This window comes from Pseudomonas kielensis (assembly GCF_014236655.1).
Classification (GTDB): domain Bacteria; phylum Pseudomonadota; class Gammaproteobacteria; order Pseudomonadales; family Pseudomonadaceae; genus Aquipseudomonas; species Aquipseudomonas kielensis.
On record NZ_JACMYG010000002.1, the window covers coordinates 1 to 57,671 of the forward strand.

52 protein-coding genes (1 of these 52 running past the window's edge) are annotated in these 57,671 nt (G+C 60.3%); 33 read left to right on the forward strand and 19 right to left on the reverse strand.

Annotation, left to right across the window (positions count from 1 at the left end; all coding sequences use genetic code 11):
* Positions 1-126: 126 nt before the first annotated feature.
* From H7995_RS01660 to H7995_RS01690, 7 genes are all read right to left on the reverse strand, one after another.
* The gene (locus H7995_RS01660) at positions 127-876 is read right to left on the reverse strand and encodes an AraC family transcriptional regulator (protein WP_185817984.1); all 750 of its coding nucleotides are present in this window, start codon (positions 874-876) and stop codon (positions 127-129) included.
* Positions 877-950: 74 nt separating this feature from the next.
* Positions 951-2,207, reverse strand: coding sequence for an NAD(P)/FAD-dependent oxidoreductase (locus tag H7995_RS01665; protein ID WP_185817868.1), 1,257 nt, complete (start codon positions 2,205-2,207; stop codon positions 951-953).
* Positions 2,204-2,440: a (2Fe-2S)-binding protein gene (locus tag H7995_RS01670; protein WP_166593145.1), complete on the reverse strand. Its 237-nt coding sequence runs from the start codon at positions 2,438-2,440 to the stop codon at positions 2,204-2,206. Before H7995_RS01670 ends, H7995_RS01665 begins: the two co-directional genes overlap by 4 nt.
* A complete protein-coding gene (locus tag H7995_RS01675) occupies positions 2,433-3,548 on the reverse strand; it encodes an FAD-dependent oxidoreductase (RefSeq protein WP_185817869.1) in 1,116 nt (371 codons plus the stop codon). Before H7995_RS01675 ends, H7995_RS01670 begins: the two co-directional genes overlap by 8 nt.
* Positions 3,545-4,477: a 4-hydroxyproline epimerase gene (locus H7995_RS01680; RefSeq protein WP_182340640.1), complete on the reverse strand. Its 933-nt coding sequence runs from the start codon at positions 4,475-4,477 to the stop codon at positions 3,545-3,547. Before H7995_RS01680 ends, H7995_RS01675 begins: the two co-directional genes overlap by 4 nt.
* 113 nt (positions 4,478-4,590) lie before the next feature.
* The gene (locus tag H7995_RS01685; RefSeq protein ID WP_166591069.1) at positions 4,591-5,262 is read right to left on the reverse strand and encodes a GntR family transcriptional regulator; all 672 of its coding nucleotides are present in this window, start codon (positions 5,260-5,262) and stop codon (positions 4,591-4,593) included.
* Between the two features lie 75 nt (positions 5,263-5,337).
* A complete protein-coding gene (locus H7995_RS01690; protein WP_182340638.1) occupies positions 5,338-5,886 on the reverse strand; it encodes an acyl-CoA thioesterase in 549 nt (182 codons plus the stop codon).
* A 146-nt stretch (positions 5,887-6,032) separates the two neighbouring features.
* Here H7995_RS01690 and H7995_RS01695 point away from each other — a divergent pair, with 146 nt between their 5' ends.
* Together H7995_RS01695 and H7995_RS01700 are read left to right on the forward strand one after the other, a co-directional pair.
* A complete protein-coding gene (locus tag H7995_RS01695) occupies positions 6,033-6,992 on the forward strand; it encodes a GlxA family transcriptional regulator (protein WP_185817870.1) in 960 nt (319 codons plus the stop codon).
* A 65-nt stretch (positions 6,993-7,057) separates the two neighbouring features.
* Complete coding sequence (locus H7995_RS01700) at positions 7,058-7,432, forward strand: c-type cytochrome (RefSeq protein WP_185817871.1); 375 nt, start codon at positions 7,058-7,060, stop codon at positions 7,430-7,432.
* A gap of 7 nt (positions 7,433-7,439) precedes the next feature.
* Here the strand turns inward: H7995_RS01700 and H7995_RS01705 are convergent, their stop codons facing one another.
* Entirely contained in the window at positions 7,440-7,940 is a 501-nt protein-coding gene (locus H7995_RS01705; RefSeq protein ID WP_185817872.1) for a GNAT family N-acetyltransferase, read from the reverse strand.
* 87 nt (positions 7,941-8,027) lie between these two features.
* Positions 8,028-8,402 (reverse strand): winged helix-turn-helix transcriptional regulator, encoded by a 375-nt coding sequence (locus H7995_RS01710; RefSeq protein WP_166591074.1) that lies wholly within the window; start codon positions 8,400-8,402, stop codon positions 8,028-8,030.
* 121 nt (positions 8,403-8,523) lie between these two features.
* Here H7995_RS01710 and gstA point away from each other — a divergent pair, with 121 nt between their 5' ends.
* Positions 8,524-9,153 carry a glutathione transferase GstA gene (gene gstA, locus H7995_RS01715; RefSeq protein WP_166591075.1) on the forward strand — a complete coding sequence of 210 codons (630 nt, stop codon included), beginning with the start codon at positions 8,524-8,526 and terminating at the stop codon, positions 9,151-9,153.
* Between the two features lie 127 nt (positions 9,154-9,280).
* Here the strand turns inward: gstA and H7995_RS01720 are convergent, their stop codons facing one another.
* Positions 9,281-9,880, reverse strand: coding sequence for a hypothetical protein (locus tag H7995_RS01720; protein ID WP_166591076.1), 600 nt, complete (start codon positions 9,878-9,880; stop codon positions 9,281-9,283).
* 390 nt (positions 9,881-10,270) lie between these two features.
* Between H7995_RS01720 and katG the strand changes: the two genes are divergently transcribed.
* Positions 10,271-12,550 carry a catalase/peroxidase HPI gene (gene katG / locus H7995_RS01725; RefSeq protein WP_185817873.1) on the forward strand — a complete coding sequence of 760 codons (2,280 nt, stop codon included), beginning with the start codon at positions 10,271-10,273 and terminating at the stop codon, positions 12,548-12,550.
* Positions 12,551-13,252: 702 nt separating this feature from the next.
* On the opposite strand, the gene H7995_RS01730 is transcribed toward katG, so the two are convergent.
* Positions 13,253-15,289 carry an alkyl/aryl-sulfatase gene (locus H7995_RS01730; protein WP_182340624.1) on the reverse strand — a complete coding sequence of 679 codons (2,037 nt, stop codon included), beginning with the start codon at positions 15,287-15,289 and terminating at the stop codon, positions 13,253-13,255.
* 155 nt (positions 15,290-15,444) lie between these two features.
* Here H7995_RS01730 and H7995_RS01735 point away from each other — a divergent pair, with 155 nt between their 5' ends.
* Entirely contained in the window at positions 15,445-16,404 is a 960-nt protein-coding gene (locus H7995_RS01735; protein WP_182340622.1) for a LysR family transcriptional regulator, read from the forward strand.
* A gap of 168 nt (positions 16,405-16,572) precedes the next feature.
* On the opposite strand, the gene H7995_RS01740 is transcribed toward H7995_RS01735, so the two are convergent.
* Complete coding sequence (locus tag H7995_RS01740) at positions 16,573-16,992, reverse strand: VOC family protein (protein WP_166591080.1); 420 nt, start codon at positions 16,990-16,992, stop codon at positions 16,573-16,575.
* A gap of 264 nt (positions 16,993-17,256) precedes the next feature.
* Complete coding sequence (yfcF, locus tag H7995_RS01745) at positions 17,257-17,889, reverse strand: glutathione transferase (protein ID WP_166591081.1); 633 nt, start codon at positions 17,887-17,889, stop codon at positions 17,257-17,259.
* 613 nt (positions 17,890-18,502) lie between these two features.
* On the opposite strand from yfcF, the gene H7995_RS01750 reads away from it, so the two are divergent.
* The 17 genes from H7995_RS01750 (at position 18,503) to H7995_RS01830 (ending at position 41,167) form a co-directional block, all read left to right on the forward strand.
* Positions 18,503-20,053, forward strand: coding sequence for an arylsulfatase (locus H7995_RS01750; protein WP_185817874.1), 1,551 nt, complete (start codon positions 18,503-18,505; stop codon positions 20,051-20,053).
* An 86-nt stretch (positions 20,054-20,139) separates the two neighbouring features.
* On the forward strand, positions 20,140-21,792 hold the full coding sequence (locus H7995_RS01755) for an HAD family hydrolase (RefSeq protein WP_166591082.1): 1,653 nt from the start codon (positions 20,140-20,142) through the stop codon (positions 21,790-21,792).
* Between the two features lie 260 nt (positions 21,793-22,052).
* Positions 22,053-22,268 carry a hypothetical protein gene (locus H7995_RS01760; protein ID WP_185817875.1) on the forward strand — a complete coding sequence of 72 codons (216 nt, stop codon included), beginning with the start codon at positions 22,053-22,055 and terminating at the stop codon, positions 22,266-22,268.
* Positions 22,269-22,726: 458 nt separating this feature from the next.
* Entirely contained in the window at positions 22,727-24,037 is a 1,311-nt protein-coding gene (locus H7995_RS01765) for a nucleotide sugar dehydrogenase (protein WP_166591084.1), read from the forward strand.
* Positions 24,038-24,126: 89 nt separating this feature from the next.
* A complete protein-coding gene (alg8, locus tag H7995_RS01770) occupies positions 24,127-25,608 on the forward strand; it encodes a mannuronan synthase (RefSeq protein ID WP_166591085.1) in 1,482 nt (493 codons plus the stop codon).
* Between the two features lie 64 nt (positions 25,609-25,672).
* The gene (locus H7995_RS01775) at positions 25,673-26,839 is read left to right on the forward strand and encodes an alginate biosynthesis protein Alg44 (RefSeq protein WP_206684445.1); all 1,167 of its coding nucleotides are present in this window, start codon (positions 25,673-25,675) and stop codon (positions 26,837-26,839) included.
* The gene (locus H7995_RS01780; RefSeq protein ID WP_185817876.1) at positions 26,836-28,221 is read left to right on the forward strand and encodes an SEL1-like repeat protein; all 1,386 of its coding nucleotides are present in this window, start codon (positions 26,836-26,838) and stop codon (positions 28,219-28,221) included. The genes H7995_RS01775 and H7995_RS01780 overlap by 4 nt, the downstream gene beginning before the upstream one ends.
* Complete coding sequence (locus H7995_RS01785; RefSeq protein ID WP_166591087.1) at positions 28,218-29,651, forward strand: alginate export family protein; 1,434 nt, start codon at positions 28,218-28,220, stop codon at positions 29,649-29,651. Before H7995_RS01780 ends, H7995_RS01785 begins: the two co-directional genes overlap by 4 nt.
* 36 nt (positions 29,652-29,687) lie before the next feature.
* Entirely contained in the window at positions 29,688-31,247 is a 1,560-nt protein-coding gene (algG, locus tag H7995_RS01790; protein ID WP_185817877.1) for a mannuronan 5-epimerase AlgG, read from the forward strand.
* Positions 31,244-32,671, forward strand: coding sequence for an alginate O-acetyltransferase (locus tag H7995_RS01795; RefSeq protein WP_185817878.1), 1,428 nt, complete (start codon positions 31,244-31,246; stop codon positions 32,669-32,671). The genes algG and H7995_RS01795 overlap by 4 nt, the downstream gene beginning before the upstream one ends.
* An 82-nt stretch (positions 32,672-32,753) precedes the next feature.
* Entirely contained in the window at positions 32,754-34,238 is a 1,485-nt protein-coding gene (locus H7995_RS01800; protein ID WP_166591090.1) for an MBOAT family O-acyltransferase, read from the forward strand.
* A 12-nt stretch (positions 34,239-34,250) separates the two neighbouring features.
* The gene (locus H7995_RS01805; protein WP_166591091.1) at positions 34,251-35,426 is read left to right on the forward strand and encodes an alginate O-acetyltransferase; all 1,176 of its coding nucleotides are present in this window, start codon (positions 34,251-34,253) and stop codon (positions 35,424-35,426) included.
* Between the two features lie 10 nt (positions 35,427-35,436).
* On the forward strand, positions 35,437-36,084 hold the full coding sequence (locus H7995_RS01810) for an alginate O-acetyltransferase AlgF (RefSeq protein WP_185817879.1): 648 nt from the start codon (positions 35,437-35,439) through the stop codon (positions 36,082-36,084).
* A gap of 9 nt (positions 36,085-36,093) precedes the next feature.
* A complete protein-coding gene (locus H7995_RS01815) occupies positions 36,094-37,200 on the forward strand; it encodes a mannuronate-specific alginate lyase (RefSeq protein ID WP_182340600.1) in 1,107 nt (368 codons plus the stop codon).
* A gap of 94 nt (positions 37,201-37,294) precedes the next feature.
* Positions 37,295-38,752 (forward strand): mannose-1-phosphate guanylyltransferase/mannose-6-phosphate isomerase, encoded by a 1,458-nt coding sequence (locus H7995_RS01820; RefSeq protein WP_185817880.1) that lies wholly within the window; start codon positions 37,295-37,297, stop codon positions 38,750-38,752.
* Between the two features lie 465 nt (positions 38,753-39,217).
* On the forward strand, positions 39,218-40,039 hold the full coding sequence (locus H7995_RS01825; RefSeq protein WP_166591095.1) for a MinD/ParA family protein: 822 nt from the start codon (positions 39,218-39,220) through the stop codon (positions 40,037-40,039).
* Positions 40,040-40,141: 102 nt separating this feature from the next.
* Positions 40,142-41,167, forward strand: a complete 1,026-nt coding sequence (locus H7995_RS01830) for an alpha/beta hydrolase family protein (protein WP_244647570.1) — start codon at positions 40,142-40,144, stop codon at positions 41,165-41,167.
* Positions 41,168-41,243: 76 nt separating this feature from the next.
* Here the strand turns inward: H7995_RS01830 and H7995_RS01835 are convergent, their stop codons facing one another.
* The 3 genes from H7995_RS01835 to H7995_RS01845 form a co-directional block, all read right to left on the reverse strand.
* Positions 41,244-41,786 carry a histidine phosphatase family protein gene (locus tag H7995_RS01835; protein ID WP_182340597.1) on the reverse strand — a complete coding sequence of 181 codons (543 nt, stop codon included), beginning with the start codon at positions 41,784-41,786 and terminating at the stop codon, positions 41,244-41,246.
* Positions 41,787-41,960: 174 nt separating this feature from the next.
* A complete protein-coding gene (locus tag H7995_RS01840; protein WP_182340595.1) occupies positions 41,961-43,028 on the reverse strand; it encodes an SDR family oxidoreductase in 1,068 nt (355 codons plus the stop codon).
* A 3-nt stretch (positions 43,029-43,031) separates the two neighbouring features.
* Complete coding sequence (locus H7995_RS01845) at positions 43,032-43,451, reverse strand: ester cyclase (protein WP_166591099.1); 420 nt, start codon at positions 43,449-43,451, stop codon at positions 43,032-43,034.
* A 116-nt stretch (positions 43,452-43,567) separates the two neighbouring features.
* Here H7995_RS01845 and H7995_RS01850 point away from each other — a divergent pair, with 116 nt between their 5' ends.
* Together H7995_RS01850 and H7995_RS01855 are read left to right on the forward strand one after the other, a co-directional pair.
* Positions 43,568-44,461, forward strand: coding sequence for a LysR family transcriptional regulator (locus H7995_RS01850; protein ID WP_182340593.1), 894 nt, complete (start codon positions 43,568-43,570; stop codon positions 44,459-44,461).
* A gap of 253 nt (positions 44,462-44,714) precedes the next feature.
* Entirely contained in the window at positions 44,715-46,223 is a 1,509-nt protein-coding gene (locus tag H7995_RS01855) for a diguanylate cyclase (protein WP_182340591.1), read from the forward strand.
* 268 nt (positions 46,224-46,491) lie between these two features.
* Here H7995_RS01855 and H7995_RS01860 read toward each other — a convergent pair whose 3' ends face one another.
* Complete coding sequence (locus H7995_RS01860) at positions 46,492-47,028, reverse strand: cytochrome b (protein ID WP_166591102.1); 537 nt, start codon at positions 47,026-47,028, stop codon at positions 46,492-46,494.
* Between the two features lie 217 nt (positions 47,029-47,245).
* On the reverse strand, positions 47,246-48,727 hold the full coding sequence (locus H7995_RS01865; RefSeq protein WP_198422828.1) for a DUF1254 domain-containing protein: 1,482 nt from the start codon (positions 48,725-48,727) through the stop codon (positions 47,246-47,248).
* A gap of 261 nt (positions 48,728-48,988) precedes the next feature.
* On the opposite strand from H7995_RS01865, the gene H7995_RS01870 reads away from it, so the two are divergent.
* The 9 genes from H7995_RS01870 (at position 48,989) to H7995_RS01910 (ending at position 57,402) form a co-directional block, all read left to right on the forward strand.
* On the forward strand, positions 48,989-50,602 hold the full coding sequence (locus H7995_RS01870; protein ID WP_182340589.1) for a mechanosensitive ion channel family protein: 1,614 nt from the start codon (positions 48,989-48,991) through the stop codon (positions 50,600-50,602).
* 43 nt (positions 50,603-50,645) lie between these two features.
* Positions 50,646-50,858, forward strand: a complete 213-nt coding sequence (locus H7995_RS01875; protein WP_232534532.1) for a hypothetical protein — start codon at positions 50,646-50,648, stop codon at positions 50,856-50,858.
* 237 nt (positions 50,859-51,095) lie between these two features.
* A complete protein-coding gene (locus H7995_RS01880) occupies positions 51,096-51,773 on the forward strand; it encodes a thermostable hemolysin (RefSeq protein WP_166591103.1) in 678 nt (225 codons plus the stop codon).
* A complete protein-coding gene (locus tag H7995_RS01885; RefSeq protein WP_185817881.1) occupies positions 51,763-53,244 on the forward strand; it encodes an AMP-binding protein in 1,482 nt (493 codons plus the stop codon). The genes H7995_RS01880 and H7995_RS01885 overlap by 11 nt, the downstream gene beginning before the upstream one ends.
* The gene (locus H7995_RS01890) at positions 53,241-53,915 is read left to right on the forward strand and encodes an iron-containing redox enzyme family protein (RefSeq protein ID WP_182340587.1); all 675 of its coding nucleotides are present in this window, start codon (positions 53,241-53,243) and stop codon (positions 53,913-53,915) included. The genes H7995_RS01885 and H7995_RS01890 overlap by 4 nt, the downstream gene beginning before the upstream one ends.
* On the forward strand, positions 53,902-54,711 hold the full coding sequence (locus tag H7995_RS01895) for an SDR family oxidoreductase (RefSeq protein WP_185817882.1): 810 nt from the start codon (positions 53,902-53,904) through the stop codon (positions 54,709-54,711). The genes H7995_RS01890 and H7995_RS01895 overlap by 14 nt, the downstream gene beginning before the upstream one ends.
* Positions 54,708-55,352 (forward strand): tetratricopeptide repeat protein, encoded by a 645-nt coding sequence (locus H7995_RS01900; RefSeq protein WP_166591107.1) that lies wholly within the window; start codon positions 54,708-54,710, stop codon positions 55,350-55,352. The genes H7995_RS01895 and H7995_RS01900 overlap by 4 nt, the downstream gene beginning before the upstream one ends.
* Positions 55,353-55,366: 14 nt before the next feature.
* Positions 55,367-56,029 carry a response regulator gene (locus H7995_RS01905; RefSeq protein ID WP_166591108.1) on the forward strand — a complete coding sequence of 221 codons (663 nt, stop codon included), beginning with the start codon at positions 55,367-55,369 and terminating at the stop codon, positions 56,027-56,029.
* A complete protein-coding gene (locus H7995_RS01910; protein WP_166591109.1) occupies positions 56,026-57,402 on the forward strand; it encodes a sensor histidine kinase in 1,377 nt (458 codons plus the stop codon). Before H7995_RS01905 ends, H7995_RS01910 begins: the two co-directional genes overlap by 4 nt.
* Positions 57,403-57,490: 88 nt before the next feature.
* Here H7995_RS01910 and H7995_RS01915 read toward each other — a convergent pair whose 3' ends face one another.
* On the reverse strand, positions 57,491-57,671 hold the final stretch of the coding sequence (locus tag H7995_RS01915; protein WP_166591110.1) for an MFS transporter. The gene runs 1,046 nt beyond the window's last position; 181 of the gene's 1,227 nt are visible here — the last part of the coding sequence; the start codon falls outside the window, past its right edge — the gene reads right to left on this strand; it ends in the stop codon at positions 57,491-57,493.

Sequence of the window (57,671 nt, forward strand, 5' to 3'; positions counted from 1 at the left end):
CCTGCTGGGATGAAGCGCAACATTGCACTGCCCTGGCGGACGCTTTCGCGGGCAAGCCTTGCTCCTACGATGTACGTGGTGAGCACAACACCCCCGCTATGCGCGCGATAGTAATCTCAAGCCTTGCTAGTGCTGGTTATCACGATACTGGCTGGGCGACAGGCTCGTCAGGGCACGAAACTGGCGGCTGAAGGCGCTGTGGTCGGTGTAGCCACAGCGCAGGGCGATGTCGGTGATGGGCAGGTCTTTGTCCAGCAACAGCCGCGACGCTTCCTCGAGCCGCGCCTTGTGAATCATCTGCCGTGGGGTGAGCTGGAACACCCGCTTGCAGTGGCGCTCCAGTTGCGCCACGGAAAACCCGGCGATCGCGGTCAGTTCGGCGAGGCTGATGGGGCGGGCGAAGTGACTGCGGATATGGGCGTCCACCGCGGCGAGTTTGTGGAATGCCGGATGATTGGCCTGGGGCAGTTGCAGGTCCCGGGAAATACCGGCCAGGCCGACGATTTCGCCCTGCAGGTCGCGCAGGGCCAGTTTGTGGGTCAGGCACCAGACCGGTTGGTTGCCGTAATACAGGTGCAGCTCAAGTTGGTCGGACAGTTCCCGGCCGCTGGCCAGGACCCGTCGATCCTGTTCGGTGTACAGCGGACCGAAGCGCGCCGGGAACACCTTGTCGGCGGTCAGCCCGAGCAGTTCGTGACTGTGTTTTTTTCCGCAGCGCCGGGCCAGGGTCTGGTTGACGAAGGCGTAGCGGGCCTCACGGTCCTTGATGAAAAACACCACGTCCGTCAGGGAGTCGAGCAGCGGCGTTATGGCGTGCAGGCTGCTGAGCAAGGTCGGCAGGTCGCAGGGCTTGAAACTGTTGAGGGTGGGGTACATGGCGCTGAGGGTCTGGTGGCGACCCTCGGGATCATAGTGGCAAGGCTGCCCAACGCAAAGGGCCGGCATGGGATTCAGGGCGCCGGCTGTTCATCCAGGCACAGCAAGGTCTCGATCCGCGCCGGGCTGAAGGGGGGGCGGGGTGCCGCGGCCGGCCAGTCGAACAGGTGCTGCACCGCGCCGCCGCAGACCCGGCCCTGGCAGGCGCCCATGCCGCAGCGAGTGGCCAGCTTGGCCGAACGCCAGTCGTGATGTTCGGTCAGCGCGGCATAGGGCACGTCTTCGCAGCGGCACACCAGGGTGTCCGGTTGGGCCAAAGCCTTGAGTTGCGGGTCGAGGGCGAACGCCGTGTTCAAGGCCTTGGCGAACCCCTGCCAGCGGGCCCGTCGCGGCCAAAGTTGCTGGGCCGCCTGCCGTTCGTCTACCGCCGCATGCCCGGCAATTGCGCCTTCCACCAGCGCCAGTTCACTGCCACCAAAACCGGTGCATTCCCCCGCAGCGTAATGATCGGCACGGCTGCAGGCCTGCCAGGCATCCACGGCGATGGCCTGGCCTTCGATGGCGCAGTCCAGGGCCTGGCCTAGCTGAATATTGGGGATCAGGCCAAAACCGCAGGCCAGGCGTTGGCATGGCAGTTCAACGATTTTGCCCTGTTGTTGCAGGCGGACCCCTTCCAGGCGATCACTGCCCAGCGCGGCCAGCACGTGGCTGGCGGTGCGGTACTGCGGATCGAACAGGCGCAAGGATTGCAGCAGTTTGGCCGGCCAGCGCGGCAGTTGCGCGGTGAACCCGGCCACCGCGCGGCGCGAGGCCTGCTCGGCGATGCGCAGCACCTGGGCACCGTGTTGTTTGGCGCTGGCGGCACTGGCCAGCAACAGTGGGCCGCTGCCGGCGATCACCAGGGTTTCTCCATGCACCGGCAGGCCACCCTTGATCAGTGCCTGCAGACCGCCGGCCCCGGTGACACCGGGCAGGGTCCAGCCGGGGAAGGGCAGCAGCAGCTCGCGGGCGCCGGTGCACAGGATCAGCTTGTCGTAGCTGATCAGCCAGCCATGCTCCGGGTCTTCCACCAGCAGCTGTTTTGGCCCGTTACTGGCGATCACCCGGGTGGCGGAGTGAATGCGGATGTTGCTGCAGGCGTCCAGGCGCTGGCGCAGGTTGCGGGCCTGGCGCGGCAGATGGGCCGCTGGGCCATCGCGCCAGATTTGCCCGCCCGGCAGCGGGTTGTCGTCGAGCAGGACGATGCGCGCACCACTGCGCGCGGCCGCCAGGGCAGCGCTGATGCCCGCGGGGCCGGCGCCAATGATCAGCAGGTCGGCATAGTGCGTCATGGTCGGGTCTCCACCTGCATGCCGTCCCGGCACAGGGTCTGGCAGGCCAGGCGTCGGCGCCCGTCGATGGTCACCCGGCATTCCTGGCAAATGCCCATGCCGCACACCGGCGCGCGGCGTTGGCCGGTGACCGAGGTGCGGCTGCAGCCATCGCCACCCAGGGCCAGTGCGGCGGCCACGCTGGTGCCTTCGCTGACCTGCAGGCGGCGACCGTCGAGCATCAATTCAGGCATACACGGGCTCTCCGAGGAAACGTTGTGGCAGATAGGGTTGGGCGGGCAGGGGCGAGGGTTCGTCGAACAGTTGCGCCACCAGCAAGTCGGCGGTGCCGGGGGCCGTCGTCACCCCCAGGCCTTCGTGCCCGACCGCCAGCCACAAGCCTTGCTGTTGTGGATGCTCGCCCACCAGCGGCAGGCCGTCCGGGCTGGCGGCGCGCAAGCCGGTCCAGGCACGAATGCCATTGAGCTGGGCCAGCCCCGGCATGTAGTCGCAGGCGCGCCGGAGCATTTTGGCGAGCATCCAGCCCTCGACCTGCGGATCGCTGGTGCCGAACTGCCGGGAGGCGCCGATGAACAGTTGCCCGGTCGGCCGTGGCTGAATGTTGCAGGCGGTCGACGGGCCGCTGGCGTTGTGTGCACTGGTGACGTAACCCAGTTCCACCAGGGTGTGGGTGACGGTTCCGGGATAGCGATCGGTAATCAGCAAGTGGCCTTTTTTCGGTTCGATCGGCAGTTCCGGGCACAGCTCGGGGGCCTGCACGCCGTTGGCCAGCACCACCGCTGCGGCGCTCAGCCATTGCCCGTCGTCGAGGCGCACGCGGTTGCCATCGAGCTCGCTGACCCGTGCCCGCCGCTGCTGGATGTTCGGCGTTTGCAGCATCCATTCGGCGGTGGCGGGGGCATACAGGATGCCGTCGCCATTGATCAACAGCCCGCCTTCCAGACCCTGGCGCAACTCCGGTTCGCGCCGGCACAGGTCGCTGGCGCTGATCAGTTGGCAGGCCACGCCCTGGGCGCGCAGGTTGAGGAACTTGCTGTGGGCCACGGCCATTTCCTCGGCATTGGCCGCCAGCCACAGGGTGCCGTTGCTGCGGTAGGCGCAACGGTCGGGCAGGGCCGGTGCCTGGTCGCGCCAGCGTTGCAGGGAGTACTGACTCAGGGCCAGTTCGGCCGGGTTGTCGTCGAGCACCAGCAGGTGGCCCATGCCGGCTGCCGTGGCGCCATGCAGGCCGGCGTCGAGCACCAGCACCCGCAGGCCACGCCGGGCCAGGGCCTGGGCACAGGCGGCGCCGATGATACCGGCACCGATCACGATCACATCGGCGACCTGGCCCTCGCTCACGGGCGAATGCCCCAGGCGAACGGGTCATCCTGCTCGATGATCAGGCTGGCCTCGGCGCTGATAAAGGCCCGCCCGCGAATGGTCGGGATGATGCGTTCGCCCTGCCACTCATAGGACCCTTCGAACTGACTGCCGATCACACTGGCCTGACGCCAGATCTGTCCGGGCGGCAGTTTGTCGTCGGCCGCCAGGCACGCCAGCTTGGCGCTGGTGCCGGTGCCGCACGGGGAGCGGTCGTAGGCTTTGCCGGGGCACAGCACGAAGTTGCGGCTGTCGGCGTGCGGGTCAGCGGCGAACAGTTCGACATGGTCGATCAGGCCGCCGTCTTCACCGCGGATGCCCTGGACTTCCAGCGCCTGCTGCACGGCGTAGGTGTAGGCGGTGAGGGCTTCCAGGTTGTCGCCTGCGATGGCCAGGCCATGTTCGGCAATGAGGAAGAACCAGTTGCCGCCCCAGGCAATATCGCCGACCACCTGGCCGATACCGGGCACCTGCAGCGCCAGCGCCTTGCGGTAGCGATAGGCGGGGACGTTGCGCACGCTCACCGAATGGTCTTCGTGCAGGGTCGCCTGCACCGTGCCCACCGGGGTCTCGATGCTGTGCACGCCGGGGCCGATCTTGCCCAGGTGCGCCAGGGACGCCACCAGGCCGATGGTGCCGTGGCCGCACATGCCCAGGTAGCCGGTGTTGTTGAAAAAAATCACCCCGGCACAGGCGCTCGGGTCCACGGGCTCGCAGAGCAGGGCGCCCACCAGCACATCGCTGCCCCGAGGTTCGAGGACGCAGGCGGCGCGCCACTGATCGTGGTGTTCGGCCAGTAACTGGCGTCGCTCGGCCATGCTGCCACGGCCCAGGTCAGGAAAGCCGGCGGTGACCAGGCGGGTCGGTTCGCCGCCGGTGTGGGAGTCGATCACGGTGATGCGTTTCATGGGGGGCCACGTCCGTTCAGATGAGTGAACAGAAGAGTGGCCTTTGCAGCGGGGTGCCGGCTTGATGGATTTATCCGTTGCCGATGACGAAATCGGCACAGCGAAGCGCAAGATCAGTGGGCGTGGGGCAGGTGCTCGAACAAGGTCTTGCAGACCCCGGCAATGTGTTCGTCGAGCAGTTTTACCGCCAGGTCGACGTCGCCGGCCCGGCAGGCCGCGAGGATTTCCCGGTGTTCGTGGTCGGCGCGTTCCTTGCCGGCCGACAGGCTCATCTGCATGCGCAGGTAGCGTTCCAGCTTGTCGTTGACCGAGCGGATCAGGCTCACCAGGAAGGGCCGTTGCGCCGGCTCGTAGAGGCAGGCGTGCAGTTGCCAGTTGAGCTCGGCCCAGCGCCCGACGTCATCTTCGCCGATGAACTCCTGGCAGATGCTCTCGGCCCGGGCGAAGGTGGCTTCGGTCATGTTGGGAATGGCCAGGCGCAGCACCTTGTCTTCGAGCAGCATGCGCACCTCGAACATTTGCGCCAGTTCGGCATCGGAGATGCGCGTGACCATCGCCCCGCGATTGCGCTGGAACATCACCAGGCCTTCGGCTTCCAGGCGCTTGAGGGCCTCGCGCACGGGGATCTTGCTGACGTTGAACTGGCGCGCGATGTCATCCTGACGAATCGGCTCATCCTCGGCAAAATGCCCGGCGACAATGGCGTCGCGCAGATGGCGGGTGATGATTTCCGAAGTCGAAGGCGTATTGCCTAGGTCGGGGGCGTTGAGTCTGGATTGGGTCACGGCGGCGAATCTTCGGAATGAGGTGCCTATAGGGTATACGAAATTCGGTTTTTCTTCCTTTCCCCCCAAAGGACCTCAGGCCGTCACCCGTTCCTCGTCGCGCAGTTGCAGGCTCAGGTCGTCGCAGCTCTGGGCCCAGGCTCGCAGCCACTCGGGCAGCGGCGGTGACTGCGGGGCCAGGCCCATTTCCTGGACGAACTCGCCCGGCGCAACCGTGCCTTTGCCGGACCGGAACAGCCCGCGCATCACCACCACGCCGACCACCCGGCCGTTGCTGATGAAGCGGTGCTCCATAAAGTTCCATTTGGCGTCCCAGGCCAGTATCCGCGTATGGATCTCGAAGCGTTCGAACAGCTTCAACTCGCGACGGAACTTGCCCCAGACATCACCGACGATCGGCACGGCCTTGTGCCGCAGCGCCACGCGAAATGCCCCGCTGCGCAGGACGTAGTCCATGCGCCCGACATCGGCCAGGTTGAAATAGCGGCCGTTGGTGACGTGGCGGTTGAGGTCCAGGTCCAGCGGCCAGACGCGCATGCGCACGACCGTGGTGACCCGGCCGCTCACCGGTTGGCGCCAGGGTCGACGGAACAGCATGTACAGCAAGCGAAACCAAAGATTCATACGGGGTACCTGTGCAGGAGCTGGCTGGCCAGCGAGAGTGTTTCCTGGAGACCAGGAGAACAATCGCTGCACTGTAAAACCGGGTGATCGGCTAAGCTAGGTGCACAAATGACTTAAACCATGCGAAAAGCGCAAACGAGTCCTCCATGCATATCACCCTGCTCCTGGCCGAACACTGTTCTGCCGCCGCCGCGACCCTTGCCCTGGAAGTGCTGAGTGCGGCCAACCTGTTCAGCGACAGTCCGCCGTTTGAGGTGGTCAGTGCTTCGCTCGACGGCGCTCCTGTTGCCGCGGGGGGCGGGCAGATGTTGCGCGTCGATCATGGGCTGGCCGAGATCCAGCACACTGACCTGGTGTTGATTCCTGGGTTCCTCTTCACCCTCAAGGACGCGTTGCCGACCTTCGCCGTCTATGGGCCCTGGCTGCGGCAGCAACACCAGCAGGGGGCGGTGCTGGCGTCGATTTGCACCGCGTCGTTCCTGCTGGCCGAGAGCGGTTTGCTCGATGGTCGACGCGCCACCACCCATTGGGCGTTTGCCGATTACATGCGCCGACGCTACCGAGAGGTCGATCTCGACGAGGGCCAGATGCTCTGCGAGGACCAGCAGTTGATCACCAGTGGCGGGGCCAGTGCCGCGATTGACCTACTGCTGCACCTGGTCCGGCGTTTTGCCTCACTGGAGCTGGCTCACACCTGTGGCAAGTACCTGCTGATCGATAACGTGCGCCGCGAGCAAACGGTGTATGCGCTGTGGTCCTTGCCCAAGAACCATGGCGATGGCGAGATCCTGCGGGTCCAGGAGTGGCTGGAGGAGCGGTTTGCCCAACCGCTGTTGATCGATGACATCGCCCGGCAATTTGGCTTCGGGGTGCGCAACTTCAAGCGGCGCTTCAAGGAAGCCACGGGCTCTACGCCCATTGCCTACCTGCAGACCCTGCGCCTGGAAAAGGCCAAGCAATTGCTGGAATCCACCCGCATGACCCTGGACAGCATCACCTACGCCGTGGGTTACGCCGATGGCAACTCCTTCCGCCGGCTGTTCCAGCAACGGGTTGGCCTGTTGCCGGCGGCCTACCGCAAGAAATTTCAGCCGAGGCTGGGCTGAGGCCGGCTCGCGTGCTCCAATAGCGCCCGCACCGCTGGTCAGCCACAACCGATGGGATCCACAGGATGAAGAACACCGTAGCACTGACGTTCGCCTGGCTGCTCAGCACCGGCGCCTGGGCCGCGGGCGACGTGCCGGCCGGCGAAAAACTGTTCAACCGCATGTGCGGTGGTTGCCACCAGGTCGGCGAATCGGCGCGCGCCTCGTTCGGCCCGCAGTTGAACTCGATTTTCGGCCGCCCCAGTGCGAGCACCACGGACTACCAGTACTCCGACGCCATGCGTGCGGCGAACCTCGTCTGGAGCCGGCAAACCCTGACGGCATACCTGCAGGCACCGAAAAAAGTCGTGCCGGGCACCCGCATGATTTTCTGGGGCCTGAGCGACCTGGAGAAAATCGACAACCTGCTGGCCTACCTGCAGACCTTCCAGGCGCAGTGACCGCCCATCAGTGCCCCAGGACCAGGCGGTAATCGAGCTTGTGCGGGTCTGCGGCAGGAGGCGGCTCAAGGACAAATCCGCAGCGTTCAAGCACCTTGCTTGAGCCGACATTGCGCGTGTACACATCCGCTACCAGGTACTGCAGCTGCCAGCGCTCCCGTGCCTCGTGGATCAGTTGCTGCAGGGCCAGAGTGGCCAGGCCCTGGCCGCAGAAGCGTCGATCGATCCGATAACCGACTTCCGCACAGCCCCGGGTCGAGTCGATGTCTTTGAGGTTGGCCCGCCCGACGATGCCTTGGGTGGCCTCTTCGAGCACCAGGGGCTGCCAGGTCCCTTCGGCAAAACCGCGCAGATAGTCCTCGACGTGCGCGGTAATGCCCTGCACTGAATAGAAGTCCGCGGCGCGCGGATCGATCTGCGATTCGAACCAGTCACGGTTGGTGATTTCAAATCTGAGCAAGGCTGGAATGTCGGTCATGTGCAGTGGGCGAACGCTGACGGTTGGCATGGGCTTGCCTCTCCTTGCTTGAGCAGTCCTGGTGGTGCGTGGCGGCTTGTGCCGTGCCGGTCTTGCCGCAGTTTGCCACAGCCTGGGTTAACCCTGGTTCACCCCCTGTGTCTCCAGTCCCGCAGCCTCCACCGGCATTCGTGCGCGGCCGCTGAGCTTGAGCCATACGCCAAATTCCTGCATCACCGCCACCACGGGGCGCAGACGGTTGCCGTCTTCGGTCAGTTCATATTCCACTTTGACCGGGACAGTCGGGTAGACCGTGCGCTTGATCAGGCCGACGTCTTCCAGGGCACGCAGGTCCAGGGTCAGCATGCGCTGAGAGATCCCGGGGACGTCACGGCGTAGTTGATTGAAGCGCTTGGGGCCATCAAGCAGGTAGGACACCAGCAGCAACCGCCAGCGGCCACCGAGCAGGCGCATGGCTTCTTCGACGGAGCAGCCGGTCACGTTGTGTTTCATCGAGCCTTCCTCAGGGTGCTGGTAGGTATATTTTATGTACCTAGATGATAAAAAACTGCCTTCTTCCGTTTATATACCTGATCGCCAAGAATGTGGCTTCACCCATTTTTGGAAGTCGCCCATGAAGCTGTATTACATCCCCGGCAGTTGCTCGCTGTCGCCGCACATCGTCATCAATGAACTGGGACTGGACGTCCAGTTGCTCAAGGTCGACCACCGCCAGCACACCGTGGTGGGCGAGGGTGATTACCTGCAGGTCAATCCGCTGGGCTATGTGCCGATCCTGGAGTTGGACGACGGCACGCGGTTGCGTGAGGGGCCGGTGATCGTGCAGTACCTGGCGGATCAGTTGCCCGAATCCGGGCTCGCGCCGGCCCATGGCACGCTGGAGCGTTACCGGTTGCAGGAGTGGTTGAGTTTTCTCTCTTCGGAGATCCACAAAGGTTTTATTCCACTGTTGTATGCCGGGCTGGCCGGCAAGTATGTGGACACCGCCAAACCCAAGCTTGAACAGCGTTTTGCCTGGATCGACCAGCAATTGGCGGACCGTGAGTATTTACTCGGTGAGCGGTTTACGGTCGCCGATGCCTACCTGTTCGCCCTCATCGGCTGGGGACAGGCGCAGTGGTTGCGCTCCTTCTACAAGGCCGATATTCACTTCGATGGATTGAGCCATCTCGAGGCGTGGTACACCCGGGTCTACCAGCGCCCGGCGGTGAGGCAGGCGCTGTTGCAGGAGGGTTTGGAATGAGCGGTGGGGGCAGGCGAAGGCTGGATAACCAGCTTCTTGGCGTCCGCTGCCAGGAGACAGGCCCAGCCTGGCGCTGTGCGGCGTCCTCGGGTTCTTCGCGAGCAGGCTCGCGCCTACAAGCGGTCAGTCAAGCGCCAGTCCGGTCGAGGCTTGCCAGGGTGTGATCGCGGCGCTCGGGCGATTCCTCACTGAGTTCCCACAACAAGGCGGTGATGGTTTGCCCGTCGACCGTGCCCTCGGTCTGTAGCCGTTGCGCCAGCGCGCTGACCGCCGGCCAGTAACGCTGCACCAGGCAGTGGGAGCGGGCGATGGCGCGGGAGTGGGCGTCGAGCAGTTTTCGCGCAGGCAGCAGGCTGATCAACTCTTCGCCCCGCACCCAGTCCCCTCGGCCGCTGCCTTTGAAGAACTGCTCGGGCGGGGCATGCCGGTAGATCGCTTCGGCTATCGGGCCGGCAAAACAGTTGAGTAGGTCACGCTCGATCCACTCCACCATCGACGGCAGGTATTCCGCCACGCCGGGGGCCTCGCCGGACGGGCGCAGGACAAAATAGCTGGCCTCCACCAGCCCCTCGACCTGCTGCAGATTGCCATGCAGATCCAGCATCGGGCCGCTGGCGGCCTCGGCCTGGGTGCGGACGGTGACCCGTTCGATAGGCCGCTCATTCCACCAGAAAGCCAGGGCATGGCCCGCTTCGTGGAACGCCGTGGGGCGTGCGCGGGTGTTCATGGTCGGGACCTCGTCCGGACAGCAGAACGCTGACAGGCTTGATGCTTGCACGGCTCCATGACCGGCGATAAGAGATTATCGCTATCGCCAATCAATACTGGCGCTATTTGCCCAGTCCTTGGCGGGGGACTAGCCTTAATTTTGAGCTGGCGCGAGCCGGCCGGAATGGCGCTGACTAGGAGAGAGGAAGACGTTGCACGTTTACCAGGCCTAACGTTGGTCACCGTTGCTGGCAATTTGCTTGCCGCGCTCATGTTTTGCCGTGTGACCCTCCCGATCGGTTGATCGAACTCTCGGTCCTGCAACCTATGTCATTGATTTCGCTCGTCGCTGTATCGGGCCCATCCTGGGCCAGTTAGCTGGATGAATTCGACCAAAGGTAGCTCACACATGGCAACTGAATCGAAATGCCCGTTCAATCACGCCGCTGGCGGTGGCACGAAGAACCGCGACTGGTGGCCGAACCAACTGAACCTGAACATCCTGCACCAGCACTCATCGCTGTCCGACCCGCTGGCCCCGGGATTCAACTACGCACAGGCGTTCAAAAGCCTCGACTTTGCAGCCCTCAAGCAAGACCTCAACGCCCTGATGACTGACTCCCAGGACTGGTGGCCGGCGGACTTCGGCCACTACGGGCCGCTGTTTGTGCGCATGGCCTGGCACGCCGCAGGCACCTACCGCACCGGTGATGGGCGGGGCGGGGCCGGCTCCGGGCAGCAGCGGTTTGCCCCGCTCAACAGCTGGCCGGACAACGTCAGCCTCGACAAGGCCCGGCGCCTGTTGTGGCCGATCAAGCAGAAGTATGGGCAGAACATCTCCTGGGCCGACCTGATCGTCCTCACCGGCAACGTTGCGCTGGAGTCCATGGGCTTCAAGACCTTCGGTTTTTCCGGCGGGCGAGCGGACGTCTGGGAGCCGGATGAAGATGTCTACTGGGGCTCGGAAAACCAGTGGCTGGGCGGTGACACGCGCTACGGCAAGGGGCAGGAGCCAATGCAGGCACCCGGCGACGGCACCCTGGTGGCCGAGCCCGACCTGCATGGCGAGGAAGAGAGCCGCACCGACCAGGGGCGCAACCTGGAGAACCCACTGGCCGCCGTGCAAATGGGCCTGATCTACGTCAATCCGGAAGGCCCTGAGGGCAACCCGGATCCGCTGGCATCGGCCAAGGACATCCGCGAAACCTTCGCGCGCATGGCCATGAACGATGAAGAAACCGTGGCCCTGATCGCCGGTGGCCACGCCTTCGGCAAGACCCACGGTGCAGGGCCGGCCGAGCATGTCGGCGCCGAACCGGAAGCCGCCGGCCTTGAGTTGCAGGGCCTGGGCTGGAAAAGCACCTTCGGCACCGGCAAGGGGGCCGACACCATCACCAGCGGCCTGGAAGTGACCTGGACCACCACGCCGACCCGCTGGAGCAACAACTACCTGGAAAACCTGTTTGGCTTCGACTGGGAGCCAAGCAAAAGCCCGGCGGGCGCCAACCAGTGGACGGCGAAAAACGGAGCCGGTGCCGGGACCATACCCGATGCCCATGACCCCTCGAAACGGCGCAACCCGACCATGCTCACCTCGGACCTGGCCCTGCGTTTTGATCCGATCTACGAAAAAATAGCCCGCCGGTTCCTCGACAATCCCGAGCAATTGGCCGATGCCTTCGCGCGCGCCTGGTTCAAGCTGATCCATCGCGACATGGGCCCGCTCTCGCGTTACCTCGGCCCGGAACTGCCCAACGAAGAGCTGCTGTGGCAAGACCCGATCCCTGCGCTTGATCACGCCCTGGTCGACGACGCCGATGTCGCCGCGCTCAAGGGCAAACTGCTGGCTTCGGGCCTGAGCGTGGCGCAACTGGTGTCCACCGCCTGGGCCGCGGCTTCGACCTTCCGTGGCTCGGACAAACGCGGCGGCGCCAACGGCGGGCGCCTGCGCCTGGCGCCACAGGTGTTCTGGCAGGCCAACCAACCCGAGCAACTGACCCAGGTGCTGGGCAAACTCGAAGCGCTGCAGCGCGAGTTCAACAACGCCCAGACCACGGGCAAGAAAATCTCCCTGGCGGACCTGATCGTCCTGGGCGGCAGCGCCGGCATCGAGCAGGCGGCGAAAAACGCCGGGCACAGCCTGACGGTGCCGTTCACGGCGGGACGCATGGATGCCAGCCAGGAGCAGACCGATGTAGAGTCGTTCGCCTTCCTCGAACCGATCGCCGACGGCTTTCGCAACTACCTCAAGACCCGATACCGGGTGTCGGCCGAGGCGTTACTGATCGACAAGGCGCAATTGCTGAGCCTCACGGCCCCGCAAATGACGGCCCTGGTGGGCGGCCTGCGCGTACTCGACACCAACGTCGGCCACACCGCCCACGGCGTCTTTACCCAGCGGCCGCAAACCTTGAGCAACGACTTTTTTGTCAACCTGCTGGACATGGGCGTGGAGTGGAAACCCACTTCGGACAGCAACGAGACCTTCGAAGCTCGCGACCGCAAAAGCGGGGCCGTGAAATGGACCGCCACCCGCGTCGACCTGGTCTTCGGCTCCAACGCGCAACTGCGTGCGTTGGCTGAGGTGTATGCCAGCAGCGACGGCCAGCAGGCGTTCCTCAAGGACTTCGTGGCGGCCTGGACCAAGGTGATGAACCTGGATCGATTCGAGTTAAACCGTACTGTCTAGAGGATATGTTGTCATAACGCTGTCATTACCGGCAAAAAGTGCCTCGGCTCGCCCTCCGGCTCCTACATCTGCGGAGGGCATCCAGCGACCATAAACCTTGGCGATCATGGTCCAGTCTTTGTGGCCGAGCTGCTTGGCGACCCACATTGGATTCTCGCCCGCAGAAAGCATCATCGAGGCATAGGTGATGGCGACTCTGATAGGGTCGCCGCCACCTAACACCTGACGTCTTCATGGCTGGCATCCAGATTACCCGGTAGATGTATTCGGCATGCTTCCAGGGCTCGCCGGCAATTGTGTTGAGAAACACCTTCCCGCCAGCGAGGAAAGTCAATTCCTTCTGTTTCATCAACGCTTCTCGCGCCGGAGCCAGCGACTCCACGGTGCGCCTCCCAGCTAACGTCTTGGTCGACTCTGGCTCTTTTGCAGCCCGCGTCTTGGCCCTGACGATCCTTATCGCCTATGTAAACGTGATCAGCAGATGGGGGATATTGTCTGGCTGGTACGGGCAAACCCGATCGGGCTTATGCCATAGATCAGCGCGATGCTGCATACGGTCAGGAACGAGATGATCAGGAAATACTTTTCAGCGCAGCGTTCATGGAAGTCCTTTGCGTAGTCTTTATTGAGGATTGCTTTGATGCAGGTGGGTTGGCGGACGTGCATCACCCTGTGGCAGGAGAAGCACGCCTCCCTGATCGATTACTGCTTTGTGCCAGGCAGTAGCTCAAAGGTTGGGGTGAATGGAGTCATGGCTGCCATCAACAGTTCGAAAGGTTTTCGATTGCCTTCGAAGGTGGCTTTGCCGGCCGCGACAAGTTGATCGAAACCTGTTTTTCTGGCCATTACGCCCTCAAGCGCAGAGCGGTCGAGGGTAATGGTGAGGTCGGCGTTTTTGGCTTGCTGCCCTTTGATACTGGTCAGTGTCGAATTGCTCAACTCCACCACGAATTGCTCGCCGTTGTCGGGCGTCTTCAGGTTAAACACGAAGTGTTGATCAGCGACTTTGCTGCCATCTAGGGCAATGCCGAGGTATTCCAGCCATAACTCTGTACTCATGGCGCGGATCATGTCAGGCCCGCTGGTTTTGGGCGGCAATCCCTTGGGCATTCCATGGCGTAATTCGTACGCCGCAGCAAGGAAGCTGTTGCGCACCCCGGCACTCTCCTTTTGATAGCCGACCTGTTCATAGACGTCTGCTAACAAGTCCTTGGCCTTGCTGTTTTGCGGTTCGGCATAGACCAGTTTATTGAGGATTTCATAGGCTTCACGGTACTTACCCTGATCGAACAAGGATTTACCCTTGGCCATAATCTTGTCGGCTCCCCCCATCATTTCCACGTACAGCGGTGCCGAATCCTTGGGTGACAACGGCATCAGCGTCGCCGGATTGGCATCCCAGTAACCTAGGTAGCGGTTGATCACGGCGCGGCTGTTGTGCTCCTCGGAGCCGTGATAGCTATGGGTCGCCCAGTTGTTTTTGAGGCTGTCGGGCAGTTTGTAGACGTTGTGGATTTCGTTGATAGTGACGCCCTGGTTGGCCGCGTGCAGCACGGCGTTGTTCAGGTTGGCGTAGGCGTCGCGTTGCCCCCGCATGACGTCCTGAATACGCTCATTGCCCCAGCGTGGCCAGCTGTGTGCGGCGAACATGACTTCGGCCTGCTGGCCGTAGCGATACAGGGCGTTGTTGATGTTCTTCGACCAGACCAGTGGGTCTCGGACCAGAGCACCGCGCAGGGTGTAGATATTGTGAATGGTGCCCGTGATGTTTTCGGCCGCCCAGAAGGCCTTGAACTGTGGAAACCAGGTATTCATTTCCGCGGGCGCTTCGGTGCCGGGCGTGCTCTGAAACTCCATTTCGACACCGTCGATGGTCATGGTCTCGAAATCTTTCGCAATGTAGCGGTTGGGTTCAATCAGCCCCATGTTGCCATTGGAGACATTTTTACCAATCGCCATGTCGACATGACCATAAGCGCTGTGCGGCAACAGCACGCCATATTGCAAGAACGCCCGACGGTTCATGGCGTTGCCGGCATAGACGTTTTCAGCCACGGCGTGCTCCATGAAACCTTCCGGGGCAATCACCGGTACCTTACCACTGCGCACATCAGCCTCATCGACCACCCCTCGAATGCCACCAAAATGGTCAGCATGGGAGTGCGAAATCACCACCGCGACGACGGGCCGCGTGCCTAGTTTTTCATTGATGAAATCCAGTGCAGCCTTGGCGGTTTCCTTCGAGAGGAGGGTGTCGAACACAATCCAGCCCGTATCGCCTTTGATGAAGGTGATGTTCGCTAGGTCAAACCCGCGCACTTGATAAATTTTCCCCGGAACTACCTCATACAGACCGAAGGCCATGTTGAGTGCCGCCTGGCGTTGCAGGGACGGATTGATGCTGTCGTAGTCCTTGCCGTCCAACAGAAAGTTGTAGCTGCCCATGTTCCAGGCAACGTTCCCGCTCTCGGCCATGATCTTGTTGTAGGCCGGTGCGGCGATAAAGCCTTTCCTGGCTTCTTCAAAGTCACGCTTGTCCGCAAACGGAAGTGTCTTGCGCACTCCATTCTGGGCTTCGATCGTGTAAGACGAAGGTGCTTTACCGTTGCTGTCGAAGTGCCCGTTCTTGATGGAAGCGGGATCGGTAACTGCGCCATTTTCATCATCGGCAAAAATCGCAGGGCTGAAGCTGCTGCCAAGCGTAATCGCTAGGGCGAGATGGAAGGTCTTGTTGTACATGAGTAGGTTCCTGCGCCAAGAGGGGGTGTCAAAGAGCGTCGGCAGCGCAACCTTTCAGGCGTTTGCCGCTTGACCCTTCCGGCAAAGGAATAGCATATTCATTCGATTGCGAAAAATTCAGTTTTAACGATTTTAGATAACATAAAGGTTATGACATGACCCCACGCCGTCTACGCCAGTTTCTGGCGCTGATTGAACATGCGCACTTTGGTCGGGCAGCTAAAACGTTGGGCATTTCTCAACCGGCGCTGAGCAAAAGCATCCAATTGCTGGAGAGCGAACTCGGGGTCACGCTGTTCGACCGACGCCCAGAGGGCGTCGTGCTGACGGCGTTTGGTCGGTTACTGCATGAAAAAAGCCATCGTATGCTGATGGTTGAGGAGGATTTGCGCCGCGACATCGCCTTGTTGGCGGGCGGGGATATCGGCGCACTGAAAGTGGCTTTGGGTCCCTACCCAAGCGTCACCAGCGGTTATGCCAGCATCGCGCGACTGCATGCCCGGCATCCGCAGATCAGGATCACTGCCCATGTCGCCGGCTGGCGTGAGGTTGCTCATCAGGTAGCCAGCGGCACAGTGGACCTGGGGATCGCCGAAATCAGCACCTTACAAGGCCAGGAAGAGTTCACCTGTGAGTTGCTCGGCGAGCATGAGGGCCGCCTGTTTTGTCGTCCAGGCCATCCGCTGCTTTCGCAAAAACGATCACCAACGTTGGCGCAAACACTCGATTACCCGTGGGTGGCCTCGCGCATACCGCTGCGACTGGCGACCCACTTGCTACCGGCAACATTGGGCTGTGCCGGCGCTTATGATGCGCTGACGGGTGACTTTGTACCGGCCATCGAAATAGATGTGCCCATGCAAATCGTTAAATTCGTCGAGAGCAGTAATGCCCTTGCCTTGGGGAATTTGTCGACGTTTGAGCCGCAAATCAGGGCAGGAGAAATCGTGCCGTTACCCACCCATGACCTCGCACTGCGTACCCATTATGGCTTCATCTACCTTAAAGAGCGCTCACTGCCACCGGCGGTAGAGGCTTACATGAGGGAGGTGAGAGCAGTGGAAGAAGAAATCTGTCAGCGTGAGCGCGTTTTGGCCCAGATGAGCAATGAGTGATCGCCGCCTGGTTTTCCAGAAGCGGGCAATCCTGACTGCCTTTCGCCAATGAAGCCATTTTTGCCGCTTCATGAGAGGCAGCTTTGGGTTTGCGGCCCTTCCGGAGAGGCATAAATCGGCCAGGAGCAGACGTTTGATTTCGTCTCTCGACAATGTTTGCTCACGAGGTCAGCCAAAGATAGATCCGACACTTGAACTATTCGGATCGTGACAACAGACGCAAAGCTTGTTTCCTTCAGGGTCTCGAAAGTACGCCCCATAAAAATTCGGATGGTATTCGGGGCGTAGTCCCGGAGCGCCTTCGCATGTTCCATCCAATACCAACGCCAAAGCATGCGCGTTGTGTACGATCTGCCGATTAGGTGCCAGCAGCGCAATCATTTGCCCATTTCCTGGCGTCGCAAATTCACCGTCGAACGGTTTGCCCACCACGAAAAGAGGGCGCGCCGTGTCGGGGTGTTTCCAGCCAGCCCATGGGCGTTCAAGGTCTGTGAACTTGAGATCAAGTCCGAGTATCTGCATGACCCCTTGATAAAACACAAATGCTCGATTGAAGTCATTCACTCCGATGAATACATGTGAAATCATTTTTTGTCCTTAAAAGAGCGAGCTTCTCGCACCATACCAAGAATCTCCAGGCTGCATTCAACACATGGCCTTAAACGTACTCCGTCGACCTTGGAAGCTGTTTTTACACAAACCTGGGCCGATTCCACCTGTCGTGTAGGGCTCACTATCGACCCAAGCTGTGTGCGGTGAAAGGACAGGCAGTATTTTGGCCTATTTTCTGAAACGAGCCTGACACCCTCTCTCTAAAAACAAGTCACGGTCCATAAGTAATACGTGTGCCGACTACATCGGAGGACGTTGCAATCTGACCCACTCCTGTACGGTTGGTCGTTGCCATTGACGCTGCGCGTACTCCACCAGCACGGGTGGTACGCAGTCACCATTGAGTATCAGCCGGTTGAGCATCAAGGCCAGATCCACATCGGCGATCGACCATTGGCCGAACAGGTACTCGGGATTGTCGCCAAGCAGCGTTTGCGCGGCACCGAACAGCTTGCGCGCTGCCGACTCGGCAGCTGGCGACAAGGGCTTTGATTTGAGGCCATAAAACACAACTAATGTGGAACGCTCCTGCCGAATGGGCAGCAGGTCACTGCGCACCCATGCTTGGACTTGTCGTGCCTTTGCATGCAGCAAACGGTCTTGTGGGTACACCGGTGCCTGGGGGAAAACATCTTCCAGGTACTCAGTGATCGCCGACGACTCAGACAAGGCGAAGTCCCCGTGCACAAGTGTGGGTACCCGCTGGGTCTGCGAGAGGCTGGCATAGACCTCCGACTGGTTTTCAGACGCTTCGAGGTCTAGCGGGCTCATTTCAAATTCGATGCCCTTTTCGCGGAGTACCACGAAAGCCGACATGGCATAGGGGCTGGAAAATTGAGAGTCAACATACAAGCGCAGGCGGGAATTACTCACAGGGTCATCTCCTTATGCAGAAGGAGACACGCTACGAGATCCAAAGAGAAAAATAAAATTTATGATTTTCATGGGCGTATTCCTGGCCGGAATACCGGTTGAAGACAGCCCTTCTTTTGACTGACTTCAGATTGAAGATATGTACCTGTGATTTCTCTTCTGGAATCGGCGGGTCGCTGTTGGCCGTTTTCAGCCGGTCACGACAGGTAGAAATCGGCCAATAGTGATCATTCAAAGTGACCATGCAACACAAAGCACGATACCTCTTGATCGCATCGGTGCAGCGTTCTAGTACAGCTCAAAGAAGCTGACTCGCGACGTCAAGCTCACCATTTGCCGATGACCTACATCGGCCCCCGTCTCCAATCGTGTAAAAGCCGGTTGGTTGATTTAAATCAGATCCGTCTGTAGCGGCAGCGTGAAAACTCAGCCGACGTTGAAACAGGTTGCCCACTGCGGCGACATGGTTTGGCAGAGCAGCGACCTAAATGAGCCGGCAACCCGGCAATGTCGAAAAACAACATCGATTCAACGGTATTCCGCGCATTCGGCACTACAACAACCTGCGAAAAATGAGCGTGCTCGGTGCAATTGTTCCTCAGGAGTAATAGCCATGAAACGAACGGTAATGCTGCTCGCCGCCTCAAGTATTTTTCTGTCGTCAATCACAGCCTTTGCACAGTCCAATCAACCCAACATCCTCGTTATCTGGGGGGATGACATTGGCATCGAGAACATCAGCTATAACAATCGAGGCATGATGGGCTACCAGACGCCTAACATCGACCGTATCGCCAAGGAAGGCCTGGGCTTCACCGACTACTACGCCCAGCAAAGCTGTACCGCCGGACGTGCGGCCTTCATCGGAGGTTCCGTCCCCATCCGCAACGGCATGACCAAAGTTGGCCTGCCCGGTGCGAAGGAAGGCTGGCAGAAGACCGATGTGACCATGGCCACGATCCTGAAGAGTCAGGGCTACGCCACTGGCCAGTTCGGCAAGAACCATGAAGGCGACCTGGATGAGCATTTGCCGACCATGCATGGCTTCGATGAGTTCTTCGGCAATCTCTACCACTTGAACGCTCAAGAGGAACCAGAGAACCTGGACTATCCGAAAGATCCTGCGTTCCTGAAGAAATACGGTCCGCGCGGTGTGCTTCATACTTTTGCGGACGGTAAGGGTGGCCAGACTATCGAGGATACTGGCCCGCTCACCAAGAAACGCATGGAAACCATCGATGAAGAAACCGTCGAGGCCGCCAAGGATTTCATTACGCGTCAGGCTAAAGCCGGTAAACCGTTCTTCGTGTGGTGGAATGGCACACGCATGCACTTTCGCACTCATGTGAAGGCCGAACATCGCGGCATTTCCGGGCAGGATGAATACAGCGACGGCATGGTCGAGCATGACATGCAAGTCGGCGAACTACTCAAGGTCATCGACGATCTCGGCCTCGCCGACAACACCATTGTCCAGTATTCAACGGATAACGGTCCGCACTACAACAGCTGGCCTGATGCAGGTACCACGCCCTTTCGCAGTGAAAAGAACACCAACTGGGAAGGCGCCTACCGGGTACCGATGTTTGTGCGCTGGCCAGGTCATTTCCCCGCGGGGGTTACGCTTAACGGCATCGTGGCGCACGAGGATTGGCTACCGACGTTCGCCGCCATCGCTGGCGCGCCGGATATCAAGGAAAAGCTGCTCAAGGGCGTAGCGCTTAACGGTCGTACCTACAGGAACTATATCGATGGCTACAACCAGTTCGATTACTTCACTGGCAAGACAAAAGAGTCTGCGCGCAACGAGTTCATCTATGTGAATGACATCGGTGAGATCGTCGCTGCTCGCTTCCAGGACTGGAAGGTGGTTTTCATGGAAAACCGCGCAGAAACCATGGACCTCTGGCGCGAACCTTTCGTCGAACTGCGTGCGCCACTGATCTTCAACCTGCGCCGCGATCCGTTTGAGAAAGCCCAGCACAACTCCAACACCTACAACGATTGGTGGATCGATCACGTTTACGCCATCGTGCCGATCACCGAAATGGTCGGCAAGTTCCTGATGACGATGAAGGACTACCCACCGAGCCAGACGCCAGGCTCGTTCAACTTATCGAAGATGCAAAAGCAGGTCGAAGAGATGTCGCAAGGAGAGCATTAATGATGTCCGCCATATGAAGCGCTGAGCCTGCTAACTGAGCCGCATCCGTTCCACTGGGTGCGGTCTCTATTTTGAGTGCCGCACTGATGAAAGCCATACGAGTACAAACGATTCTGGCCGCCATATTGGCTTGTGCGCTGACGTTGACCGCGTTCGGCGCTCAGTCCGCGGATCCACTTCCCTCCTGGAATGATGGTAAAGCCAAACAGTCCATCGTGACTTTCGTCGAGAAGGTCACCCAGCCGGGTTCGCCAGACTTTGTGCCGGTGCCGGAACGCATCGCCACCTTCGACAACGACGGTACGCTCTGGAGCGAGCAGCCACTGCCTGTTCAGTTGTACTTCGCGCTCGACCGCGTAAAGGTACTTGGCGCTCAGCACCCCGAGTGGAAAACCGAGGAGCCGTTCGCGTCGCTGCTCAAGGGGGATGTGAAAACCGCTCTGGCGGGGAGCGACCACGCGCTGCTTGAAATAGTGATGGCCACCCACACGGGCATGACCACGATTGAGTTCGAGAAGATCGTCAAGGACTGGATCGCGACGGCGAAAAATCCGGAGACCGGCAAGCGCTTTACCGACATGACCTATCAACCCATGCTCGAACTGCTCGCCTATTTGCGCGAGAACGGTTTCAAGAACTTCATCGTGTCAGGTGGTGGCATTGAGTTCATGCGGCCGTGGACCGAGCAGGTTTACGGCATCCCGCCAGAACAGATCATTGGCAGCAGCGTCAAGACGAAATTTGAACTGCGTGACGGCAAGCCGGTGCTCGAACGCCTGTCAGAACTCAATTTCAATGATGACAAGAGCGATAAACCGGTCGGCATCAATCAGCATATTGGCCGCCGTCCTATTGCCGCCTTTGGTAACTCCCGCGGCGACAAAGAAATGCTGGAATATACGCAAGGCGGCAGCGGTGCGCGTTTCGAGTTGCTTGTGCTACACGACGATGCGGCGCGTGAATTCGCCTATGGTCCGGCTCGTGGATTGCCGGACGTCAAACTGGGTGCTTTCCCAGTGGCACTGGATGAGCAGGCGAAGTCGAGCGGTTGGACTGTGGTCAGCATGAAGAACGATTGGAAAACAGTTTTCCCGGCCGCGCAGTCCAGGGTCACCGCCATTGATATCCTCCTGGAGCCAGACAGCACAATGCTCAAATATGCCGACGCCAATAACGCCCGCCTGCTCGCGGTGTTCCCGAAAGGTTTCGCTCTGGATGCCGAGCACCGTCCACATATAACGCTGATTCAGCGATTCGTCCGCACGGAGGATCTCGACAAGGTCTATGCCGCTGCGGAAAAAGTTCTCGTCAGTGCCAACGTCAAAGCAATGAAGCTGGAGGCGTTCAAATACTACTACGCGCCCGCTGGAGCGCTCGGGGTCGCCGGCATTTGCGCGAAGCCAACGGCGGAAATCATCAAGCTGCAAGCGGACATGATTGCCGCCGTGGAGCCGTTCACCGTAGAAGCCGGCCCGATTGAAGCGTTCACTGCTGCGCACGACGATCCCGGCAGTGACGCGGCGCTCATCCAGTACGTATCGACATTTGTCCCGAAAATGTCTGGTGAGAATTTCAATCCCCATGTGAGCACGGGAGTTGCTCCCCGTGACTATCTCGACAAAATGAATGCCGAGCCATTCCAGTCATTTGTCTTCTCACCAGCCGGTGCGGCCGTGTACCAGTTGGGGCCTTTCGGCACGGCTGCAAAAAAACTCAAGGCATGGGATCTGAAACCTTAAGACGGTCAAAATTACTCATAGTTACTGTCTGAGAGTCCGCTATGGGTCGGGATGTCCTTCAAGATGATGATCCTGGATCGATTCGAGTTGCTTTGCTGCCAGATTGGATTCGCCAGCAGAAAGCATCATTGAGGCATAGGTGTGGCGGCGCTGATAGGGCCGTTGCCATCTAGCGCCCGCGCATCAACTCAACAGCCGACCATTTCCAGTCGTAGACCGGCTCTTGAAGGTCGCGGCGCGATTCTGGGTTTGGCTTAGTCATGGCGAATGCGCTTTTTCCCTTGCTGGCATTAATGGATCAATTCCCGGTCAGCGGCAACACACTACTTCAGCCCCCCTTTTCCAAAGACATCGCGCAACTGCCCGTCGCAAGAATCCTTGGTATTGAAGTATTGACGAGAAAGCGGCGCCATAAAAATAGCATCGTGCGTCATATTTTAGTCGTCATTAATATGGCAAGAAAAACGGCGCGTTAGTGCAGTTTGGTTAGCGTAAATATACTGCCGTCATAAAGCTGACAGCTAACTTTGCCATTACTATTAAATGGCTGGGTTGTCGTTGTTTTGGCGTCATTAAATTAAAGTCATTCTTTGTGATTTATTTTCAGTTTCTCTATTGCTTTGCTTTGTCCAAGTGCTCACCATATGTCCCGGCCTACAGCTGCTCAGCGGGATCTCGCAGCTTCAGTAGCGCCGCACTCACGTTGTCTATCGTCTGTCTTGTGCTTGCCAGTACCGTTGTTTTATATGGCGGTAATTGGCGCCCGCGTGGGTTTTCACAAGAGATATTGAAGTTAATCAAGTTGATGTATATAGGGCGGCGCAAGTTGCGCAGTCCTACTGTTTGCAGGTCGTGGATTCAAGTTGCCTGTAAATGGATACGGGAATGTTATAGGGACATTCCATGACCTTAAGTTGCAAGGAGCGTTCGTAGCATGCGAATCAGCATATTTGGTCTGGGTTATGTCGGCGCGGTATGTGCCGGATGCTTGTCGACAAGAGGGCATCAGATTATCGGGGTCGATGTTCAGGCTCTGAAGATCGATATGATCAATAGTGGCAAATCGCCCATTGTCGAGCCGGGTCTGGGCGAGTTGCTGCAGCAAGGGGTCGCCAGCGGAAGGCTGCGCGGCACCCTGGATGTTCGCGAGGCCGTCCTCGAAACCGATATTTCCTTCCTCGCACCACCGACGCCGAGCAAGCGCAACGGCGACCTCGATGTGTCCTACATCGAAGAGGTGTGCCGGCAGATTGGCCAGGTTCTACCGCTCAAGACCACCCGTCACACGGTCGTGGTACGCAGCACGGTGCTGCCGGGCACTCTGCGCAATGTGGTGATTCCAACCCTGGAACAGTACTCCGGGCTCAAGGCCGGCGCCGACTTCGGCGTGGCGGTGAACCCCGAGTTCCTGCGCGAGAGCACCGCGATCAAGGACTACGACTTTCCGGCGATGACGGTGATCGGCGAGCTGGACAGCACCTCTGGCGACCTGCTGGAAGAGATCTACCGCGAGCTGGATGCCCCGATCATCCGCAAGACCATCGAAGTCGCGGAGATGATCAAGTACACCTGCAACGTCTGGCACGCGGCCAAGGTCACCTTCGCCAACGAGATCGGCAACATCGCCAAGGCGGTCGGCGTCGACGGTCGTGAGGTGATGGAGGTGATCTGCCAGGATCGCAAGCTCAACCTGTCCAGTTACTACATGCGCCCGGGCTTCGCCTTCGGCGGCTCCTGCCTGCCCAAAGATGTGCGCGCGCTGAGCTATCGCGCCGGCCAGTTGGACGTCGAGTCGCCGCTGATCGAGTCGCTGATGCGCAGCAACGCCGCGCAGGTGCGCAAAGCTTTCGACATCATCGCCAGTTACGACAAGCGCAAGGTCGCGCTGCTGGGTCTGTCCTTCAAGGCCGGTACCGACGACCTGCGTGAAAGCCCGCTGGTGGAGCTGGCCGAGATGCTCATCGGCAAGGGCTTCGACCTCAGCATCTACGACAGCAACGTCGAGTACGCCCGTGTTCACGGCGCCAACCGCGACTACATCGAGTCGAAGATTCCCCATGTATCGTCGTTGCTGCGCTCCAACTTCGACGAAGTGGTCGCCAATGCCGACGTGATCGTCCTGGGCAACGGCGATGAAGCCTTCGCGTTCCTTGCAGAGCGGGCTCCCGCCGACAAGCAGGTCTTCGACCTGGTGGGGTTTATGCGCAAGTCCAGCGGTAGCGGGTTAGAGGGTATCTGCTGGTAGAGCCGTTGCAGTGATGCCCGTGGGGCGCCCTGGCAACAGGCGCGGCGCTCCTGTTGCCATATTGTCGATCAGTCATACAGGTCCGAAACATGGATGTTTTTCAGAGTCGCCTGCGCAGCGCCGCAGGGTGGTTACTGCTGGTAACCACGCTCATGGGGATGGCGTTGCTGCTGCCACGCAGCACCTTCGACCCGGAGTCCGTTGATTTCATTCTTCTGCTGGGTGTTATTGGCATCTGGCGTTATTCCATGGGCGCCGTGCATTTTGTGCGGGGGATGATCTTCCTCTATCTGGTGTTCCCCTGGTATCGGCGCAAAGTGCGGCAGCTGGGTGAGCAAGCGGCCCCGTCCCACGTGTTCCTGCTGGTCACCAGCTTTCGCATCGAGGCGCTAACCACCGCTCAGGTCTATCAATCGGTGATCCGCGAGGCCATCGCTTGCGGCTACCCGACCACCGTGGTGTGTTCCATCGTCGAGCGTTCGGACGAGCTGTTGATCGAGAGCCTGTGGCGGCAGATGAACCCACCGGAGCGGGTCAGTCTGGACTTCGTGCGCATCGCCGGAACCGGCAAGCGCGACGGCCTGGCCCACGGTTTCCGCGCCATTTCCCGGCACCTGCCCGACGACGATGCGGTGGTGGCGGTGATCGATGGCGATACCGTACTGGAGCAGGGCGTAGTCAAGAAAACCGTGCCTTGGTTCAAGCTTTTCCCCAATGTCGGTGGCCTGACCACCAACGAGTTCTGCGAAGTGCGCGGCAGCTACATCATGAGCGAGTGGCACAAGCTGCGCTTCGCCCAACGCCACCTCAACATGTGCTCCATGGCGCTGTCCAAGCGTGTGCTGACCATGACCGGGCGCATGTCGGTATTTCGCACCAGCGTGGTGACCAATCCCGGCTTCATCGCCGACGTCGAGAGCGACCATCTGGAGCACTGGCGCCTCGGACGCTTCCGCTTCCTCACGGGCGACGACAAGTCCAGTTGGTACAGCCTGATGCGCCTGGGCTACGACACATTCTATGTGCCGGACGCGTCCATCAACACCGTTGAGCACCCGCCGGAAAAGAGCTTCATCAAGGCCAGCCGCAAGCTGATGTTCCGCTGGTACGGCAACAACCTGCGGCAGAACTCCCGGGCCCTGGGCCTTGGTCCGAATCGTTTGGGCTGGTTCACCTGCCTGGTGCTGGCCGACCAGCGCGTATCCATGTGGACCAGCCTGCTGGGGCCCACCGTGGCGATCATTGCCAGCCTCAAGTACGGCTTCGCCTTCCTGATGGTGTACCTGCTGTGGATCGGCCTCACTCGCCTGGCGCTGACGCTGCTGTTGCTGGCTTCGGGGCACAAGGTGGGGCCGGCCTACCCGCTGATCCTCTATTACAACCAGATCATGGGCGCGCTGGTGAAGGTGTACGTCTTTTTCCGCCTCGATCGGCAGTCCTGGACCCGCCAGAACACCAAGCTCAATCGGGACCTGGCCAGCTTTTCGCGCTGGTTCAACACCTGGTCTTCACGCGCTATGACCTTCTCCGCGGGCAGCGTCTTTCTTGCCTTGCTGATGTTCGTGGTGTGATCGGCGAAAAGGACCGAAATACCTTGAAGCCAGGTTCAACTTACTAATTTGAAAGGAAAAAATTATGAGTGCAGTGATCAGCCCGGTGGGCAACGCCAATATGGTGCATGAGTCCGAGGCGCAGCGTCAGCATGCGCGCCTGAAGCTGCCGGCGAAGGTCCGGTTCCAGGGCCAGCAGGGGGGCGTCCAGGAAGTCGAATTGATCGACCTGTCTGCGGGCGGCTTCAGCTTCGAGCAGGGCAGTCAGTCGGTGGTCGAGGGCAAGCTCTATCGCGGCAAGCTGATGTTCAAAGTGGAAGGCATCGGCTTCGCCATGGATGTCGAATTCCAGGTGCGCTCCATCATCGGCGGCAAGCGTGTTGGCTGTGAATTTCACAACCTGCGTCCACGCGAGATGTCGGCGCTGCGCTACATCATCAGCTCCTTGATCGGCGGCGAGCTGGTGAATGTCGGTGGCCTGATCAGCATTCTCCAGCGCGAGAACTTCACCAAGGCCCGTGGCGGCAAGGGCAATGAAAAGCTCAGCCTGCTCGGCCGCCTGCGCGCCATGGGTTTAACCCTGGTGATCCTGCTCGCCGGCCTGGCTGCCTTCGCCTACGTGCTGTACCAGTTCTACGACATCTACTTCGTCACCCACGCTGACTCGGCCCAGGTCAGCGTGCCTGGCACGCAGGTCGCGATGCCGCGTGAAGGCACTGTGCAAAGCCTGGTCACCGTTGGTAGCACGGTCAGCAAGGGCGCGCCGGTGGCCACCTTCACGGCGAACATGCTGGATGCCCTGAAGGGCGCCCTGCCGGAATCGGAGATGACCCCGGACAACCTGGAGCGCCTGTTCAACAAACGCTTCCAGGGCACCCTGACCAGTCCCTGTGACTGCAAAGTGGTCAGCCAACTGGTGGGTGATGGCCAGGTAGCGCCCAAGGGCACCCCGGTGTTCATGCTGGCGCCGGTGGACAGCGTCGCCACGGTCGAAGCACGCTTCCCGTACCGCGCTTTCAACAAGCTGCAACCAGGCACCCCGGTGAGCTTCCTGGTGGGCGGCGAGACCGTCGAACGCGGCGGCCGGATCGCCAGCATCGCCCTGCAGGATGGCGGCCTGGCTTCGGACATCCGTGTGCACATCCAGCCAAACGATCCGCTTGCCAGCGATCTGGCCAAGCGTCCGGTGGACGTGCGCATTCGCCCGTTGAATGGCGTTTTCGCCAGTAACAGCCTGGTGTTCGAAAAATGAAGAGCACCGGACTAGCATGCGGGCTGCTGAGCTCGCTCAGCCTCGGCCTGCTGGCCGGTTGCGTGGCGTTGCCCGACCTGCAGTTGGCCAAGACGGCCAAGGGCAGTGGTGACCTCGCGACCGCGGAACAGAATTACCGCGTCCTCGCCAGCCAGGGGTACGTCGAGGCCCAGATCGGCCTCGCCGACCTGCTGATACGCAGTCCTTCGATCGAGCAGCGGGGGCAGGGCGAGACGCTGTACCGCCAGGCCCTCGATCGCTCCCCGGTGGCGCCAGCACGGCTGGGTAAATGGCTGGCGAGCAAGCCGCAGGCGAGTCCTGCCGAGCGCCTGGAGGCCGAGAAGCTGCTGCGCCAGAGCCTGGCGGCCGGCGACTACAGCACACTGCTGCCGCTGGTGCAGCTACAGCTGCAGGATCCGCAAAAGCTTGCCGACGGCGGGCTGGAACGCGAGCTGGAGCAATGGCAGGCGCAAGGCATCGGCGAAGCCCGGCTCGGCAAGGTGCTCCTGTACCGTGTGCGCGGCAACTACTTACAGAAGCTGGACGAGATCAAAGCCATCTGTGAGGGCTGGCTGGAGCAGGCCAGTGAATGCTATGTCGAGCTGGCCGAGGTCTACCAGCGACGTGGCGACAAAGACAGCCAGCAGCAGTTGCTGGCGCGGCTGGAGTCGGCCTACCAGGCCGGCCTGGTGTCGCCTGATCGTGTGATGGGCGTTGCCAAGGTCGTGGCCGACAGCAGCCTGGGCGAAGCGGATCCAAAGGCTGCCCAGGAGCTCTATACGCGTATTGCGCCGGCCTACCCGGATGCGTGGTGTGGTTTGGCGGAGCTGGTCCTGAGCTTCCCCGACCAGGGGGATGCAGGCGTACTCACCGGATACCTGAACAAAGGCATCGAGGCGGGTTCCAGCCGCGCCGCGCTGATGCTCGGGCAGCTGTACCTCAAGGGCCAAGTCGTACCGGCCGATCCGCGGGCGGCGGAGCAGTACCTGCTACAGGCCGCGCCCGGCCACCTCAAGGCACACCTGCTGCTGGGCCGTCTGTACCGGGATGGCGCGCTGGGCGACATCGAGCCGGAAAAGGCGCTGGAGCATCTGTTGATTGCCGCCCGTGCGGGCGACCCGAGCGCCAACATCGCGCTGGCCCAGCTGTTTGGCGAGGGCAAGGGCGTGCGGATCAATGCCGTCTACAGCTACACCTTCGCCACGCTCGCGTCGCGCCAGGGCCTGGCCCAGGGGCAGGTTTTGATGGAGCGCCTGGCGCCGAGGCTGCAGGCGCAGGACTACCAACAGGTGGAGAGCCTGCTGGCTCGTGAAATCGAGGCGCGCGGTGGCCAGCAGGTCACCGCCAGGAATCAAGCTGATCAAGCGCAGGAAGTGCTATGACTTCGAAATACCGTCCAGTCACCACGCTGGCCTGCATGGCCGGATTGTTGGCCAGTTCCGTCGTCCTTGGGGCGCAGCCGCAACCCGGCTTGTCTTACGGCGCCAATCTCAAACTCACCGCGCAGTCGATCGATGACCTCGATCTGGGTACCCGCGACGGTGGCGACTTCAATGGCGTCGGCCTCAGCGTGCGGCCCTGGATCTTCAACCGTCAGGGCGACTGGAGCACCTTCGCGCTCGGCGAGGCGTTCCTCGCCACCGACACCATCGAGTCGGACACCAGCGAATCCGACACCTTCGACCCCAACGACGCCCGCGAGCGAGAGGACCAGTTCCTCGCCATGCACGAGTTCTGGGTCGACTATGGCGGTCTGAGCGCTTATCCGGGAGAGTCCTTGCGACTCGGTCGGCAGAAGATCCGCAGTGCCGACGGCCTGTGGTGGGACAGCAATATCGAAGCCCTGCGCTGGAACTTCGAGACAACCCTTCTCAGTGCCCACGTCGGCATTGCCGAACGTTTCAGTGACTACCGCACTGACCTGGATGAACTGGCGCCCGAGGACGAGGATCGCCTGCACCTGCTGGCCGACCTGTCCTGGCAGTGGCAGCCGGGTCACTGGGCCGGGCTGAAGCTCCATCACAGCGATGATCGCGGCAACCTGCCCGGCAAGGGGGCTTCTGTGGATCAGTTGAGCAAGACCGCTACCGGCGAACTCAGCTGGTTAGGGGCTGAACTCAATGGGGATTTCTACAACGAGCGCAGCAACCTACCGCTCAGCTACTGGGTCGCCGCCACTTGGCTGACCGGTAACGTCGACACCTTGCGCACCAGCACCGTAGCCGGCCGGCGCCAGGCCGACGGCCAGCTCAGCCAGGATGTCGATGCCTGGGCGGTCGACCTTGGCCTGCGCTGGAACATCGACCAGAACTGGCGCGTCGGTACCACCTACATGCGTGCCAGCGGCGGCTCCGACGGCGACGACTCCGAGCAGTTCACACAGACCGGGCTGGAGAGCAACCGCTCCAAATTCACCGGCACCGGGAGTGCCATCAACCGCTTCGGCGAAGCCTATCGCGGTGAGATGAACAACTTGCAGGCGGCCAGCGTGTTCAGCGGCTGGCAGTTGGGCGAGGACTACGACGCCAGCCTGGTCTACCACCGCTTCTGGCGGGTGGATGACCAGGCCGACAGCAGCAGCGGCCTGAAGGCCCAGTTGGTGCCTGGCGAGAAGGATATCGGGCAAGAAGTCGACCTGGTGGTGACGCGCTACCTGAACCGCGGGCAGATACCGGCCGGGATGGAGTGGCTGAAGGCATCCTCCGCGCTGGTCCGCTTTCGGGGCGGGCTGTTCCTTCCGGGCGATGCCTTCGGCAAAGGCACGGATTCGAGTATGCACCGCGCATTCGTTGATTTTGTCTGGCGCTACTGAATGCCGCCTGCCGAGCTGACCATGGAGTTGGACGCTATGTATTTACACACAAGAAACAGGCACCGCTGGGTCGCCGGCCTGGTCCTCGCGGGTAGCCTCGCGTGGGCGGTCGTGGCACCGGCCGGGGAACACGCTGCTCCCGCTTACCAGGTGTCGAGCATTCCCGCCGAGCCGCTGCTGATTGACCCGCCGAAGCTGCCCGATCTGTCGCCCTATACGGCCGAGGCGGCCAATGCGCGGATCGTACGCAAGCCCGTTGGCAACGTGGTGCTCAAGCGCATGATCGGCCCGGACCAATTGGTGGAGTTCACCGGTGGCGATGAGCGTCTGCGTGAATGGGTCAAGCGCCAGGGTGAAATGCCCCAGGCGATTTTCATCGAGGGTGGCTATGTCACGCTGAAGGATCTCGCCCGCAGCCTGCCGAAGAAGTATTTCGAGGAGACCGAGCCGGGTATCTACATCGCTCGCCTGCCGATCGTCGTCAGCCAGGGCGCGACCCTGCACGTCGGTGCCGAAACCCGCGACTTCCGTCTCTCCAGCGAGCGCGGCGCGTTCCTGATCAACGACGGCAAGCTGTTCATCATGTACACCCGGCTTACGGCCTGGAGCGAGACGGAAAACCAGCAGGACTGGTTCAAGAAGAAGGGCAAGTTCCGCCCCTTCCTCAACGCTTGGGGCGGTACCGAGACCTACATCGTCAACTCGGTGGTATCGAGTCTTGGCTACACCGCGAGCAAGTCCTATGGCGTATCCATCTCCCAGTACAGCCCGGCGATGCATCCGACCATGCAGCGCGACCATCCCAGCGGCTGGCTGATTGGCTCGATGTTCGACGACATGTGGTACGGCTTCTACTGTTACGAAGCCTATGACGTGGTGCTCAAGGGCAATACCTACCGCAATAACCTGGTCTACGGTATCGACCCGCACGACCGCTCGCGGCGCTTGATCATTGCCGAGAACACCGCCTATGGCACCCGCGAGAAGCACGGCATCATCGTCTCCCGCGAGGTGAACGACAGTTGGATCTTCAACAACCGCTCCTACGAGAACACCCTCTCCGGGATCGTGGTCGACCGCTCCAGCGTCAATAACGTGCTGGCCAACAACGAGGTTTATCGCAACGGCTCCGATGGCATCACCATCTACGAGAGCGGCGACAACCTGTTGTGGGGCAACCGGGCGTTCAACAACGCGCGGCACGGCATTCGTGTGCGCAACAGCGCCAATGTCGGGCTCTATGAAAACCTCGCGGTGGCCAACGGCCTGCTCGGCATCTACGGGCACGTCAAGGACCTCGTCGGCACGCCCCGCGACCTGGTACTCGACCCCTTCGACATGAACCTCTCCCTGACCGTGGTGGGCGGTCGCCTGATCGGCAACGAGTCGGGCGCCATCTCCGTCGTGTCGCCGCAAAGCGTGAAGCTCTACGGTGTGGAAATGCTGATGCCGACCCAGCCCAGCGGCATCGGCATATTCGGTGCGCTTGCCAAGGATCAGAGCCGAATCATCGACCTGCTGGTGCGACAGAAGCAGGCCGTGCTGGTCCTGCCGCTCGACAAGTTGGCGCAACTTCAAGTGAGTGACAAACAATGAAACGGAGTTCAAAGGGCCGCGTTGTCCACGGGTGGCTGGCGTGCGCTTCTATTGCGACGCTTTTCACCAGTTCCCTGAGCCTGGCTGCCGAGGCGCCCGAATACAAGATCGAGCGCTGCTGCCAGATCTGCCCGCAGGCGCTGCAGGACAGCAGCTACACCGGTGACCTGGGCGATTTCACCCAACTGGTGCAAGGGCAAAAGGATTGGCTTTTCCGCAGCAAGATCGACTTGATGACCAACATCGGCACCACGCCCGAGGGTTTCAAACTGCTGCAGGATCTGCGTGATGCACTCAAAGCCAGGGGCGTGGAACTGGTGATGGCCTACCTGCCACCGCGTGGCCTGCTCGTCACTGAGATGCTCAACCCGCAGGCGCGCAGCAGCTTCAATGCCGAACTGTCGCGCAGCAATTACCGGGCTACCATCGAGCGCCTGCGCAGCCTGGGGATACGCGTGCCGGACCTCTCCGCGCTGCTGGACCTGCCGGCCGACGTGCGCAGCAAATTTTTCTTCAAGCGTGATAACCACTGGACGCCGCAAGGCGCTGAGCTGACCGCGCAGTTGCTGGCCGCCGAGATGAGTAAGTCGGGGGTTTTCAAGGGGATTGCGCGCAAGGAGTTTGCCACCCGCACGGAAGGCAACTTGTACAAGGTCGGCTCACTCAACCAGGCCTTCGGCAAAATCTGTGGCAGTGGTTACGCCAATGAGTACTTCACGCGCGCAGTGACGGAACCTAAAGAAGAGAGCAATGAGCTGTTTGGCGATACCGAACGGCCCGATGTGGTGCTGGTTGGCACCAGCTTCAGTTCCGAACAGTACAACTTCGACGGCTTCCTCAAACAGTACGCCAACGTTGACGTGGATAACCGCTCGGTGACAGGAGGTGGCTTCCACAGTGCCATGCTGCAGTACCTCGGCACCCAGGACTTCCAGGACAAACCGCCGAAGCTACTGATCTGGGAGGTCAACAGCTATTACGACCTGGCCATGGCGACGTTCTATCGCCAGGCGATGCCCCTGCTGGATAACGGTTGCCGGGACGTGACGACGGACATAGACCAGAAGCTGGCCCTGCGGCCAGGCAAGAACGAGGTGCTGGTCAACACGGGGGTCAAGCCGATCCGCAGTGAGGACGCCGTCGTCGAGATCCAGTTCAGCCAACCCGGGATCAGTGATTTGCGCAGTACCGTCTGGTACATGAGCGGCTCGCGGGAAAACCTGTTGATCAGCCGGTCGCGGGAAGTCGAGTCGGACGGGCGCTTTGTTTTCCGCTTGCGTGAGGACGCCGAGTGGGCCGGGCAGACGCTGCTCTCCCTTGAAATCGATATGCCGGCAGACATGCCCCCGGGGCTGAAGGTCGAGGCGAAGATCTGCCGCAGGGCGGACAAACCAGCAAGCGTGATGCAAGCCAAGGCCGATTGACCTGATGGAGCCTTGCGCCGGGCTGCGCCTGGCGCATGGGCTCCTTAGGGCAACGACGATCATTCAAAAGGAGATTGAGAGCGTGGTTTTTTCTTCCAACGTGTTCCTGTTCCTGTTTCTGCCGATTTTCCTCGGCTTGTACTACCTGGTCGGAACGCGCTATCGAAACCTGCTGTTGCTGGTCGCTAGCTACATCTTCTATGCCTGGTGGCGCATCGACTTCCTGGCGCTGTTCGCTGTCGTGACAGTGTTCAACTTCTGGATTGGACTGCGCATCGGCGCGGCCGGAGTGCGCACGAAAACTGCGCAGAAATGGCTGCTCCTCGGCGTGGCGGTGGACCTCGGCGTACTCGGCTATTTCAAGTACGCCAATTTCGGCGTCGACAGCCTCAACGCCATCATCACCTCGTTCGGTATGGAGCCCTTCGTGCTCACGCACATCCTGCTGCCGATCGGGATTTCTTTCTACATCTTCGAGTCCATCAGCTACATCATCGACGTCTACCGCGGCGACACCCCAGCCACCCATAACCTGGTGGACTTCGCGGCCTTTGTGGCGATCTTCCCGCACCTGATTGCCGGCCCGGTACTGCGTTTTCGCGACCTGGTTGACCAGTTCAACCACCGTACCCATACGGTGGACAAGTTCGCCGAGGGCTGTACGCGCTTCATGCAAGGCTTCATCAAAAAGGTCTTCATCGCCGACAGCATCGCGCCCATCGCCGACCATTGCTTCGCGCTTTCCGACCCCACCACGGGCGATGCCTGGCTTGGCGCGCTGGCCTATACCGCGCAACTGTACTTCGACTTTTCCGGCTACAGCGACATGGCCATCGGCCTGGGCCTGATGATGGGCTTTCGCTTCATGGAAAACTTCAAGCAGCCGTACATCAGCCAGTCCATTACCGAGTTCTGGCGACGCTGGCACATCAGCCTCTCCACCTGGCTGCGCGACTACCTGTACATCAGCCTGGGCGGCAACCGTGGAACCGCCTTCCAGACGTACCGTAACCTGTTCCTGACCATGCTGTTGGGCGGTCTGTGGCATGGCGCCAACTTCACCTACATCCTCTGGGGCGCCTGGCACGGCGTCTGGCTGGCCATTGAGCGTTTCCTGGGCGTGAACGCCGCGCCACGGGTGCTCAACCCGCTGAAGTGGGCCTTCACCTTCATGCTGGTGGTGATCGGCTGGGTGATTTTTCGCGCCGAGAACCTCGACGTGGCCTGGCGCATGTACGCGGCCATGTTCAGCTTCGCCGACTGGCAGCTCTCCGAGCTCAACCGCGCCCAGCTCACCAGCCTGCAGATCGCCACCCTGGTGCTGGCCTATGTCGTGCTGGCCATCTTCGGCATCCGTCAGTTCTACGCCCAGCCGCTGGCCGGCGGACCCAAGGCCGGCGCCGGCGAAGACGACGGCATCATGATCAACGCCGACGGCAGAGCCGCCGTGGCGCGCCTGCGGATAGGCGCCGTGGCCTTCCACGCTGCCGTGCTCCTGCTGTTCACCGTCTCGGTGCTGAAGCTCTCGGCGCAGAGCTTCTCGCCCTTCCTGTACTTCCAGTTCTGAGGGGAACCGACTATGAACAGAACCCTGAACCTGCTTTACAGCCTACTCTTCGGCAGCCTGCTGCTGGTGCTCTGCCTGTGGTCCCTACGCGCGGTCTTCGGCTTCTCTTCAGCCAGTGAAACCAGTGTGCTGGACGGCAAAATGGCGCAGGCCTTCGAGAAGCACTACGACGCCGAGTTCCCGGTCAAGCAACTGGGCACCAATCTCTGGGCGCTGGCGAGCCTCACGCTTTTCGGCGAAGGTCGCCAGGGCGTGGTCATCGGCCAGGACGGCTGGCTCTTCTCGGACGAGGAGTTCAAGCCGGCGAGCAAACCCGATCAGTTGCAGGACAACTGGCAGTTGGTGAACGCCGTACGGGCGGAATTCGAGCGTCGTGGGGTGACGCTGGTGCTGGCGCTCCTGCCAGCCAAGGCTCGACTCTATCCGGAGCATCTGGATGACGAGCGACCCGCGCTGGCTCAGCAGAGCCTGTACCCGAAGGTCCTGGACATGATGCGCCAAGCCGGGTTGAACGGACCGGATCTGTTGCCTGCCCTGCAGCAGGCGAAGGTGCAGGAGCCGGTGTTTCTGCGTACCGACAGCCACTGGACTCCCTTCGGCGCAGAAGTCGCGGCCAGGAGTCTGGCCGAGCATCTGGCGCGGCAGGATATCTGGCAGCATGGCGACCAGGCCTTTGTCACCGAGGCTGTCGCCAGCCGGGAGCACAAAGGCGATCTGCTGAGTTTCCTGCCCCTGGAACCGTACTTCGCCGACCTGCAACCACCGGCCGAGCGCTTGCTCCCGCGTCTGACCCGGGCCGCCGAGGGACCGGAGGCGAGCGCCGAGGATGCGCTGTTCGCCGACGCTCAGCCATCGATCGCGCTGGTCGGCACCAGCTACAGCGCCAACCCCAACTGGAACTTCGCCGGCGCCCTGAAACAGGCCCTGGGTAGCGACCTGCTCAATTACGCGGAGGAGGGCAAGGGCCCACTGGTGCCCATGCTGAACCTACTGCGGCAGGGGGATAAAGAGCTCGCCGGGCTGCGCCTGGTGATCTGGGAGTTCCCCGAGCGCTATCTGATGCTACCCAGCGACCTGTCCGGATTCGACGCGGCCTGGCTCGCCCAGCTGCACAACGGCGTGGAACCGGTCAGCCGCGCGCTGCACACCGCCACCTCTACCTCCACCGAGCCCGTCCTGCAATTCTAGGAGTACCTGTATGTCTTTTTTTTCCTCGATGTCCTACACCCTGCGCTTGGGCAGCCTGCTGCTGGGCCTGTCTGCCCCGTGGGTGATGGCTGATGAAGCGGCGCTCTATGGTCCGGCGGCACCGTATGGCTCGGCCTTCGTGCGCGGCTTCAACGCCGCAAACAGCAGTTTTGACGCCAACCTCGGCCCTGTCCGCATCAATGACCTGGGCGCCAAAAGCAGCAGCGATTTCGCCTTCCTGCCAGCCGGTAAGTACAGCGTCAATGCCGATGGCAAGAGCCTGGCGGTCAAGCTCGACGCCGAGCGCTACTACACATTGGTGCAGATGCCGGATGGGGCGCTGGAGATGGTGGAGGAACCGGCGTTCAAGAATCGCCAGAAGTCCTTGCTGCGCCTGCAGAACCTATCCGACACCGCCCTGTCGATTAAAACCGCCGACGGTCGTACCGAGGTCATCCACCCGGTCTCGGCTAACGCCCGTGGCGAGCGCGAGATCAACCCGGTCAAGGTGCGCCTGACGCTGTTCGCTGGCGAGCGCAAGATTCGTGACCTCGACCCGCTGGTGCTGGAGCGTGGCGAAGTGGTCAGCCTGTTTGTCACCGGTTCCGCCGACAATCTGTCTCCGGCCTGGGTCAAGCGTCCGGTCGCGACCAACTGAGGAATGGCTATGAAACCCTGGCTGATCTGTTCGCGGATGGCGCTCACCGGCCTGGCCCTGTTGCTGGCCGCCGGCTGCAGCAAGCCCCTGGAACGCAAGGCCGGCGCCAACCTGGTGCCGCCCAGCGGCTTCTACCTGGCCGCGCCGTCCCCCAAGGACGAGGTGGCGGCCTGTCCCGAGGCACCCGCGCCCTATTCGGGCGACCTGCTGTTCCCGAGCAAGTACGAAGGCTCGGACTCGGCCAGGGACAAGCTCAACCCGCAGGCCGCCGCGCGCTACAGGCGGCTGACCGGTGAGGTGCGTACGCTGGAAAGCGGGGTGAGCAAGCTGGTCGGCAAGTATCTGGAGGATGGCCGTCAGGAATACGCCGACTGTGCTCTGACCTGGTTGAGCACATGGGCCGAAGCCGACGCGCTGCTCAGCCGAACCTACAACCACACCGGCAAGTCGGTGCGCAAATGGGCGCTGGGCAGCCTGTCTGCCGCCTATCTGCGGCTGCAGTTCGCCGGCTCCAAACCCTTGCGTGGGCATGAGGCCGAGACTCGCGCCATCGAGCAGTGGTTCGCCCGGCTCGCCGACCAGGTGGTGCACGATTGGAACGAGCAACCGCGCGAGCGACGCAACAACCATCAGTACTGGGCTGCCTGGGCGGTCATGTCCAGCGCCGTGGTGCTCGACCGCCAGGACCTGTTCGACTGGGCGGTCGAGCAGTACCGCCATGGTATGGAGCAGGTCGACGCCGAGGGCTACCTGCCGCTGGAGTTGTCCCGGCAAACCCGGGCGCTTGCCTACCACAACTACAGCCTGGGGCCGCTGATGATGATCGCGGCATTCGCCGAGGCCAACGGGCTGGATCTGCGTGGCGACAACGATGGTGCCCTGCAGCGGCTCGCCCAGCGGGTCGAAGGGGGCGTGCACAACCCGCGCTTTTTCGAGGCCCGGTCTGGCTACCCGCAGGAACTGGAGGATTTGCAGGAGGACGGCAAGTTCGCCTGGCTGGAGCCCTACTGCGCACTGTATCGCTGCTCGGCCGAGACCGATGCGTGGCGGCGCTCTCTGGAGCCCCTGGAGACCTATCGGCTAGGAGGGGATATCACCCAGTTGTTCAATCCTTGATCGCATCGATGTATTCACTCTCCCGGTAGTCCGAGGCAGGGCCTCGGCGGGGACAAGTAGCAATTTGAAATGGAACTTTAATGAGGCTTTTCCCATGATTCCGGTAATCCTTTCTGGTGGTAGTGGTTCGCGTTTGTGGCCCCTTTCGCGCAAGCAGTATCCAAAGCAGTTCCTCGCCCTGACCGGCGAGCATTCGCTGTTCCAGCAGACCCTGCAGCGCCTGGACTTCGAAGGCATGCAGAGCCCGCTGATCGTGTGCAACCACGAGCACCGCTTTATCGTCAACGAGCAACTGGAGCGGATCGGCGTCGAGGGGCACTCGACCCTGCTCGAACCCTTCGGCCGCAATACCGCGCCGGCCGTGGCCATGGCGGCCTTGCAACTGCTGGCCGACGGCCGCGATGAACTGATGCTGGTGCTGCCGGCTGACCATGTGATCGAGGACCAACCGGCGCTGCGCGAGGCACTGGAAGTAGCGCGCGTGGTGGCCGAGCAAGGGGAGATGGTGTTGTTCGGCATCCCGGTCAAACGTCCCGAGACCGGCTTCGGCTACATCAAGGCGACCCGTACAGGTGACGCCGGCGGCATGCATCCCGGCGTCTACCGGGTCAGCCACTTCGTCGAGAAGCCCAATGCAGACCTGGCCCGCGAGCTCGTCCGCACGGGCGGCTATTACTGGAACAGCGGCATGTTCCTGTTCCGTGCCAGCCGTTATCTGGACGAGTTGCTCACGCATGCGCCGGGCATCTACGACGCTTGTGCGCTGGCCCTGGAGCGCAGCCAGCGCTGCGGCAATGTCATGACCATCGATTCCGTCGCCTTCGAGTGCTGCCCGGACAACTCCATCGACTACGCGGTGATGGAGAAGACCTCCCGCGCCTGTGTGGTGCCGCTCGCCGCTGGCTGGAACGACGTGGGCAGCTGGTCCTCTCTGTGGGACGTGCATGAGAAGGACCAGGCCGGCAACGTGCTCAAGGGCGATGTGATGATCCACGACAGCCGCAACAGCTTCGTACACAGCAGCAGCAAGCTGGTGGCCTTGGTCGGTGTGGACGATCTGGTGGTGGTCGAAACCAAGGATGCGGTGATGATCACCCACAAGAACTCGGTTCAGGACGTCAAGGCGCTGGTCAACGACCTGGATCTGAAAGGTCGCCCGGAAACCCAGAGCCATTGTGCGGTCAATCGTCCTTGGGGCAGCTACGACTCGGTGGACAACGGTATTCGCCATCAGGTCAAGCGCATCACCGTCAAGCCCGGCGCGCAGCTGTCGCTGCAGAAGCACCACCACCGTGCCGAGCACTGGATCGTGGTATCCGGCATCGCCCAGGTGACGTGTGACGATAAGGTGTTCCTGCTCGCCGAAAACCAGTCCACCTACATCCCGATCGCCTCGGTGCACCGCCTGGCCAACCCTGGAAAAATCCCGCTGGAGATCATCGAGGTGCAGTCCGGCAGCTACCTGGGTGAGGACGACATCGAGCGCCTGGAGGATGTCTATGGGCGGACCGGCGAGGCGCTGCTGGCACCCAAGCTGGTGGTCGGCGGTTGAGCCCAAGCACCTGAACCCGCCTGTGCACGTCAGGTGCTGCTCAACGCAGCGCTTGAACGTTGCCTGGCCCCTGACACAGGTGCTGGGCGAGTCATGGCAGCGCAGTTGGGCGTGCTCCAAGCCGTTGCGCTGCCATTTCCATCCAGCCTTATCAGGGCATGTCCGGGTGTGCTGTCCTCGTTTCAGTTTTATACATCGACGACAAGGAGGTGTACCGTTGTTAAAAAAGAAACTAGTGTCCGCTTTGATCTTGGCCGGTGCGTCACTCTTTACAGTATTTAACTTTTTCAGCCTGTTTTTTTCTGGATATTAGCCAGCCAATCGGCGATCAGGAGGTCTGGTCGGCGAGGGCGAACTTATGTGCGGCGGTTGCGGCTGAGCAATCGTCAAGGGCTAATCTTGGAACTTGATGCTTTAAGGATTTCAATTGCTTGTCAGCGTTAACTATGGAGTTGAAAAGTCAGTATGGATACCGTGCACGCTGTACAAGTTATCGCTATCGCCAGCGGTAAGGGCGGTGTAGGCAAAACTACTGTGGCTGTGAATCTGGCATTGGCGCTGGCGGAGCTTGGGCGCCGAGTCGTTTTGCTGGATTCAAATCTTGAGTTCCCGAATGTCAACGTCCAATTGGGGCTTGTGCCACGGTATACGCTGGTCGATCTAGTCGAGGGTCGCTGTGAATTCTCCGACACCCTGATGGAAGGGCCGGGAGGAGTGCGCGTAGTCGCATCTGGTTCAGGTGCCCCGAGTATGGTGCGCCTGTCGCGGGCCCAGCATTCAGGCCTGATACAGGCATTCAGCGAGATAGCGGACAGCCTGGACGTGCTGGTGATCGACACCGCCACGGGTATTGGCGAACCGGTCGTCAGCTTCATTCGAGCTGCCCATGAAGTCCTGGTGATTGTCTGCGATGAGCCGGCTTCCATCTCCGGGGCTTACGCGTTGATCAAAGTACTTAATCATGAGCACGGAATGAAGCGCTTCAGGGTGTTGGCCAACATGGAGATTAACCCGCTAGAAGGGCAGAATTTGTTTGCCAAGCTTAATAAACTCACGGACCACTTCCTGGATGTTTTCCTGGAGTATGCGGGAGCAATTCCTTACGACGAATATGTACGTAATGCCGCGCAGACACGGCGGGCGGTTTACGAGAGACACCCACGATGCAAATGCAGCAAAGCCTTTCAGGAGGTTGCGCTCAAGGCCGACGCTTGGCCATTGCTGGGCGGTCCAAGAGGGTATGTAGAGTTTTTTGTCGAGCGACTTGTCAGCGTCTCAAAAAGGTAACAACGCTCTTGGTCGTTCGTGTGATCACTCGGGCGTCATCCTGGGCCAGTTGGCCGGAGCTCATGAAACGAAAAGGCAGTGACTGTGCATAAAGCAATCTGGATGAAGCGTTATCGCGCAGGGATTACCGTCGCTTGCCTGGTCATGGCAACCGTGTTTGTTGTTCTCTGGCGGCTTGACACTTATGGCCTGGATCGCCGGGTGAGTGAACCTTTTGCATTCGAAGCAAATGGACTGCTCCTGGCGGGTACGCTCTGGCTTCCTGACCACGCTGCAACAGCGGCAGTCGTCCTGGCTCATGGGGATGGCCCACAAGATCGCACGTCGCAGCAGGGTTACGATCCACTCATCAATACTCTTCTTGACGCAGGTATTGCGGTTGTTTCGTGGGATAAACCGGGCATTGGGGGCTCACAGGGGCATTGGCTCAGTCAGTCCATGGCTGACCGCTCTGTGAACGTGCGCAGCGCGGTTTGCGCCCTGCGCAGCAAGCTGCAAGGAATCCCTGTCGGTGTGCTTGGGTTTTCGCAAGCCGGTTGGGTATTACCCCGCCTTACGCCCGGTAGTGCAGACTTTCTTGTGCTTGTCGGAGCCGCGGTATCCTGGCAACGGCAAGGAGACTATTACACTCGAACCCGGTTGGAACGCACAGGGATGTCTGAGCCTGATATCGAACGAGTGATGGCGCAAGTGGCCGCAGATGACGAGCGTCTGTTTACCTCTTCGCACGTGCCGCCAGCGACCCTTCTAGGCAGCATGAGCCCAGAGCGGTGGGCTTTTGTGCGGCGAAATCTTCACGAAGATGCAACCCATGATCTGAAAAAGCTCGAGGTGCCAGTGCTTGCGATGTGGGGCGCGGAGGATCTGAATGTCAATCCTGCGGTCAACGCAGAAATCTACAGAAAGACTGTAGGGGGCAATCATCCCGCCAACCGGATTGAAGTCATACCGGATGCAAGTCATGGACTCCTGAGGGCGGTGCCCTACAACACACAACTCACCAGCGAATGGTCCTGGCTAACCACGCTGAGGTTCCTGATGGAAGGTCGTCATGCCTACGCCCCTGGCGCCCTTGAAACTATAACCGAGTGGGTGCATGCAAGAGCAGGTGTGACTGAGGCGCGGTAGCAAGCAGATGCGCTTGCCAATGGCATCCGTAAACGCCTGTTATCGGCCAGTGCAGCACCCGGGGTTCTGGCGCTGGTTACACACCGACATACCGGTATACCGCCGCGCTCCAATACTGGCTACCGTTGCGCTGATGGCGAACCCAACCATCTTTCACCAGTTGTTTGGCGATCATTTGATTCATGAAGCCATGACCGAGCAGCAGAACGGATCCTTCGCTAGAAAGGGACTGCAATAGTTCCGCTGCTTTGCGGGCGCGCATCCTCACGGTGTTTGCAGGTTCGACGTCGCCTGAGTAGCCACAAAGCCATAAGATTCGAAGGATAAATGCCCAGGTAAAGGGCGAGAGTCGTGGCCGTTTCCAATGCCCAAAAGGTAGTTGTGCTTCGCAGAAAATTGCGTCGACCCTTACAGGCTTCAGTCCGAGCGCCTGTACGGAGGTCAGTGCACGAGGCGCGTTGCTTGAAGCAATGACCGTGGCGGATGCGGCGAGTCGCAGACTGGCATTCGGAACCGGCTGCTGGGTAATTTCGGATCGGTTGTAGTGTTCGATCCAGTCTTTCATCTCGAGTGCCGAGACTTTATCGACGTTCACCCCTTTCGGCTGACCATGTCGCATCAGAATTATTTCCCTGTTCACCGTGAATTGACGTCCTTGTTCTTGTGCGTGGTGAATAGATCAGAAGTGCGGTATCGGGACTCAACGCGACGGTTCGCGTGCCAGCGTCACATCGCACAATGAGTCCCGAGACTATCGGCATTGCGGCTTGATAGTCATGGCGCGCTCTGACAGTTATTTGCCGACTATGTCGGACGAGCGTTGTTTGTTCGCGGCCCGCGCACTGTGGTTTTCAAACCAGCCGTGATCGCGGTACCACGCCACGGTGTCAGTGATTGTCAGCTCCAGCGACCGGAAAGTGAGGCCCAGTTCTTGTTCGCTCTTGCGGTGATTGAAATGGGTGCGGTACTCCTCTCGTATCATCAGGCGCAAGGTGGCCATGCTCAACAGAATGGGCTTGCCGGTAAGACGAGCATAGAGCTCCTGCACAGCCGCCAGGGTGTATAGAAGCAAGAGCGGTAGTTCGCGTGAGGGGGTCTTGACCCCCGCGATATGGCCCAGAACAGGTACCAACTCGCGCATCGTCATGTGACGGCCTGCCGCGAGATAGCGTTGGCCACGTCGCCCATGTTCGGCGGCGGCTATCAGCGCCCGTGCCACATCACGTGCATCGACAACCGAGACGCTACCAGGGATCAAGCCGGGCAGTTTGCCGTTCACCACATCCTGTACCAACTGCCCCGAGGAGGTCGGACCGATGTCGGCGGGGCCCCACATCCAACCCGGCAGGACCATGCAGGCATGCATATCAGGATGGGTTTCCAGGAACGATAAAACGACACGGTCGGCGAAGATCTTGCTGCGGTAGTAGTCGTCTGCGTCGGCGTCGGCCCGCAGACACGTCTCATCGATGGAGGCACCCGGCGCACCGTCGAGCACGGCAATCGAAGAGGTGTGGATAAACCGTCGTATACCGGCGCGGTAGGCCTGATCAATCAGGTCCTGCGTACCGATGACATTGACCTTTTCGAGTTCTTTCCAATGGCTGCCGCCCTTGTAGTTGTCACGAAAGAAAGCCGCCGTATGAAACACCACATGGCAACCTTGCAACGCTGTTGCGAATGCGCTCACGTCGGCCATGTCCCCAACGACCAGTTCCACCTTCGGCAGTTTATTGAACTGCTGCTCACCTTTGGCTCTCGAGCGGACCAGGGCTTTGACGGCGTAGCCACGAGCGACCAGTTCTCGGACCAGATTGTTGCCCAGCAAACCGGTTGCGCCGGTAACAAATGCGTTGCGCATGGATTAACTCACCCCCTGTTCGGCTAACGGCATCAGCACAGCACTGTCGAAGAAGGCCTCCTCACGGATCGCCAGCCCATCCTTGAAGGTAAAGTGTGCTGCATAGTGGAGGGTGATAGGTCGGCCGTGGGGGGCAATCACCCGGCCAGGCAGCACCAGCGGGGCGGTGAAGGTACCGGTCAGTAAGGCCGTCAGCGCCAAACGATCGTCCGCGACCATGAATGGGGTGAGAGACACTTTTGCATCGGGCAGTGCGTCGAGAATCGCGGTCTCTCGTTTGCGCATGGATTGGCGACCGATTTGAATCCCCATGCTATCGAGGTAGATGAAGTCTTCGCATACCAATGCAAGCATTGACTCGACATCGCGGCGATTGAAGGCTTCGGCGGCGCGTTGCGCATAGTCGTTGGGGCCAGTCGTCATACAGTCCATTTCCGTTGTTTCGAAGGCCTGTAGATATACCGTTGAGATAGCTCCTGAAAAACAACCACTCCTGCATAATGGATTTGCATATCTGCAAACCAAGGAGGGAAGAGCGCATGGCGGTGCAAGCAAACTGGGACGATCTTCGGCTGTTGTTGGCAGTCTCGCGGCGTGGCAGCTTTCTTCAAGCGGGTCAGTTGCTGGGGATTGCGCCGTCTACCTTGTCTCGTCGCCTGAGCCAACTTGAGGCCGCGCTGGGCGAGCCACTCCTCGAACGGGGTGTTGAGGGGTGTCGGTTGACCTCGCGGGGTTCATCTCTGGTGGAGGTTGCCCTCGCTGCGGAGGCAGGCTTGAGGCGTCAAGCCGTGGCTGATTTGTCCGGCTTGCAAGCAGAGCTGTCTGGCAGTGTTCTGGTCAGTGCAGGTGAGGGGTTCTCTTCTCGGGTGCTGGAGGCCGCACGTCGTTTCACCACAGCCCATCCGCTTTGCTCGGTGGAGTTGCAGGTTGCAGCCGACTTTCACAAGATCGTCCGCGGCGTGGCCGACATTGCTGTACGCACGGTACATCTGGGCGAACCATCGCTGATTTATCGACCCATTGGCAGGCTTGCCTATGGTGTCTTCGCTGATGCTGGGTACCTCGAGCGCTTTCCTGACTTGACCCCGGCCACAGCAGTCAATATCGCCTTGCTCCCTCCATTGGACGTGTTGCCGCAAATGCGTGCAGCAAAGGCGGCGGGTTTGGAGCGTACGCAGATCAGCGTAAGTTCATTCGCCGCGCAACTCGAGTCGGTGAGAGGGGGATTGGGCGTAGCCGTACTGCCTCGAGTTCTGGCGAAAGACCTGATTGAGGTGTTTGCGCAGATCGATCTTCCGGATATGGACGTCTATCTGGTGACCCGGCCTCAGGCATTGAAACAGGCCCACATCAAATGCTTCTTCGCGCTCTTGGAGCAGGTACTGCTCGAAGCCCTGTGCGTTGAAAATGGGCAGGATCATCTGTGTGCTTGAGGCGTGATAACGCGCCTGCCCAGTCGTTGAGCCGAGCGAGCATGTTGTCGAGTGGTTGGCACAGAGGGTTGCCATCGACCTGGATTACCTCAGCGACTGCGGCCCAGGAGTCAATGACGGGGCCACAACGCTATTGCTGCGTCCTTGCGGGACAACTTGTATCCTTAAGCACTCTCAGGACATACGTTTGCTGTTATTGCCTTGGTCAAATAACGGCCAGAACGGGAAACCGGACTTTCCATCAGGTACTGACGTGAAGCGTGACATCCACCTAGTAATACTCTTGTTGTTAGTCATCGGCTGTTCCTTGGCGTCACTGACTCTCTGGAAGGTGGTCGCCTCTCGAGATAGGGTGCTGGAGGAGGCGGACGTCCACGGGTTGAACCTTACCCAGGCGCTCGCGACCTATTCTGAAGGTATCGTCCGGCAAAGTTCGTTGCTCTTGCTCGGTCTCGTCGAGCGTCTTGAAACCGAGGGCAGTGGACCTGCGCAAATACAGCGGCTCAGCACGCTGGTCAGCCGACAGCAGCCCCTGATGCCACAGCTCAGTGGTGTCACTATCTATGACAACCAAGGCCGCTGGTTGATGTCCTCCAACCCTATGGCTCCGGCCGGAGCCAACAGCAGTGACCGTGCCTACTTCATTCATCACCGTGACAGTCCTGCCCGGGAACCCTTCATCGGGCCGCCGATACGTAGCCGGTCAAACCAGGAGTGGGTGATCACCATCAGCCGGCGCTTCAATGATGTTCACGGAGCGTTCGCCGGGGTGGTTGCGGTGACGCTGGGGGTTGAAAACTTTCTACGGTTGTTTGGGAAGATTGATGTGGGGCAAGAGGGGGCCATCGGGTTGTCCTATACCGACGGTACGCTGCTGGTTCGTTATCCGTTCCGCGAACAGGACATGGGGCGCAACTTTTCGCAGTCGCCGATCTTTGCAAAGTACCTTGTTGATCAGTCGGTCGGTACGGCTTCGTTCACCTCCAGTCTGGATGGTGTGGAGCGGCTCTATGCCTTTCGCAAGAGTGACAAGCTGCCGCTCGTGACCACGGTCGCACTCGGTAAACACGAAGCCTTGGTGGGGTGGCGGCAGGAGGCAATGTTGTCGATCGGCGTGGTGACGAGCCTCTTGGGCCTCATTGGCATTATCGGTTGGTTGTTGATCCTGCATATTCGTCGGCGGATCAACGTGGAGTCGGAATTGCTGGTCACCCAGCAGCAGTTGCTCAGTTCGAATCGGCAACTGGAAATGTTGGCGATGAAGGACGCGCTGACGGGCCTTGCGAACCGGCGCTGTTTTGACGAGACCCTTGCGATTGAAGCGCGGCGAGCGCAACGGAATGGATTGTCGTTGGCCTTGCTCATGATTGATATCGACTATTTCAAGCTTTACAACGACTCCCTTGGGCATGTGGCGGGCGATGCGTGTTTGCAGAAAGTAGGTAAAGTCCTGGAGGAATGCATACGACGGCCATCGGATCTGGTGGCGCGGTACGGTGGCGAGGAGATGGTGGTTGTCATGCCCAATACCGACAGTGCCGGTGCAGCCGTCGTGGCGCGACGTATCCAGGACCGGCTGAGCCAAGAGAATATTCCTCACCAAACCAGCCCATGGGGACGTGTCAGTGTGAGTATCGGGATTGCTACTGCAACGGGGTCGGAGTTGGATCAATTGCAGGGGTTGATCGAGGCTGCAGATCAGGCGCTCTATAACGCCAAGTCGGCTGGACGGAACCGGACGGCAAGCCAGTACTGCGCCTGATGGCACTGAGTAGTGCCAGTCAAGTAACCGATGTCTGGGCACAATCCGCCAATGGCGGCCGACGCGAGACAGTACCGGAGGTCGCTCGATTGCTTGAGAAGTCCGGAATTAAGGGGGGGATGGTGATCGGTCGACAGGGGGAGGGCTGCGACCTGTTCGGTTTCATTTGTAGCCCTTGAGAAGCATCAAGCCCCCTGTCTGCGGTACCGGCGTAGCTCAATGCGATCAGCAAGTCAGAGGGTTCGTACAGAACCCAGGATAGTGAGCATCAAGGCAACATCCGGGTGAGGCAGTTGTCACGAACCCAATAGTGATGAAACAGCCCTGCGCCGGCGTGCAAACCAATCAGCCAGTAGCCGGCACTGCCCAGCAGCTCATGCCATTCCTTCAATTGCTTTGCCATGTCGGGGTCCGGGGCGATGAGGGAGGGCAATGGGAATGCGAAGTAAGGCACCGGTTTATCGGCGGCATTGAGCATCAGCCATGCCAGAAGCGGGGTGCCGATCATCAGCACATAGAGCAGTAGGTGGGTCATGTGGGACAGTGCGGTTTGCCAGGCCGGCGGCTGTGGGGAAATAGGTGGCCGGGCTTTCAAGCGGCCTAGAAGACGGATCCAGACCAAGGCAAAAATGGCCATCCCGAACACTGCGTGACTGCCCAACAGCGGACCTTTGAGCGCATGGCCTTTGGGAAGCAACCCCTTGAGTTCGATGCAACCATAGACACCGACAAACAGCACAAGCATCAGCCAGTGCATGATGATCGACAACTTTGCATAACGTTGTGTGCGGGGGGCGGGGGTCATCACAGTGCCTCGTCGATTGGAGTGCTGGCTGCCGACTCGTTCGTGCGGCCAGGGGGCCGGGTTCGGGGTGTCGACGAACCTGACCGCAGCACCCTGCCTGACTAGTCTTAAGACAATCTGAAGCTACCTTGGAAAGGGTCTGTTCAAGCCGGCTGAAAGTGCCTCGGCTCGCCCCCCGGTTTCGCCATCAGCGCGCGGCCATGAACCATGAGTTGCCCTACTTCGATACCACCAGCGCGGGTGGCTGCCAACTGCCTTCGCCCGCAGGAAGAATCGACGGCGGTGTGCTCTTCGGCCAGTAGAGCCGCATCACCAGGTAGACGGTGTCGTCAGGCGCCGGCAACCAGTTGGCTTCCTTGGCCTTGCCGGGGGAGTCCTTCTGGATGTACAGCGTCAGTGAGCCATCCGCGTTTTTCTTCATGGCCGAGAGCATCGGCGAATTGATCAGGTAACGGTTGATCGGGTTCTCGATCAGCAGTTGGCTTTTGCCGTCGTACAGGGTCACCGACCAGAAGGCATTGACGGGTGGCAGCTTTCCAGCGGGGAAGGTCAGCGTGTAGTTGTGTTTGCTGGTATCGAGTGTCTTGCCTGTGCCGTCAGTACGGGTATAGGGGTACATCGCCTCCACGGCGTCGTTGCCGTACAGTCCGCCCTTCGCGGCGCCGGCACGCATCAACCAGTTGGCCTTGTAGAACGCCTGGTCGCCGAAGAACGCTCCGACATTCCAGCCATTGATATTTTTCATTCCGCTCGAGAGAAACGTATCAACTGTCTTGTCGCCAGCCTTCATCCCCAGCAAGACCGCGGCTTTATGCTCGAGCGACAGGTTCTTGAATTCGAAGCTTCGGCCAGGGCCTACGCCGATGCTGGCCAGCTTCGCCCGGATCTCCTTGTCGTCAGCCGATGGCGGCACATACGCCAACGCGGCCGACAGGTACTCGAAGAAGTTGTCCTTGATGCCAGCGGTGGTAGCCGGTACGAAATCGAGCTTCGGCGCAGCGGGCGGCGCGGGTTGATGGAGGAAGGCGGATAGTGGCTGGACCTGGTAACCGGCCTGGACCTTCTCGACATTCGGCATGTCGGCCGGGTTGAACAGCTGGGTCCGGATCAACGTCAGTGCAAAGGGCGTTGTGGAATTGAACACTTTATCGATCCCAGGGGGCGGCACCCCTTTCCAGTCCGGGCCTGCAACCAGATAACTGCCGGCGGCGCTGGCCGTCGCCCGGCTGCCGATGTAGCCGAAGTTATAAGTATTGCCGTCAATCAGTTGCACCGAGTAGTAGCGCTTTTTGGAGACGGCCGGCACCGTGATCACCAGCGGCTCTGCGCGCAGGTCGGCCCACATTATCGAGTAGGGGGTGTCGCTGTTTGGCGTAATGACGGCGGTGTCAGCGGGCGTCGCGACCCGATGCTCATTGTGCAGTTGGTTAAAGGGGGCCTTGAACTGACTGGAACTGGAGTCCACTGCAAACTCATTCATCACGGCGTAGTTCATGACGAGCGGCAGGCCGTAGATAAAACCTGCCTCGGCGATCGCCCGGGTCTGCTCGAGACTGGGTGCGGTCACACCCTTGGCAACATCGGCCTGGTCTGCCTGGGTAATAGGATCGGTCTTGCTCGCACACCCGGCGAAAAGTGTTGAAACCGCTACGACGGCTGCCGCAGCCATTGTCCAGCCCCGATTAGACTTCCTGTTCATGTCCACCTCGTCAGTTGTGAGCAGGCTGTCACCATGAACTTGACTGGCATTCAGGTCTGTCACTTAAGCCGCGACTCATTAATCCTGTGGCGATGCGCCAATTCACACGCCCAGAGAGTGTAGATCACAATAAGCCAGTCTCCGCGCCAAAGCCGGTAAACCCGAGCGTTCGGTGTTTTCGCCGTCAGCAAATAGCATGTTGTTGAGCTACGCTGCGATACGTACCCCTGACCTGAATGATGTGAAGTAAGGAACTGACGCATGCGGAGCAGGTTTCTCGCGCAATTGATGACTGTGTTCGGGTTGCTTTGGTCAGTTATCGTGTTCGCGGAGGCCCCTTCCGCAACGGTAGAACCTGCCTCGGCTGAACTGAAAATCTACAACCGCAGCGTCATGGTTTTCCGCGCCGCGTTATACGGTGAAATACCGGAAATACGGGTCAAGCGTGCGAAAGCGGCGATCACTGAAGCAATGGATGAGTCAGACGATCTGAATGTCACTCTCGACTCCATTCAGAACAGTTACATGGTGCTGTTGGGCTCAAGGCGTGCGTTTATTGTTTCTCCCCAGGATGTCGATGCCACCCAATTTGAATCAGTGCGCCAGGCCGCAGAAAGCGCTGCCGACAAACTGCGCCAGGTGGTCGTCGAAACCCAGGAAGCCCGTAGCCTTCATTTCATTCTCAGGTCTCTGGCAGCCGCAGCCCTTGCCACCGGCATTCTGATAGCCGCGCTCTGGGGCATGGCGTATCTGCGCCGCAGACTGCTGAGAAAACTGCCTGACTTGATGCATCGGCATACACAGGCGCTGAAAGTCGGACGTGTGCAGGTAGTCGATGCCAATTACCTGTATCCGCTGGTCAGTCGATTGCTAGGCATACTTCGCTGGCTTGTCGTGCTGTTGCTCACGTATGAATGGCTTGGCTTTATTTTGTCGCGGTTTCCCTACACCAGACCCTGGGGAGAAAGCCTCAACAACTATCTACTCGACGTCTCTGGCTATTTATTCCAAGGGATCATCGGTGCCATTCCCGGTTTAGGTGTGGCCGTCGCAATCTTTTTCATCGCCCGTGGTATCTCAGCCTTCACTCGCCGGATCCTGCGTCGCATGGCCATCCCCGGTACCTTCAGTTGGCTGAATCAAGAGACCCTGCACCCGACCCAACGCTTGACCTCACTGGCTATCTGGCTTTTTGCATTGGCCATGGCCTATCCCTATTTGCCCGGTGCCGGTACCGATGCCTTCAAAGGCTTGTCGGTGTTGATCGGTTTGATGATTTCACTCGGTGCCACCAGTGTGGTCGGGCAGGCGGCGGCCGGATTGATCCTCACGTACACCCGAACCTTGCGTCCCGGGGAGTTCGTGCGCATTGGTGAATATGAAGGCACCGTAACGGAATTGGGGATGTTCACTACGTGCATCCGAACAGGTCTGGGGGAGGTGTTGACGCTGCCCAACTCGATGATTACCGGAGCCGTCACCAAGAACTACTCCCGTGCCGTGCAAGGCCCTGGTTATGTGGTCGACACGGTAGTGACCATCGGTTACGACACGCCGTGGCGGCAGGTCGAAGCGATGCTGCTGGAGGCCGCCCGGCGCACCCCCGGGGTTCTCGCAGACCCTCCGGCGCAGGTGTTCCAGACGGCGTTGTCGGACTTCTACCCCGAGTATCGACTGGTGGCTCAGGCTATTCCGAGTCAACCCCGACCGCGTGCGGTATTGCTCAGCCTGTTGCACGCCAATATTCAGGACGTGTTCAACGAATACTCAGTGCAAATAATGTCGCCGCACTATCTGGGTGATCCCAGCGAAGAGAAACGTGTACCCAAGGACAAGTGGTTTACCGCACCCGCGCAGCAACCGAACGAACGTTGAGACCATTTTAGGGAAGTTCACAGCATGTTTGAGTTTTTGCTTCATGCTGTTCGCATTCGTCGCAAGTATTGCGCCCAAACGACTGGGCGTTGACCCCAAGGCCTCGGCCCGAGAGCTGGAGTTGGGCATCGCCAAAGAAGAAGGCGCGATCACCGTGCCCTATACCCCTAGAGTCGTGCGCGCACATCAGGTGGTGCAAGCGGCCCGGCGGATGGCCAGCGTATCGTCGACATCGAAGGTCGACACGCGTCACTGACCATTGAGCGTGTGGTGCATGCGGGTCAAATCATCGAATCATGTTGCGCTGACGCGGTGAATGATCCTTGGACAACAGGCGGAATCGACAGCCCAGAGCGGCTCGTTTGCTTTTCTTCTGCGTCCACTCATGAACTGCTTGTGAACGGCACTGCGAGGCGTCTGTTCAGCACCTTCAGACTTCGTTAAGAAAGCTCTCCGATACTCCTCCCTAACTTATCCGGGAGGCGTGCCGCCAATGTCCGACTTTAACTGGAACATCCCTTTACCGCTGCGCCTTGGGCAAGCTGACAATTCGCCCATGACACTGGCCAGAGCGTTGCCCGAAGAATCGCTGCGTCCTGCCTTCGAAGCCTACATCCAGGAACGGTTTCGGAAGATTCACGGTGCTGATATTCGCCATTTCATGCCGCAACTGTTCGGTATGAGCACCCCCTCAGGCACGCTCTGTGCCGTGGCGGGGGTGCGGCTTGCCAGTGTCGAGCCGCTGTTTCTGGAACGCTATCTGGACGAACCCATCGATCCGCTGATCAGCGCAGCGGCCAACCAAGCCGTGGGCCGGGCTGCCATTGCCGAAGTCGGCAACCTGGCCGCTAGCGACACCGGTAGCGCGCGCTTGAGCATTGTTGCGATGACGTACCTGCTGGCCATGGGAGGGCTGGAGTGGGTGGCGTTTACCGGGAACGTTGGCTTGGTCAACAGTTTTCACCGCCTGGGTCTCAAACCCGTGACGTTGTGTGCTGCCGACCCGGCACGTCTTGGCGATGAGCGCCTTAGCTGGGGCAGCTATTACGAGAGCCAGCCGTGGGTGCACGTCGGCAACATCCGCGCCGGTTTCACCCATCTGCGCAACATCGGACTGTTCAATCGCCTCGGCTTACCATCATCTATCGAGGGGGCCAGTCATGTCGCCTGAGACACTGCGCTTCCAACAGACACTACGTAACTATGCCGAAAGCCAGCCTCACACCATTGCTTTGTGGGGGGATGACCTGAAGCTGGACTACGCCATGCTCAATGCTGAGGTGGCGTACCGTCAGCAGTGCCTGCGAGATCAGCACGTCAAGGTGGTCGCACTGGCATTGGACAACGGCACCGAAGCCGTGCTCTGGGACCTGGCCATCCTGTTTGAAGGCCTCACCTGTCTGACGCTGGCCCCTTTTTTCAGTGCGGCTCAACGCCGTCATTGCCTGGAGCAAAGCCAAGCCGAGCTGGTCATTGGCGCAGAGGATCAGGCAGACGAACTGCAGGCAGCCGGTTACACCCAGTCTGGCAAATTCTGGCGTCGTACGTTCTGTGCTCCAAACCGGCTACCTGAAGGTACGGCCAAACTGACGTTCACCTCGGGCACCACGGGCACACCCAAGGGCGTGTGTCTGAGCGCCGAGAGCCTGTTGAGCGTTGCCCGTGAACTGGAGCGGGCCAGCGAACCGTGCAAGCCGCAGCATCATCTTGCCTTGTTGCCTCTGGCCATTCTGCTGGAAAACATCGGTTGCTACGCGGCCTTGTATGCCGGTGCAACGGTGAGCGTGCCGTGCCAGAAAACCCTGGGTATCCAAGGTGCCAGCGGCGTTGATGTACCGGTATTGCTTGGTTGCCTGGCGGCCCGCGCGCCGCAGAGCCTGATTCTGGTGCCACAGTTGTTGCTGCTGCTGACAAACACCGCCGAGCAAAAAGTCTTCGACCCCCGATCGCTACGGTTTGCCGCCGTCGGCGGGGCGCGAGTGTCCCGGGCATTGCTGGATCGTGCACAGCGGGTCGGTCTGCCGATCTACGAAGGCTACGGCTTGTCTGAGTGTGCATCGGTGGTATGCCTGAACCGACCCGATGCACATCGCCCCGGCAGCGTGGGGCGCCCGCTGCCGCATGTAGAGGTCCGCCTGGCCGAAGATGGTGAAGTGCTGATCCGCGGCTCGGTGCTTCTCGGCTACCTGGGGGAGGCTGCACATACCCAGCAATGGTGGGCCAGTGGCGATCTGGGCGAGTTCGACGCCGAGGGTTTTCTCTACCTCAGGGGGCGCAAGAAGCACCAGTTCATCACCAGCTTCGGGCGCAATGTGAACCCCGAGTGGGTTGAGGCCGAGCTGACCCAGCGGCGCGACATTGCACAGGCGTTCGTCCATGGCGAGGCCATGCCGCACAACCACGCCTTGCTCTGGCCCCATCGTCCCGAATGTACGGATGACGAGTTGGCTCTTGCGGTGTCCGAGGCCAACGCGACGTTGCCCGACTATGCCCAGGTGCACCACTGGACCCGATTGAATCAACCGTTTACCCCCGCCAACGGCCTGCTGACCGCCAATGGCCGCCCGCGTCGTGACGCCATCGTCGAGCGTTACCGGGCGCAACTGACTGAGTCGGTCAACTTTGAGGAATCCGCATCATGAGTTTTTTCGACACCCTGCAACACGCCACGCAACAGGAGCGTCAAGAGCTGTTCGCGCTGCCGATCATCCGCGACGCGCTCGAAGGCAAGGTCAGCCTGGACAGTTATCGGGCATTCCTGGCGCAGGCCTACTACCACGTGCGTCATACCGTCCCCTTGATGATGGCCTGTGGTGCGCGCTTGCCGCAGCGCCTGGAGTGGCTGCGCAAAGCCGTCTGTGAATACATCGAGGATGAGTACGGTCACGAACAATGGGTACTCAATGACATCGCTGTGTGTGGGGGCGACAAGGAGGCTGTACGCGACGGTCGTCCGAGCATGCCGATCGAACTGATGGTCAGCTTTCTCTACGACCTGATTGCCCGAGACAATCCGGTCGGGCTGTTTGGCATGGTCAATGTGCTCGAAGGCACCAGTGTCGCCCTGGCGACCCATGCCGCTGGCAGTATTCGCCAGCGTCTGGACTTGCCGGAAAGCGCCTTTAGCTACCTAAGCTCGCACGGCTCATTGGACATCGAACATATGCAGACCTACCGCCGGCTGATGGATAACCTCGAGGACCCGGGCGACCAGGCTGCGGTTATCCATGCCTCTAAAGTGGTCTATCGGCTTTACACGGACATGTTCCGAGGTTTGCCGCGGGACGGGGAGGTTGAGCATGCGCCTGTCTGAGGCTCGCGTAGTACTGACGGGGGCCAGTGGTGGTATTGGCCTGGCCATCGCGGCGCAGCTGTGCGCCAGTGGCGCGCAGGTACTGGCAGTGGCCAGGCACCGGGAACCCCTGGCCTCTCTGCTTGAGCGTTACCCCCTGCAACTGACCTGGATAACTGCCGACCTGACGTTTCTGGCCGACCGGCGCAAAGTGCAGGCCGCCGCGCAAGAGATGGGCGGCATCAACCTGCTGATCAACGCCGCCGGGGTCAATCACTTTGCCATGTTGGAGCAGCTCGATGACAGCGACATCCACGCGATGCTGGTGGTCAACATCAGCGCACCGATCTGCCTGACCAAACTGCTGCTCCCGCTGCTCAAGCAGGCAACGAGTGCCATGGTGGTGAATGTCGGTTCCACCTATGGCTCCATCGGCTATCCCGGCTACGCCAGTTACTGCGCCACCAAGTTTGCCTTGCGCGGTTTTTCCGAGGCGTTGCGCCGGGAACTGGCGGACACCCGGGTCGCCGTGCTGTACGTCGCTCCCCGGGCCACGCGTACCAGCATGAACAGCCCCGCGGCCCAGGCCTTGAACGATGCGCTCAAGGCGAATGTCGACGACCCAAAAAAAGTCGCCTCAGCCGTCATCCATGCCATCGCCGGTGACCGACGCGACCTTTACCTGGGCTGGCCGGAGCGCTTTTTCGTGCGACTCAACAGCCTTCTGCCCAACCTCGTGGATCGTGGTCTGCGCAAGCAATTGCCGCTGATCCGTCGCCTGAGTCAGAAAACCGAAAACGAGAACCTCAAACCATGAAAAAACTACTCGCTTGCCTGTTTCTGGGGGCCCTGAGCCAAAGTGTCTGGGCGCTTGATGCGGCTGATGAGCAGCGTCTGAGCGGCATCCAGCAACGCTGGGCGCAGATTCAGTATCAAATGCCCGCCGACCAGCGCACCGCTGCTTTCGAACAGCTGGCCGCCCAGGCCTCGGCGTTCACCCATGAGCGCCAGTCGGTGGCCGAGGCCTGGATATGGTCCGGGATTGTCAGCAGTAGCTGGGCCGGCGCCCAAGGTGGACTGGGTGCGTTGAGCAAGGTCAAACAGGCCAAGGCCGACCTTGAGAAAGCCCTGGCTATTGATCCCAATGCCTTGCAAGGCTCGGCCTATACCAGCCTGGGGGCCTTGTACGACCGGGTGCCCGGCTGGCCTATCGGGTTTGGCGATGCCGACAAGGCAGAGGCGTTGCTCAAACAGGCCTTGCAACTGAACCCCAACGGTATCGATAGTCTGTACTTCTGGGGCGATCACCTCTACCGTCAGAAACGTTACACCGAAGCCAGGGCCGCGCTGCAAAAAGCCCTGCAAGCGACACCACGGCCCGGGCGGGCAACCGCTGACGCGGGACGGCGCCAGGAGATTGAAGCGTTACTGCTGGACGTGAATAAAAAACTTGGCTGACAGGAGTGCTGCATGTGCGTCTATTGCTGATCGAGGATGACTTGGCGCTGGGAGAAGGTATCGATCAAGCCCTGGGCCGAGAAGGGTATACCGTCGACTGGATTCGCGATGGCAGCAGTGCCCTGCATGCGCTACTCAGTGAAACCTTTGACCTGGCGGTGCTGGACCTGGGGCTGCCGCGCATGGATGGTCTTGAAGTGCTACGGCGCCTCAGGGACAGCGGCTCCAACCTGCCGGTGCTGATTCTCACCGCCCGCGATGCCACAGAAGACCGTATCGCGGGCCTGGACGCCGGGGCCGACGATTACCTGATCAAACCGTTCGACCTGGCCGAGCTCAAGGCCCGCTTGCGTGCGTTGTTGCGGCGCAGTGCCGGGCGTGCCCAGCTCCTGATCGAACACGCCGGCATCAGCCTCAACCCGGGTACCCAGCAAGTCAGCTATCAGGGCGAGCCGGTGCCCTTGACGCCCAAGGAGTATCAGTTGCTTCACGAATTGCTGTCGCCGCCAGGTCGGGTGATGACCCGCGACCACTTGATGCAATTGCTCTATGGTTGGAGCGAAGAGGCGGAAAGCAACACCCTGGAGGTGCATATTCATCACCTGCGCAAGAAATTCTCCAGCAACCTGATCCGTACCATACGTGGCGTCGGCTACCTGGTAGAAGAACGCCCATGACCTCGATTCGGCGCCGCACACTGACGCTGATTCTCGGCCTGCTGTTTGTCGGTCTGTTGATCATGACGGTGTTCAACCTGCACGACAGCAATCACGAAATTGATGAGGTCTATGACGCCCAACTGGCTCAGAACGCTCGTCTGTTGCAAGGCATCATGCGCATGCCGATGGCCAGCAAGGAACACGCCGAGCTTTATCAGGCATTCAATCTGGCGTTGAGTCAGGCGGTGCCCAAGATCGACGGCCATCCTTACGAAAGCAAGATCGCTTTCCAGGTCTGGAATACGCAGGGCACATTGTTGGTGCACACCGCCAGTGCGCCGACCTTCACCTCTGCCCCGGACACAACCGGTTTCAGTGACGTGGTCGACCTCAATGGCCGCAAATGGCGAGCGTTCATGCTCGATGACCCCCAATACGCCCTGAAAATATGGGTGGGTGAGCGTGACGATGTGCGTGCCGACCTGGTGGATCGCATCGTTCGCCATACGGTGGTGCCCAACCTGCTCGGCAGTCTGGTGCTGGCGGTGGTGATCTGGCTGGCCATCGGCTGGGGGCTCAAACCCCTGGAAAACATGGCGAGGACCCTGCGTGCCAGGCATTCCGGCTCGCTTGAACCCCTACAGATGGTGCCCCTGCCCACCGAGCTGGAACCGATGCAGGCCGCACTGAACCGGATGCTGGCGCAGATCCAGGAAGTGCTGGGTCGGGAGCGGCGGTTCATCGCCGATGCGGCCCACGAAATGCGCACGCCGTTGGCGGTTCTCAGGGTGCATGCGCAGAACCTCATGGAATCGGGCTCCGATGAGGACCGCCGTGAGTCCCTCGAGCATTTGATCAAAGGCGTGGATCGGACCAGTCGGCTGGTCAATCAGTTGCTGACCATGGCGCGGATTGAACCGCAATCGATGCTTTCTGCAACGCCCTGCATTGATCTGGAGGCGACGGTTCGCGAAGCGCTGGTGCAGTTGACGCCCTGGCTGCTGAGCCGGGGGCTGGAACTGGCATTCGATGTCAGCGGCCCGCTGTCGCCGGTAAGGGCAGATCCCGCCGCCATCCATATTGCCCTGAACAACCTGGTGACCAATGCCGCAAACTTCTCCCCACCGCATGGCACGATCACGGTTCGACTGGCCAAAAAAGGGGAGCACCTCGAGCTGTCGGTCGAAGACGAGGGGCCAGGTATCGACGAAGCTGATCGCGAACGGTTATTCGAACGCTTTTACAGTCATGGCAACGACCAGGGCGCCGGGTTGGGCCTGACTATCGTGCAGGCAATTGCCGTCCGTTTGGGAGGGAGTATCAAACTGCAGAACCGCGAATCGGGCGGGCTACGGGCAACCTTGGAGATTGCCGACAATCGAGATGGTTGAATCCGTGGCAAGTACCTCGGTTCGCCCTCCGGCTCTTGCATCAGCGCAGGGCGTCACCTTGGCAATACAGGGGGCAAATGGGCCCGGGTCAGCAGGGCTGGGCCGCCAGGCTATTGGTGATGTTACGCCCCAGCACCAGCACCGTGACAAAACCGCAACCGACCAGCGCCGTGGCGAGACTCAGCAGTACCGAGCTGCCCAGTTGGTCGACGATCTGCCCGCCGAAGAATGAGCCCAGCGCGATAATCACCTGGAACAAGGCGACGAAT

Coding starts and splice junctions, on each gene's coding strand:
- H7995_RS01865 (WP_198422828.1), bottom strand. CDS start 48,727: ATGAACAGGAAGTCTAATCGGGGCTGGACAATGGCTGCGGCAGCCGTC.
- H7995_RS01760 (WP_185817875.1), top strand. CDS start 22,053: ATGGCGAATGCGCTTTTTCCCTTGCTGGCATTAATGGATCAATTCCCG.
- H7995_RS01730 (WP_182340624.1), bottom strand. CDS start 15,289: ATGTACAACAAGACCTTCCATCTCGCCCTAGCGATTACGCTTGGCAGC.
- H7995_RS01860 (WP_166591102.1), bottom strand. CDS start 47,028: ATGACCCCCGCCCCCCGCACACAACGTTATGCAAAGTTGTCGATCATC.
- H7995_RS01710 (WP_166591074.1), bottom strand. CDS start 8,402: ATGAAACACAACGTGACCGGCTGCTCCGTCGAAGAAGCCATGCGCCTG.
- H7995_RS01700 (WP_185817871.1), top strand. CDS start 7,058: ATGAAGAACACCGTAGCACTGACGTTCGCCTGGCTGCTCAGCACCGGC.
- H7995_RS01880 (WP_166591103.1), top strand. CDS start 51,096: ATGTCCGACTTTAACTGGAACATCCCTTTACCGCTGCGCCTTGGGCAA.
- H7995_RS01895 (WP_185817882.1), top strand. CDS start 53,902: ATGCGCCTGTCTGAGGCTCGCGTAGTACTGACGGGGGCCAGTGGTGGT.
- gstA (WP_166591075.1), top strand. CDS start 8,524: ATGAAGCTGTATTACATCCCCGGCAGTTGCTCGCTGTCGCCGCACATC.
- algG (WP_185817877.1), top strand. CDS start 29,688: ATGTATTTACACACAAGAAACAGGCACCGCTGGGTCGCCGGCCTGGTC.
- H7995_RS01890 (WP_182340587.1), top strand. CDS start 53,241: ATGAGTTTTTTCGACACCCTGCAACACGCCACGCAACAGGAGCGTCAA.
- H7995_RS01720 (WP_166591076.1), bottom strand. CDS start 9,880: ATGAACACCCGCGCACGCCCCACGGCGTTCCACGAAGCGGGCCATGCC.
- H7995_RS01840 (WP_182340595.1), bottom strand. CDS start 43,028: ATGCGCAACGCATTTGTTACCGGCGCAACCGGTTTGCTGGGCAACAAT.
- H7995_RS01810 (WP_185817879.1), top strand. CDS start 35,437: ATGTCTTTTTTTTCCTCGATGTCCTACACCCTGCGCTTGGGCAGCCTG.
- H7995_RS01900 (WP_166591107.1), top strand. CDS start 54,708: ATGAAAAAACTACTCGCTTGCCTGTTTCTGGGGGCCCTGAGCCAAAGT.
- H7995_RS01670 (WP_166593145.1), bottom strand. CDS start 2,440: ATGCCTGAATTGATGCTCGACGGTCGCCGCCTGCAGGTCAGCGAAGGC.
- H7995_RS01705 (WP_185817872.1), bottom strand. CDS start 7,940: ATGCCAACCGTCAGCGTTCGCCCACTGCACATGACCGACATTCCAGCC.
- H7995_RS01765 (WP_166591084.1), top strand. CDS start 22,727: ATGCGAATCAGCATATTTGGTCTGGGTTATGTCGGCGCGGTATGTGCC.
- H7995_RS01785 (WP_166591087.1), top strand. CDS start 28,218: ATGACTTCGAAATACCGTCCAGTCACCACGCTGGCCTGCATGGCCGGA.
- H7995_RS01795 (WP_185817878.1), top strand. CDS start 31,244: ATGAAACGGAGTTCAAAGGGCCGCGTTGTCCACGGGTGGCTGGCGTGC.
- H7995_RS01845 (WP_166591099.1), bottom strand. CDS start 43,451: ATGACGACTGGCCCCAACGACTATGCGCAACGCGCCGCCGAAGCCTTC.
- H7995_RS01830 (WP_244647570.1), top strand. CDS start 40,142: ATGAAGCGTTATCGCGCAGGGATTACCGTCGCTTGCCTGGTCATGGCA.
- H7995_RS01850 (WP_182340593.1), top strand. CDS start 43,568: ATGGCGGTGCAAGCAAACTGGGACGATCTTCGGCTGTTGTTGGCAGTC.
- H7995_RS01695 (WP_185817870.1), top strand. CDS start 6,033: ATGCATATCACCCTGCTCCTGGCCGAACACTGTTCTGCCGCCGCCGCG.
- H7995_RS01780 (WP_185817876.1), top strand. CDS start 26,836: ATGAAGAGCACCGGACTAGCATGCGGGCTGCTGAGCTCGCTCAGCCTC.
- H7995_RS01750 (WP_185817874.1), top strand. CDS start 18,503: ATGAAACGAACGGTAATGCTGCTCGCCGCCTCAAGTATTTTTCTGTCG.
- H7995_RS01870 (WP_182340589.1), top strand. CDS start 48,989: ATGCGGAGCAGGTTTCTCGCGCAATTGATGACTGTGTTCGGGTTGCTT.
- H7995_RS01885 (WP_185817881.1), top strand. CDS start 51,763: ATGTCGCCTGAGACACTGCGCTTCCAACAGACACTACGTAACTATGCC.
- alg8 (WP_166591085.1), top strand. CDS start 24,127: ATGGATGTTTTTCAGAGTCGCCTGCGCAGCGCCGCAGGGTGGTTACTG.
- H7995_RS01805 (WP_166591091.1), top strand. CDS start 34,251: ATGAACAGAACCCTGAACCTGCTTTACAGCCTACTCTTCGGCAGCCTG.
- H7995_RS01755 (WP_166591082.1), top strand. CDS start 20,140: ATGAAAGCCATACGAGTACAAACGATTCTGGCCGCCATATTGGCTTGT.
- H7995_RS01775 (WP_206684445.1), top strand. CDS start 25,673: ATGAGTGCAGTGATCAGCCCGGTGGGCAACGCCAATATGGTGCATGAG.
- H7995_RS01665 (WP_185817868.1), bottom strand. CDS start 2,207: ATGACGCACTATGCCGACCTGCTGATCATTGGCGCCGGCCCCGCGGGC.
- katG (WP_185817873.1), top strand. CDS start 10,271: ATGGCAACTGAATCGAAATGCCCGTTCAATCACGCCGCTGGCGGTGGC.
- H7995_RS01835 (WP_182340597.1), bottom strand. CDS start 41,786: ATGCGACATGGTCAGCCGAAAGGGGTGAACGTCGATAAAGTCTCGGCA.
- H7995_RS01875 (WP_232534532.1), top strand. CDS start 50,646: ATGCTGTTCGCATTCGTCGCAAGTATTGCGCCCAAACGACTGGGCGTT.
- H7995_RS01820 (WP_185817880.1), top strand. CDS start 37,295: ATGATTCCGGTAATCCTTTCTGGTGGTAGTGGTTCGCGTTTGTGGCCC.
- H7995_RS01690 (WP_182340638.1), bottom strand. CDS start 5,886: ATGAATCTTTGGTTTCGCTTGCTGTACATGCTGTTCCGTCGACCCTGG.
- H7995_RS01825 (WP_166591095.1), top strand. CDS start 39,218: ATGGATACCGTGCACGCTGTACAAGTTATCGCTATCGCCAGCGGTAAG.
- H7995_RS01735 (WP_182340622.1), top strand. CDS start 15,445: ATGACCCCACGCCGTCTACGCCAGTTTCTGGCGCTGATTGAACATGCG.
- H7995_RS01910 (WP_166591109.1), top strand. CDS start 56,026: ATGACCTCGATTCGGCGCCGCACACTGACGCTGATTCTCGGCCTGCTG.
- H7995_RS01815 (WP_182340600.1), top strand. CDS start 36,094: ATGAAACCCTGGCTGATCTGTTCGCGGATGGCGCTCACCGGCCTGGCC.
- H7995_RS01680 (WP_182340640.1), bottom strand. CDS start 4,477: ATGAAACGCATCACCGTGATCGACTCCCACACCGGCGGCGAACCGACC.
- H7995_RS01740 (WP_166591080.1), bottom strand. CDS start 16,992: ATGATTTCACATGTATTCATCGGAGTGAATGACTTCAATCGAGCATTT.
- H7995_RS01660 (WP_185817984.1), bottom strand. CDS start 876: ATGTACCCCACCCTCAACAGTTTCAAGCCCTGCGACCTGCCGACCTTG.